The sequence below is a fragment of the Corallococcus terminator genome (genome assembly GCF_003611635.1).
GTDB lineage: Bacteria > Myxococcota > Myxococcia > Myxococcales > Myxococcaceae > Corallococcus > Corallococcus terminator.
In genome coordinates, this window is the sequence record NZ_RAVZ01000034.1 from 1 (window position 1) to 43,299 (window position 43,299).

At 69.4% G+C, this 43,299-nt stretch carries 37 protein-coding genes; 15 read left to right on the plus strand and 22 right to left on the minus strand.

The annotated features are described in order from the left end of the window. From D7V88_RS07635 to D7V88_RS07680, 10 genes are all read right to left on the minus strand, one after another. On the minus strand, positions 1-543 hold a 543-nt coding region (locus D7V88_RS07635; protein WP_279635999.1), incomplete at its 3' end, for an NAD(P)-dependent oxidoreductase. 77 nt (positions 544-620) lie between these two features. Further along, positions 621-1,823, minus strand: coding sequence for a GNAT family N-acetyltransferase (locus D7V88_RS07640; RefSeq protein WP_120539944.1), 1,203 nt, complete (start codon positions 1,821-1,823; stop codon positions 621-623). A gap of 85 nt (positions 1,824-1,908) precedes the next feature. Further along, on the minus strand, positions 1,909-3,090 hold the full coding sequence (locus D7V88_RS07645; protein ID WP_120539945.1) for a DegT/DnrJ/EryC1/StrS family aminotransferase: 1,182 nt from the start codon (positions 3,088-3,090) through the stop codon (positions 1,909-1,911). Beyond that, positions 3,078-4,196 carry a GNAT family N-acetyltransferase gene (locus D7V88_RS07650; RefSeq protein ID WP_120539946.1) on the minus strand — a complete coding sequence of 373 codons (1,119 nt, stop codon included), beginning with the start codon at positions 4,194-4,196 and terminating at the stop codon, positions 3,078-3,080. Before D7V88_RS07650 ends, D7V88_RS07645 begins: the two co-directional genes overlap by 13 nt. Before the next feature lie 36 nt (positions 4,197-4,232). Beyond that, positions 4,233-5,309 (minus strand): gluconeogenesis factor YvcK family protein, encoded by a 1,077-nt coding sequence (locus D7V88_RS07655; protein WP_120539947.1) that lies wholly within the window; start codon positions 5,307-5,309, stop codon positions 4,233-4,235. A gap of 97 nt (positions 5,310-5,406) precedes the next feature. Continuing rightward, positions 5,407-6,774, minus strand: a complete 1,368-nt coding sequence (gene exoE / locus D7V88_RS07660) for a polyisoprenyl-phosphate hexose-1-phosphate transferase ExoE (protein WP_120539948.1) — start codon at positions 6,772-6,774, stop codon at positions 5,407-5,409. Between the two features lie 117 nt (positions 6,775-6,891). Further along, positions 6,892-7,629 carry a CpsD/CapB family tyrosine-protein kinase gene (locus D7V88_RS07665; RefSeq protein WP_120539949.1) on the minus strand — a complete coding sequence of 246 codons (738 nt, stop codon included), beginning with the start codon at positions 7,627-7,629 and terminating at the stop codon, positions 6,892-6,894. A gap of 36 nt (positions 7,630-7,665) precedes the next feature. Further along, positions 7,666-9,075 (minus strand): GumC family protein, encoded by a 1,410-nt coding sequence (locus D7V88_RS07670; protein ID WP_120539976.1) that lies wholly within the window; start codon positions 9,073-9,075, stop codon positions 7,666-7,668. Between the two features lie 35 nt (positions 9,076-9,110). Continuing rightward, a complete protein-coding gene (locus D7V88_RS07675) occupies positions 9,111-10,307 on the minus strand; it encodes a hypothetical protein (RefSeq protein ID WP_120539950.1) in 1,197 nt (398 codons plus the stop codon). A gap of 41 nt (positions 10,308-10,348) precedes the next feature. Further along, on the minus strand, positions 10,349-10,918 hold the full coding sequence (locus D7V88_RS07680) for a polysaccharide biosynthesis/export family protein (protein WP_120539951.1): 570 nt from the start codon (positions 10,916-10,918) through the stop codon (positions 10,349-10,351). A gap of 431 nt (positions 10,919-11,349) precedes the next feature. On the opposite strand from D7V88_RS07680, the gene D7V88_RS07685 reads away from it, so the two are divergent. Further along, positions 11,350-11,520, plus strand: coding sequence for a hypothetical protein (locus D7V88_RS07685; protein ID WP_244238044.1), 171 nt, complete (start codon positions 11,350-11,352; stop codon positions 11,518-11,520). A 212-nt stretch (positions 11,521-11,732) separates the two neighbouring features. Here the strand turns inward: D7V88_RS07685 and D7V88_RS07690 are convergent, their stop codons facing one another. Next, positions 11,733-13,307, minus strand: a complete 1,575-nt coding sequence (locus D7V88_RS07690; RefSeq protein ID WP_120539953.1) for a phospholipase D-like domain-containing protein — start codon at positions 13,305-13,307, stop codon at positions 11,733-11,735. A gap of 501 nt (positions 13,308-13,808) precedes the next feature. Between D7V88_RS07690 and treZ the strand changes: the two genes are divergently transcribed. From treZ to D7V88_RS07705, 3 genes are read left to right on the plus strand one after another with little or no spacing between them, the layout of a single operon-like run. Further along, the gene (treZ, locus tag D7V88_RS07695) at positions 13,809-15,692 is read left to right on the plus strand and encodes a malto-oligosyltrehalose trehalohydrolase (protein WP_120539954.1); all 1,884 of its coding nucleotides are present in this window, start codon (positions 13,809-13,811) and stop codon (positions 15,690-15,692) included. Then, the gene (locus D7V88_RS07700; RefSeq protein WP_120539955.1) at positions 15,689-17,719 is read left to right on the plus strand and encodes an amylo-alpha-1,6-glucosidase; all 2,031 of its coding nucleotides are present in this window, start codon (positions 15,689-15,691) and stop codon (positions 17,717-17,719) included. Before treZ ends, D7V88_RS07700 begins: the two co-directional genes overlap by 4 nt. A gap of 47 nt (positions 17,720-17,766) precedes the next feature. Then, the gene (locus D7V88_RS07705) at positions 17,767-18,432 is read left to right on the plus strand and encodes a DUF4336 domain-containing protein (protein WP_120539956.1); all 666 of its coding nucleotides are present in this window, start codon (positions 17,767-17,769) and stop codon (positions 18,430-18,432) included. An 8-nt stretch (positions 18,433-18,440) separates the two neighbouring features. On the opposite strand, the gene D7V88_RS07710 is transcribed toward D7V88_RS07705, so the two are convergent. Continuing rightward, on the minus strand, positions 18,441-19,427 hold the full coding sequence (locus tag D7V88_RS07710; protein WP_120539957.1) for a WD40 repeat domain-containing protein: 987 nt from the start codon (positions 19,425-19,427) through the stop codon (positions 18,441-18,443). Positions 19,428-19,843: 416 nt separating this feature from the next. On the opposite strand from D7V88_RS07710, the gene D7V88_RS07715 reads away from it, so the two are divergent. From D7V88_RS07715 to D7V88_RS07740, 6 genes are read left to right on the plus strand one after another with little or no spacing between them, the layout of a single operon-like run. Continuing rightward, the gene (locus D7V88_RS07715) at positions 19,844-20,818 is read left to right on the plus strand and encodes a Circumsporozoite protein (protein ID WP_120539958.1); all 975 of its coding nucleotides are present in this window, start codon (positions 19,844-19,846) and stop codon (positions 20,816-20,818) included. 53 nt (positions 20,819-20,871) lie between these two features. Then, on the plus strand, positions 20,872-22,044 hold the full coding sequence (locus D7V88_RS07720; RefSeq protein ID WP_120539959.1) for a tetratricopeptide repeat protein: 1,173 nt from the start codon (positions 20,872-20,874) through the stop codon (positions 22,042-22,044). A gap of 58 nt (positions 22,045-22,102) precedes the next feature. After that, the gene (locus D7V88_RS07725; RefSeq protein WP_120539960.1) at positions 22,103-22,579 is read left to right on the plus strand and encodes an EVE domain-containing protein; all 477 of its coding nucleotides are present in this window, start codon (positions 22,103-22,105) and stop codon (positions 22,577-22,579) included. Then, positions 22,576-23,166, plus strand: a complete 591-nt coding sequence (locus tag D7V88_RS07730) for a DUF4291 domain-containing protein (RefSeq protein WP_120539961.1) — start codon at positions 22,576-22,578, stop codon at positions 23,164-23,166. The genes D7V88_RS07725 and D7V88_RS07730 overlap by 4 nt, the downstream gene beginning before the upstream one ends. Before the next feature lie 41 nt (positions 23,167-23,207). After that, complete coding sequence (pheA, locus tag D7V88_RS07735) at positions 23,208-24,347, plus strand: prephenate dehydratase (protein ID WP_120539962.1); 1,140 nt, start codon at positions 23,208-23,210, stop codon at positions 24,345-24,347. Then, complete coding sequence (locus tag D7V88_RS07740; protein WP_120539963.1) at positions 24,340-25,173, plus strand: prephenate dehydratase; 834 nt, start codon at positions 24,340-24,342, stop codon at positions 25,171-25,173. Before pheA ends, D7V88_RS07740 begins: the two co-directional genes overlap by 8 nt. Here D7V88_RS07740 and D7V88_RS07745 read toward each other — a convergent pair. Then, a complete protein-coding gene (locus D7V88_RS07745; protein WP_120539964.1) occupies positions 25,163-26,296 on the minus strand; it encodes a 3-deoxy-7-phosphoheptulonate synthase in 1,134 nt (377 codons plus the stop codon). The two genes, D7V88_RS07740 and D7V88_RS07745, sit on opposite strands and share 11 nt — an antisense overlap. A gap of 96 nt (positions 26,297-26,392) precedes the next feature. Next, entirely contained in the window at positions 26,393-26,959 is a 567-nt protein-coding gene (locus tag D7V88_RS07750; protein WP_120539965.1) for a tetratricopeptide repeat protein, read from the minus strand. 260 nt (positions 26,960-27,219) lie between these two features. Between D7V88_RS07750 and D7V88_RS07755 the strand changes: the two genes are divergently transcribed. Continuing rightward, entirely contained in the window at positions 27,220-28,860 is a 1,641-nt protein-coding gene (locus tag D7V88_RS07755; protein WP_120539977.1) for a cation:proton antiporter, read from the plus strand. 15 nt (positions 28,861-28,875) lie between these two features. Here D7V88_RS07755 and D7V88_RS07760 read toward each other — a convergent pair whose 3' ends face one another. The 4 genes from D7V88_RS07760 to D7V88_RS07775 all read right to left on the minus strand — a co-directional run bounded on the left by D7V88_RS07760 (position 28,876) and on the right by D7V88_RS07775 (position 32,949). After that, complete coding sequence (locus D7V88_RS07760; protein WP_120539966.1) at positions 28,876-29,679, minus strand: NAD-dependent epimerase/dehydratase family protein; 804 nt, start codon at positions 29,677-29,679, stop codon at positions 28,876-28,878. Positions 29,680-29,869: 190 nt separating this feature from the next. Continuing rightward, positions 29,870-31,549, minus strand: coding sequence for a sigma-54-dependent transcriptional regulator (locus D7V88_RS07765; protein WP_120539967.1), 1,680 nt, complete (start codon positions 31,547-31,549; stop codon positions 29,870-29,872). 47 nt (positions 31,550-31,596) lie between these two features. Further along, positions 31,597-32,550: a GGDEF domain-containing protein gene (locus D7V88_RS07770; protein WP_208726168.1), complete on the minus strand. Its 954-nt coding sequence runs from the start codon at positions 32,548-32,550 to the stop codon at positions 31,597-31,599. A gap of 120 nt (positions 32,551-32,670) precedes the next feature. After that, positions 32,671-32,949 carry a glutaredoxin family protein gene (locus tag D7V88_RS07775; RefSeq protein ID WP_120539969.1) on the minus strand — a complete coding sequence of 93 codons (279 nt, stop codon included), beginning with the start codon at positions 32,947-32,949 and terminating at the stop codon, positions 32,671-32,673. 21 nt (positions 32,950-32,970) lie between these two features. Between D7V88_RS07775 and D7V88_RS07780 the strand changes: the two genes are divergently transcribed. Then, positions 32,971-34,164 (plus strand): DUF4388 domain-containing protein, encoded by a 1,194-nt coding sequence (locus tag D7V88_RS07780; protein ID WP_120539970.1) that lies wholly within the window; start codon positions 32,971-32,973, stop codon positions 34,162-34,164. Here the strand turns inward: D7V88_RS07780 and D7V88_RS07785 are convergent, their stop codons facing one another. Continuing rightward, positions 34,165-35,778: a penicillin-binding transpeptidase domain-containing protein gene (locus tag D7V88_RS07785; RefSeq protein ID WP_120539971.1), complete on the minus strand. Its 1,614-nt coding sequence runs from the start codon at positions 35,776-35,778 to the stop codon at positions 34,165-34,167. A gap of 171 nt (positions 35,779-35,949) precedes the next feature. Here D7V88_RS07785 and D7V88_RS07790 point away from each other — a divergent pair, with 171 nt between their 5' ends. Both D7V88_RS07790 and D7V88_RS07795 read left to right on the plus strand, forming a co-directional pair. After that, positions 35,950-36,816, plus strand: coding sequence for an ABC transporter permease (locus D7V88_RS07790; RefSeq protein WP_120539978.1), 867 nt, complete (start codon positions 35,950-35,952; stop codon positions 36,814-36,816). Then, the gene (locus D7V88_RS07795; RefSeq protein WP_120539972.1) at positions 36,813-37,724 is read left to right on the plus strand and encodes an ABC transporter ATP-binding protein; all 912 of its coding nucleotides are present in this window, start codon (positions 36,813-36,815) and stop codon (positions 37,722-37,724) included. Before D7V88_RS07790 ends, D7V88_RS07795 begins: the two co-directional genes overlap by 4 nt. A 19-nt stretch (positions 37,725-37,743) precedes the next feature. On the opposite strand, the gene D7V88_RS07800 is transcribed toward D7V88_RS07795, so the two are convergent. Further along, entirely contained in the window at positions 37,744-37,974 is a 231-nt protein-coding gene (locus tag D7V88_RS07800; RefSeq protein ID WP_120539973.1) for a sulfurtransferase TusA family protein, read from the minus strand. A 236-nt stretch (positions 37,975-38,210) separates the two neighbouring features. On the opposite strand from D7V88_RS07800, the gene D7V88_RS07805 reads away from it, so the two are divergent. Beyond that, positions 38,211-40,166, plus strand: coding sequence for a DsbA family protein (locus D7V88_RS07805; RefSeq protein WP_120539979.1), 1,956 nt, complete (start codon positions 38,211-38,213; stop codon positions 40,164-40,166). Positions 40,167-40,269: 103 nt separating this feature from the next. Here D7V88_RS07805 and D7V88_RS07810 read toward each other — a convergent pair whose 3' ends face one another. Continuing rightward, the gene (locus D7V88_RS07810) at positions 40,270-40,656 is read right to left on the minus strand and encodes a RidA family protein (protein WP_120539974.1); all 387 of its coding nucleotides are present in this window, start codon (positions 40,654-40,656) and stop codon (positions 40,270-40,272) included. An 84-nt stretch (positions 40,657-40,740) separates the two neighbouring features. Next, positions 40,741-42,963: a RelA/SpoT family protein gene (locus D7V88_RS07815; RefSeq protein WP_120539975.1), complete on the minus strand. Its 2,223-nt coding sequence runs from the start codon at positions 42,961-42,963 to the stop codon at positions 40,741-40,743. Between the last annotated feature and the right edge of the window lie 336 nt (positions 42,964-43,299).

Below are 43,299 nucleotides of genomic sequence, written 5' to 3' on the forward strand. Positions count from 1 at the left end.
GGTGAGGTTCGGACTCCAGGCGACCACGTCCATCCCGAACGCCGCCCCCACCTTCGCGACCCGGCTGCCAATCTTTCCCAGCCCCAATAGCCCCAGCCGCTTGCCGTGGAGATCCACCCCCACGGAGCCCTGCCAGGGGCCAGCCTGACGGAACGCACCGTTCTCTCCCACGATGTTCCGAGCAAGCGCCAGGATCAGCGCCCAGGTCAGTTCCACGGGAGGCTCGGTCGCGCTCGCCGTCCCGCACACCGTCACACCGTGCGCAGCAGCAGCGGACAAGTCGATCGCCGCGTTCCGCATCCCCGTCGTCACCAACAAGCGCAACCGTGGCAACCGGGCGAAGAGCGCGGCCGGGAAGGGCGTGCGCTCCCGCATGACCACGATGATATCGAAGGAAGCCAGCGCGGCGACCCGTTCCTCCTCCCGGGAGAAGTGGTCGCGGAACACCGTCACCTCGACCTGCCCGCTCAACGAAGACCAGTCCGCGATCTTCGTCGAAACTCCCTGATAGTCATCCAGGACGGCGCAGCGCAGCTTCTCCATGGCGGCTCCAAAGCGAAAGACCCCGCTGCCAAGGGCAGACAGGGTCTTCGCTCTTCAGGATACCGCCAAGCCCGTCGTCAATGCACCGCCGCCTTGCGGCGACGCAGCCGGCGCACCTTCTCCACCAGCTCATCCGTCAGCACGCTCTTCACCGCGTTGCGCGCCTTCCGGGCCAGCTCCTCGGTCTGGGTGAACCACGCACCGCCCATGCCCGCGCCGTGCACGCGCAGCGACACCGTCTGACGTTGCTTCGTCACCCAATCCGCCTTGTAGGACTCCGTGCCTCGCAGGAAGTCGTACTCCGTCATCCCCATGTCGATGGCGTCCTTGAACGTCTCGCCCACCAACACCAGACCCACGCTGCGGTTGCGCCACGCCGGGTCATAGCCGGACTGGAAGTACACGAACGACTTCTCATGCAGGATGCCGTACACCGACGCCACGGCCTGGCCGCCCACCTTCATCGTGTACATCCGCAGCCGGCCCCGCTCCGCCAGCAATTGCGTCGCATCCCGGTGGAACGCCTCCACCCCGGCGCCCTTGATGCCCTGCGACCCTCCATCCGAGGACCAGCGCAGCGCATGCAACCGGAAAAAGTCTGTCATCGGCCCCGCCAGGTCACCCGGTGCGTCCGTGCGCTCGATGCGGTAGCCGTCCTGCTTCTCCAACCACTTGCGCCGACGCAGGTAGTTGTCCCGGCGCCCCGTGCGCTTCAGGAACGCGTCGAACGGCTCGCCTGGCACCAACGTCTCGTAGGGGCAGACATACCGGTCCGTCTTGCGCACGTTCGTGTCGCCAAACACCTCGCGCGCCACGCCCAGCGTCACCGAACCCTCGCGCAGGTCCGTCAAATCCAACACATCCCATTCGTCGCGCAGCCCCTGGAGCACCTGGAAGAACGCGCGCGCCACCTCCGCCTCCCGGCCCTTGCGCGCCACCACGTCCAGGTAGTCGCTGCCCACGTGCGTCTCACCCAGGAAGCCCAGGCGCCGCACGCGCACGCCGTTCACCCAGCGGTGCTCCAATCCCAGCGGCAGCAGGCCCACCAGCGTGCCCAGCCTGTCGCGGGCCGTCAGCACCAGCGGCCGCACGTCCGGCGAGATGCGCCGACACCACGGATACAGCCATTCCCAGGCGTTGAAGGGACCGGCGGTGCTCGCGTCCAACAGCGCGTTCCACTCCGCCCGCATCCCCGACAACTGCGAAGCACTGCCCACCGCCGCCACGTCCAGCTTCGGCGCGACCTGCGGCCCTGACGTCAACTCGTCTTCGCGGATCACCGCGTCACCCTGATGCCTTTCACGATGCACCGCCACCTGGCTCCCGTCAGTCATTGCAACCCGGGAGCCAGCCACCCATCCCCACTCATCCCGTGCGCTTGCTCGGGCGGCGCTCCGCCTTCAGCGCGTCCCGCACCGCCTCGGCCACCTCCGCCATCACCTCCGGCGACAGGTCCTGGTGGCAGGGAATCTCCAGGATCGTCCGCCGGAGCTGCGCGACCTCCGGGAACTCCGAAGGGTCGCAAGCCGGATGGAAGCGCTTCCAGAAGTCGATGGCGTCGATGCCCCGCTCGCGCAGCCGCGCCAGCAACGCTTCCTTGTCCTGCACCACCATCGGGTAGAACAGCGGACACACACCCGGCGGAAGCTGGTTGAAGAGCGGCGGCGACACATCCCGCAGCCGGCCCAAGAGGAAGAAGTAGTTGCGGCGGCGCGCCTCGACGATGGCCTCCAGGTCCTGCGACAGGGCGATCCGCTTCGTCAGCGGGCTCATGCCCAGGTCCACGTGCCTGCGGTCGAAGTGCTGCGTGCCCGTGGCCACGCGCTCGATGCTCGCGGCCTTCACCGTGCCATGGCCCACCGAACGCACCAGGCCTCGCAGGCCCCGGCCCACCGCCCCACCGCGCAGCTCCAGGTTCTGCAGGAGCGCGGACACGGTGTGGCTGAAGGTGGACGCCAGGGGCGGCGCCGGAGGCTCCGGCAGGCTGTACTGCCGCGGCCCGTTGACGACCAGGGCGCCCCCATTGGGCACCGGCAGCGTCTTGTAGAGACAGAAGATGCCCACGTCCCCCGTGGTGCCCAGCGGCGTCGCGCCATCCGACGACAGCAGCGACAGCGCGCAGTCCTCGAGGAGCGGGATGGCGTGCTCGTCCGCCAGCTTGCGCATGGCGTCCACCGGCCCCGGGAAGCCCGCGTAGTGGATGAGGTAGAGCGCCCTCGTCTTCGGCCCGATGCGCTTCGCCACGTCCTCCAGGTCCACGTCCCAGCGGGCGCCCACGCGGTAGAAGCGCGGCGTCGCGCCCGCGTCCACCACCGCCTCCACCTCCACGCCGTGGTGGTAGGAGGGCATCAGCACCTCGCCGCCATCCAGGCGCAGCATCTTCATCGTCAGCCAGACGGCGTTGCGCGCGAAGTAGAAGTAGCGCGCGCTCGGCGAGGAGAACGGAGGCAGCGAACCGGGGCGGGCCCCGGCCAGCAGCATTCCCGGCCACAGCGTGGGCAGGGACGGAACGAACAGCTTGCTGTCGGACTTCTTCACCGCTTCCATCGCGCCACCGCCTCTTTCGCCGCCGGTACCCACCGGAACTTCGTCGCGCACAGGGCCCGACCGAAGGTGGTGTCATTGAACACGTAGAGCCAGGTGTGCTTGCGGACCTGATTCGTCCAGTCGCGCTTCCACACCATGTCCGGCCCCAGGAAATCGAACTCGGTCAGCCCCCGGTCCAGGCAGGCCCCCAGCACCTCTTCGGTCAACAACTGACCGGGGCTGCACTCCTTGAGACTCTCGTCGTAGCCAGGCTTCAGGAGGAAGTAGCGCTTGCCGTATTCCAGGCCGTACTGGAACGCGACCGCGCGCCCGTCCAGACGCAGGAAGTACAGCGCCAGCCGCCCGCGGTAGGCCGAGTCGCGCGCCAGCTCCGTGTAGAAGCCCCGCGTCTTCCCGTCCTGCGCCATGGCCGTGCCGTTCTGCCCCTTCCAACCGCTCTGCTCCAGCAGCAGCCCCTCCTCCAGCGAGCCCTCCAGGTCCAGACCGCCGGACACGCACTCGAAGGTGACCTTCCCCTTCTCCTCCAGCTTGCGGCGACGCCGACGGCAGTTCGCCTTGAACTTGGATGGCAGCGACGCGAAGTACGCGTCCTTCGTCGCGGGCAGCGGCACATAGGGAGACTGCAACGACTCCCACTCGCCCACCGGCATGCCGCGGCGCTTCGCCTCGGCCAGCAGACGGAAGCCCACCCCGCCGTCCGGCACATCCGTCAGCCGCAGCACGTCCCAGCCACCCGTCTGCTTCAGGTGCGTGAGGAACGCGTCCGCCGCCACTTCCGCATCCCTGGCCAGCAGGTCGAAACGACAGGAGTGCGCGTTGGCGGCGGAGGTGAGCTGCCGCACCGGCACGCCGTACATCGACGTGCGCTCCTCCACCAGCGGCAGCGCGGCGGTCAGTTCGCCGTCCGGGCCTCGCAGCAGGAGCACCCGCATGCGACCGCCGGCGGCGAAGTTGTCCAACCACAGACGCAGGAACTCATGCCGGTAGAACAGCTCGTTGGAGGTGCTCTCCACGAGCTGGTTCCACTCGGCGTCCAGGGACATGAAGGCCGCCCGGTCGTTGACTTCCACGACGTGCGGGTCGGCACGAAGGTTTCTGGCTTCCATAGGAGCGGGCCCCAAGGTGGTGATGGGTGCGGCGGCCTACAAGCCGCTGCGCGCCATCTTCAGCAGGCAGGCGGCGACCTTGCGGCTGTCGTGTCGGATCTTGGACCCATCCTTGAGCAGGTCGGCCTGCACCGGGATGACGCCCGACGACAACAGCTCCCGCGTCTCCGCCGTCACCACGAACGAGCCCTTGCGCGCATAGCGCTGGATGGACTCCTCCGTCGGCTGCCGGCCATTGACGAGCACCGCGTCCAGCACCGGCCCGACGTGCTCGATGACCGCCTGCACGTGGTCCAGGCAGTTCATGCCGTCCGTCTCGCCCGGCTGGGTCATCAGGTTGGCCACCATGACCTTCAGCGCGCGCGTCTCCTTCAGCGCCTGGGCCACGCCGTCCACCAGCAGGTTGGGCAGCACGCTCGAGTACAGCGAGCCCGGCCCGATGGCGATGAGGTCCGCCGAATAGATGGCCTCCAGGAGGCCGTCCACCGGGGGCGGCGAGCGCGGGCTCAGCGACACGCGACGCACGCGACCGTGGGCACGGCAGATGTTGCGCTCGCCCACGACCTCCGTGTCGTCATGCATCTGCGCCACGAGCTGCACCGACGCCAGCGTGCTGGGCAACACCTGGCCCTGCGCGCCCAACAGCTCCCCGGACAGCCGCACGGCCTCCAGGAAGTCACCCTTCAGCTCCGCCAGCGCGGCGATGAGCAGGTTGCCCACCGCGTGGCCCGCGAGGCCCTTCGCGCCGCCGAAGCGGTACTGGAAGACATCCTTCAGGGCGCTCTTGCCACCCGCGAGCGCCACCAGGCAGTTGCGGATGTCGCCCGGGGGCAGCGCGCCGTGCAGGCGGCGCAGGCGGCCGGAGCTGCCGCCGTCGTCGCTCATCGCCACGACCGCGGTGATGTCCACGCCAGGCGAGCCCGGCTTGGGCGTCGCGCGGCGGGCAAGCCCACGCAGCACCATGGGAAGGCCCGTGCCACCGCCCATCGCGACGATGCGCGTGGGGCGGGTCTTCGGGGCCTGCAACAATTCATTGCGCTCGGCGTTCTGCTGCTTGCGCGCGTCGTCCTGGCTCCACTCCGCGAACGGCGCATCCACATCCATGCCCACCATGTTCCGACCCCCTCGCCCATCCCAATCCATGGCTGCTCACCCTTGACATCCCGGCCTCCCCCGACAACCGGAGGCCGCGGAACGTGACGACTGCGAACTACCGAGCACCCCGCCCCAACAACACGTGCCGGACGGTGTGGAAGATAATGCCGACATCCAGAAACAACGACCCGTTCTTCACATAATACAAATCGAACTCGAGCTTGTTGCGCGCGTCCTCCACCGAGGCCCCATAGGGGTAGCGGATCTGCGCCCAACCCGTGATGCCCGGCTTCGTCGCCTCACGCACGCCATAGAACGGAATCTGCTGCTTGAGCTGTTCGGTGAACACCGGACGCTCGGGACGCGGGCCCACGAAGCTCATGTGGCCCATGAGCACGTTGAACACCTGGGGAATCTCATCGATGCGCGTCTTGCGGATGAACTTGCCCACCCGCGTGACGCGGTCATCGTTGGAGCGCGCCCACACCGCGCCGTCCTTCTCCGCGTCGGTGCGCATGCTGCGGAACTTCCACAAGGGGTAGGAGCGGCCACCCAATCCCACGCGGTCCTGCCGGTAGAAGATGGGGCCCTTGGAGTCCAGTTTGATGGCCAGCGTCACCAGCACCAGGAAGGGCGACGCCAGGAGCAGCAGGAGCGACGCCACCGCCAGGTCGAACGCGCGCTTGAAGGCCCGGCGCAGGGGCGACACCGTCATCTCATCCGCGAAGGCGAAGTCGCTCGCCCGGAGGAACTGCACCGGGATGCGGCGCAGCACGCGCTCGCAGAAGCCAGACGCTTCGTACACCCGCCGCCCGTCCAGCCGGCAGCGCAACAGCGCGTCCACCCAGTTGGCGCCGCGCATGTCATCCGCAGCCTGCACCACATAGGAGGCATTGAGCCGCGCCGCCATCGCATCCAGCGGCTCGTCCACCTTGCGCGGGTCCACCAGGGCCACCACGCGGAAGGAACCCTCGCCGCCGGCCTCGATGGCGCTCGCCACCGCGCGGGCCTTGAGGCCATCCCCGATGATGAGGACCGCGTCGGGCTCACCCACCAGGGCGCGGATGGAGACGCGCACCGCCAGCGTGCCGGCCAGGGCGCCCATCGCGCCGCCCAAGAGCGTGCCGGGAGGCAGGGACACCGGAAGGGCCAGCGGCAGCAGCAGCATCACCCCGCCCGCCACCATCGCGGTGACGCCCGCGGCCTTGAGGAAGCGGTAGCCGCGCGTCCGGTCTTCCGCGGCGACCCGAAGGTCATAGAGGTCCAACAGGTACAGCGTGAACTGGAAGGTGACGACGAAGGCCAGGCCCAATCCCACCAGCGTCGGCCACAGCGTGGCGAGCGGCGGCCAGGTACCCGGAGGCGCGAAGAGGGCCGCGCAGGCCGCGGCACCCGCGACACAGGCCAGCGCGATCGCCGTGCTCTCGGCGAGGAAGAACGTCAGCTTCTTGGCAGAAAAATAGTGGTGAAAAACGCGAAGCACGTGACTCCTCCAACCCCGACCCGCCCACTCCACTCCAGGCCCCGCCCCCCTCCGCATAGGAGGGGGACGGAAGGCCAGACAGACTGCACTCACCTGCACGTCGTGCTGCTTGGGCTGCTACTTCTTCACGTAGTTCTTCAGGTACGGGGTCGCGTTCACTTCCGCCCCGTTGAGCACGCAGCCCACCAGCGCCGCGCCCGCCAACTGCTCCACCGCCTGGTTCACCACCTTGGAGGGGGTGACGTTGGCGCGGATGACCATCAGCACGCCGTCCATCTGGTGGCCGAGGATGGCCGCGTCCGCGAAGGGCAGCGTGGGAGGCAGGTCCACGTACACCTCGTCGAAGCCCTCGCGCACCGCCTTGAGGAACTGCTTCATCCGGGCGCTCGCCAGCACCTGGGTGCTCTCCTCCGGCGTGGCGCCGGCGGGGATGACCGCCAGCCGCGTGGCGTTGAAGCGGCGCACCACGTCGCGCACATCGCACTCACCGGCCAGCAGCTCCGCCAGACCCTGCTTGTTGCGCATGCCCAGCGTGGGGGCCACCTGGCCCCGGCGCAGGTCCGCGTCCACCAGCAGGATGCGGCGCTCCGGGTTCGCCCGGGCGGCGGCCAGCGCCAGGTTGACGCTCGTCACCGTCTTGCCCTCGCCCGGCATGGCCGAGGTGAGCGCCACCACCTTCATCGGGCGCTGCTCCCGCATCCGCTCCAGCCGGTAGTACAGCGTCCGGTACTGCTCGGCGGCCGCGGAGGCCGGGGCCGTCAGCGTCACCACCCGACGGTCCACCGCGTTCGAGGAAGTCGCGCTCTCATCCACACGCGGGAGGAAGTTTCCGGCCCGCTCCATCGTCGAATCCATCTGAGTGCTCCAATCTTTTCCGTAGGGGGTCGGCAATTAATTCAGCGAAGTCGGCGAGGAGACGCTGTTCTTGCTCCCAGCCATGGGCATCAACACCCGCTTCTCCGTCTTCCCTTGCATGTTCGGGACCACCGCCAGGACAGGCAGCGTGATGCGCTCGCGGACCTCGGTGCCGTCGCGCAGGCTGTCGTCGCGCATCTCCAGCACGGTGCCGGTGAGGACACCCAGCGACAGGGCCAGGAGGGCCGCGATGAGCAGGCCGCTCAGGCGGTCCGGGCGGGCCGGAGCGGAAGGCACCCCGGCGGGCGAGATGACGTTGAACAGGCTCTGGGCACTCTTGGCCTCCAGCTCCTGGGCGATCTCCGCCTCCACCTTGCGGCTCACCACGCTCTGGTACTTGGTGCGGGCGATTTCGTAGTCCCGGTTCATCACCGCCAGCTCATGCGCCCAGCGGGGGGTGTTGTTCAGCCGCGCCTGGTAGGCCTCGGCCTGCTTCTGCAGGTCCACGATGTCCTTCTGGATGCTGCCCACCAGCGTGGTGACGCGGGCCCGCTCGTTGCGCTCGGCGAACATCCGGCCTTCGGCGTCCTTGCGCTGCTCGGACACGTTGCCCAGCTCGCGCTCCATCCGCTTCACTTCCGGGTGGTCCTCGGTCCACTGCGTCTTGGCCTGGGTGAGCGTCCGGGACAGCCCGCTCTGCGCGGCCTCCAGGCGCCCCGCCTCGCTGTCCGCGGCGTTGCGGGCCCGGGCCAGGTCGGAGCGACGGGCCTCGGCGGCGCGCAGCTCCTCGGACTTGGTCTGCAGTTGGGCGCTGATGCGCTCCAGGCCGCGCATGTTCATCTCCATCTGCTCGGGAAGCTCGCCCAGGTGGTCCACCTTGAAGCGGCTGATGTTCGCCTCCCACGCGGAGACCGCCTTGCCCATGTTCACCATCTCCTCCGTGAAGAGGTTGGTGGCGCGGGCCGCCTGCGCCTGGCGGATCTTCAGCGTCTCCTCGGAGAAGATGGCCGGCAGGCGGTTGGTCACCTGCGCGACGACCTGCGGGTCGCGGCCCGCGTACGTCAGTTCGAAGGCCGTCTCACCTTCGACGCGCACCGTGAGGTCCTTGCGCATCTGCTCCACCGCCGCCTCGATGCCCTTCTCGGAGACCAGCTCCGGGTAGAGGTTCATCTCCTCGATGGCCTTCTGGAGCACCGGCCGGGCCAGGAGCTCCTGGCGGACCGTCACCAGCCGCTGCTCGATGAGCTCGCTCACCGTGCGCTGCACCATCTCCTCACCGGGGCGCTGCGGTTCCACGCGCACCACCACCGACGCTTCATAAATGCTAGGCCGCGTCATCACGATCGCCGCGCCCACCACGAAAATTGCAGCAGCGATCGCCCCCACCAGGGCCTTGCGACGCCACAGCGCCGAAAGCATCTGGTCCGCCGTCATCCCACGCTCCATGATCCGCTCCTCCATGCCTCGCACTCGCATGCTCCCTACCAAGGTGTCATGACCAGACGGAGAGCAAACACATTGCGTGTCAGATCCCCTGCCCCGGCGATGTCCGCCGCGCCCACTTGCGCGATGCGATCCACCGCCCCCTGCAACGCGAGCTTCCGGTTCATCCGGTACTCGACGCCGCCTCCCACTGCATAGCCCTGCGACACGTTCGTGGTGTTGCGCCACTCCGTGTAGTTGAAATTCGGCGCGGTGCCGTTGCGGAAGAAGCTGGCCGCCCCAAAGGCAGACAACTTCGCCGTGAACCGGTGCGCCGCCATCAGTGATGCGTAATCCGCCCAGACCGCGCCGGAGAACCCGCTGGCACCCACCAGATCGTGTCCCATGGCGAAGCCGACGTCTGAACGCTCTCCTTCACGAACCAGCTCCAGCGCCACGCGGGGCAGCCAGCCCCCGCGGGATGAATCCGCCGGCATGTAGCGCACCGGCCCGCCCCGGAGGGTGAGCGTGGTGGGCCGCGTCAGCCGGTAGCGCAGGGCCGCCGAAGCGCCGTGCGCCTGGCTGTAGTCCCCCGCGTAGAGGAAGCCCTGATAACGATATTCAGCGCCCAACGACAACCGGCGCGTGGAGCGGTACCACAACTCCACCGACGGGGTGTGCGCGTAACCGGCCTCGCGTCCCGGTTCGATGATGCGCGTGGCTTCGAACGAATAGTTGCCGCGCACATCCATGCGGTCCGTCACCCGCCCCGTCAACCCCACCTTCGACTGCGCATAGAAGGTGGGAGAGGTGGAGCGCGCCAGACCGTCACGCGGCAGCGAGGTGGGGTCGGTGACCCGGAACACCCTGGCGCTCGCGTCCAATCGCAGCCGGCGCGACAGCACGTCGCGCAGGCCGAACCCGCCCCGGTGATCCAACGTCGTCTTGCCAGAGCCGTGTCGGGCGAGCAGGTCCGCGGCGTAGAACGTATCCAGGGTGAGCTGCTCGTTCTTCACATCCAGGCCCAGCCGGGGCGACAGCTTCGTCATGAACTGCCCGCCGGTGGCCCCTGCTCCGCCGCCCAGGCGCAGGTCGTTGTCGAAGCGCTCCTCCGCCGTCAGGCGCAGTCGCGGCTCCAGGATGGTGGCTGCCTGAGCAGCCGGTCCAGCGATGAGACAGCCTGCAATCACTGCCCGCTTCCAGTTGCCCCTCACCGCCGCCCTCCCATCCTTACCCACGCCCGCGCCCTTGTTCATATCTTCCGGATGTCTGTGTTTTAAGTTGCGTCCGTCATGCTTCACGGGACGACGACGGTGTCACCGGGACGCAGGATGACGTTCTCGCCGTCAGGGGAGACCAGGTCGCTGTAGCGAACCGGGATCTGCCCGCCCTTGCCGTCCGTGCGGATGACGACGATGCCGTCGGAGTTGGCGAAGTCGGTGAAGCCGCCCGCCAGCGCGATGGCCTGGAGCAGCGACACGCGACCGCGCAGCGGGTAGGCGCCCGGGTGGGCCACTTCGCCCGTCACGAACACGCGGGTGCTGTTGACCTCGCGGACGATGACCGTCACGCGGGGCTCCTGCACATACGGCTGCAGCCCCGTCTTGAGTGCCTCCGCCAGCTCCGTGGGCGTCATGCCCGCGGCCTGGATCTCCCCCACCATGGGGACGGAGATGTAACCGTCGGGCCGCACCGGCACCGTGCGCGACAGCTCCGCGTCACGCCACACGCTGACGTCCAGGACGTCCTCGCGGCCGATGCGGTACGGCTGATCCGCGTTGTCCACCTTCAGCGTCTGCTGGTGAGCACATCCCGACAGGAGGAGCATCCCCAACCCCACCCAGAACCCCGTGCGCCGCATTCCCATCTTCCGCTCTCCTTCGTTCACTGATGTCTGGCGAGTGCCGCCGTCCACCGGCCCTGCGGGCCGAGCAGCACGCTTCTGGCGGTGTCCCTTAGCAGCGCGTGTGCCAGCGGCTTGTAAGAGGGAAAACCCTTGGACTTCGGTGGGTTACGGCGTGCCACATCAGGCGCACATGGGGGGAATCGGGAAAAATTCCGGTCGTACCCCGGTGTTCTCCCCTGTGCTTTCTGCCGATCGCTTCCGTGCGGTGGAAGAGGTTTGCCCAATCCAGTCCCTCCCCGTTCCACGCGCTCCAGCACATGTGAGGAGCCCTCCTGTGCGAGCACTTCGGCACGGGTCTTGAAGAGGGACTGCCCGTCGGACGCATCGGTAGGGTTTCAGGGCGTCACAACCGTCACACGGGGGACAACGGAATGGGCAAGGCTGCTGGGGCGATGGGGTTGGTCTTCATGGTGGGTACCAGCGTGGTGGGCCTGATGGGCGCGGCGATGGGCAGCAGCATCGAAGCCGGCGTCCTGGGAATGGTGGGCCTGGCCCTGTATGGGGGCAGCGCGCTGCTCAACGGCAAGGCGGCGGAGCCGGCCGGCGTCGCGAAGCAGGCGTAGGCAGGTGGCCTGATAAAGGCTGAAGGACTGTAGGAATCACGGGGCCTCGGGCCTGGACGCGATGGGAAGCAACGCTTCCCGCGCTCCGACCCGGCGGCCCCGTTTCATTTGCGCGAGCGCGCAAGCCATGAAGCGCGCGAACGCCGAAGCTCGCAAGCTCGGAGGCTTTCCCCTGGAGGCACGCCATGAGCGCGCCCGGCGGAGGAGAAACTTCAGGGCTGCTGCCGCTCCGCTTCCGACACGTGCACGGGCTCCGCTTCCGCGATGAGCCGCGACTCCACCGTGACGGTCGGCATGGGCGGCACGTCGGACTCCGGCAGGGGCCTCTGTGTTTCAGGCGTTTCGGCTTCCTGTCGGCGCAGGCGCGCGGCGCGACTCCACAGGGCGATGCCGGCCCAGGCGGAGAGGAGCGCCGCGGGCACGGCCACCACCTGCGGCCACCACAGCGCCACGCCCGCGAGCGCCAGGGGCACCACGCCCGCGCCAAAGACGAGCTTCGACTCCGTGCGCCCCAGCTCGCGGTGGTTGGTGACGGCGGCGCCCACCGTGTTGCCCAGGCGCACCGCGCCCGCGGCCGCGCGGCTCATGCTGCCCCGCCGTCCGGGCGCGCCCCGCTGGGAGCGCGGAAGCGGGCGCGGGTGCGGGTTCATGGACATCAGGCGCCGGTCCCTTCCGCTGAGCACGACCTCCGTCGCGTGCTCCAGGTCCTGCTGGTACATGGCCTCCATCTGCTGGGCGAAGTGGATGTCCTCCACCGCCACGTCGATTTCGGAGTTGCCCAGCCAGCTCGCGGGGTTGAGGTTGGAGGAGCCCACGCGGGCCCACAGCCCATCCGCCACCGCCGTCTTGGCGTGGAGCATGGTGCCGTTCCACTCATAGACGCGGATGCCCGCCTCCAGCAGGGGGCGGTAGCCGGACTGGGTGAGAGGGCGCAGCAGGGGGATGTCGCTGCTGCCGGGCACCAGCAGCCGCACGTCCACGCCGTCGCGCGAAGCGGCCCGGAGCGCCTGCACATAGGCGGCGGTGCCCACGAAGTACGCGTCCGTGAGCCACAATCGCTTGCGCGCGAGCGACGCGATGAGCTGGTCCACGCGGAACAGGCCCGCGCTCCAGGGCACGCCGGCCACCACGCGCAGGGCCACGTCCCCCATCGGCTCGGGCGCGCGGGCGGAAAGACAGGCGTCCTCGTCCAGGGGAGTGCCCACGGTGGCCCAGCCCTGGGCGAAGGCGCGCACGAGGTCCGCCACGGCCGGGCCGCGAATCGCGAGGCCGGTGTCGCGCCACGGGGCCACGTGCTTCTCCGGGTCCCCCACCCACTTGTGGCTCACGCACAGGCCGGAGACGAAGCCCACCTCACCGTCCACGGTGAGCGTCTTGCGGTGGTTGCGGCCCAGCCAGGCCAGGGGCCGGTCGAACTGGAAGGGATTGAAGCAGCGCACCTCCACGCCCGCCTCGCGCAGCCGGCGCCAGAAGCGGCTGGACGCGGTGCCCTGGCAGCCCAGCCAGTCATAGAGCACGCAGACGCGCACGCCGTCGCGGGCCCGGGCCTCCAGCGCGTCCGCGAAGGAGCGGCCCACGTCGTCGTCCTCGATGATGTAGTTCTCGAAGAGGACGGAGCGGCGGGCCAGGTGGATGGCGCTCAGCCACGCGGGGTAGTTCTCCCGCGCGTCGCGCAGCAGGTGCACGTCGTTGCCCGGCACGAGCGGCGCGCCCGCGGCCCGGGAGAAGACCTGCTCCGCCAGCCCGCGCTGGGGTCCGCTGATGCCCGTCGATTTCACGATGGCCACGCCGTTCCTCCTCGGGCCGGAACATCCGGGTGCCCGCGCCCGTCCACGTTCCGCATCGCCGGGGCGGCCCCCTCTCTATAGGAGAAGCGCCCACGAAGGTCCTGGGTGAGGTGCGGTTCCTTCCAGGCCGTCGCAAGGGACCTGGGAGCGGGCTCGCGCTCACATGCGTGGCGACAGCCAGGGCCTGCCCCTCCTGTCGGCCTGCGGGCAGCCTGGGGAGCGTACGGAGCACAGGGGCCCTGCGGCAACGGTCGCGCGCTGCGCACGCCGAGCCACCGGGCTCCTCCCGCCCGGGAGCACGGACGCTGCAAGGCACGAACGCCGATGCTCAACCTACCTTCGAGCGAGATGCGCCGCGCGCCCGAAAGCGAAGCCCCGACGGACCGGGGGACGATGCCGGGCCAGCCCCTGCTTCCTACCCTTCCCCCCTCGCCTCCGCCACGGGGCCGCCCCTCTTGGGATGTCCGGCGGACGCATGGGCCATGGATTGGAGAACGCAGGATGGGGATCACTCCCGCATCACTTTCATTGGGCGCACAGCCGTTGGACAAGGGGCGCACCCGCTTCCGTGTCTGGGCACCGCGCCGTCACACCGTGGAGGTGTTGCTGTCCGAGCCCCAGGGCATCCGCGCGCTGCCGCTCCAGGAGGAGTCGCACGGCTACTTCGCGGGCACCCACGCGGTCGCCGTGGGCACCCGCTACAAGTACCGCCTGGACGGAGGGGACGCGTTTCCTGATCCCTGTTCACGCTTCCAGCCGGAAGGGCCGCACGGCCCTTCGCAGGTGGTGGACCCCAGCCGCTTCGCCTGGACGGACGCCGGCTGGAAGGGCATCGAGGCGCACGGCCAGGTGCTGTACGAGCTGCACGTGGGGACCTTCACCCCAGAGGGCACCTATTCGGGCGTCGCCTCGAAGCTGGCCCTCTTGAAGGACGTGGGCGTCACCACCGTGGAGCTGATGCCGCTCAACACGTTCCCGGGTCATCACAACTGGGGTTACGACGGCGTGTCGCTGTTCGCCCCCTGCGCCGTGTATGGCGATCCGGACGACCTGCGGCGGCTGGTGGACGAAGCGCACCGCATGGGGCTCGGCGTCATCCTGGACGTCGTCTACAACCACCTGGGGCCGGACGGGAACTACCTGGCGCAGTACTCGAAGGGCTACTTCAATTCGAAGTATCCGAACGATTGGGGAGACCCCACGAACTTCGACGACGGCAAGGACGCGGGAGCGTCGCGCGACTTCTTCCTCCAGAACGCGGCCCATTGGATTGCCGAGTACCACCTGGACGGCCTGCGCCTGGACGCCACGCAGAGCCTCTACGACGCCTCGCCCCGGAACATCGTCGGCGAGCTTGTCTCGCGTTCCCGGGAGGCGGCGGGAGGGCGGCGCATCCTCCTCATCGCGGAGAACGAACCCCAGGACGTGAACATCGTCACGCCCCCGGAGGCGCGGGGCCAGGGCGCGGACGGGCTCTGGGTGGATGACTTCCACCACTCCGCGCGGGTGGCGATGACGGGCCACCCGGAGGCGTACCTCTCCGACTACCAGGGCACCGCGCAGGAGCTGCTGTCGTGCGCGCTGCGCAACTCGCTGTACCAGGGCCAGTACTACCGCTGGCACAAGAAGAAGCGCGGCTCACCCCTGGGCCGGGTGCCGGCGGAGCGCGTCGTCTTCTACCTGCAGAACCATGATCAGCTCGCCAACACGCTGCGCGGCGACCGGCTCCAACTTCTGGCGGGGCTGCCCCGGATGCGCGCGCTCACCACCTTCTTCCTGCTGTTGCCGCAGACGCCCATGCTCTTCATGGGGCAGGAGTTCTTCGCCTCCACGCCGTTCCACTACTTCGTGGACCACGACGACAAGCTCCAGCCGCTGGTGCAGAAGGGCCGGGATGACTTCCTCGCGCAGTTCGCCAGCGCGCGGCAGGCGATGGAGGAGGACGATTTCCACCTGCCCATCGGAGAGGAGGCCTTCGGCCGCTCCAAGCTGGACTGGAGCGAACACGCCCGGAACACCGAGGCGTTGGCGTTGCACCGGGACCTGTTGCGCCTGCGCCGGGAGGATCCGGTGTTCGCCGCGCAGGACCTCACGCGCGTGGCGGGAGCCGTCCTGGGGCCGCGGGCGCTGGTGCTGCGCTATTCGGGCAGCGAGCAGGAAGGCGATCGGCTGATCCTCCTCAACCTGGGCACGGGACTGGATTCGGAGCCGTGTCCGGAACCACTGCTCGCCCCACCTTCGGGAAGGCGCTGGCGGAAGTTGTTGTCCAGTGACCAGGCCCGCTACGGCGGGATGGGCACGCCACCGATTCCAGAGGATGGACGGTTGCCACTGCCCGGACAGACCGCGCTCGTGTTGACGAGCGAGGAGGAGACCACGGCGTGAATTCATCTGCCCCCGACCTGCCCCGCCTCGCGTTCGATTGGAAGGACGGCGCCGACTTCGGCGTCGGCGTGCACCACGAGTGGCTGATCACCAATGGCCGGGGGGGCTACGCGTCCGGCACGCTGGTGGGGTGCAACACGCGCCGCTACCACGGCCTGTTCATTCCCACGTTGGAGAAGCTGGGTCGCACGGTGCTGATGGCGCGGATGGACGAAGTGGCCTTCGTGGATGGTCAGCGCTACCGGCTGACCTCCGAGGAGCACGCGGACGGCACGGCGCTGGAGGACGGCGCGCGCCACCTGCGGCACTTCCATCTGGAGGGGCTCATCCCCGTCTGGGAGTACGCAGTGGGGAGGACGCGGCTGCGTCGAAGCCTGGTGATGGTGCACGGCGAGGACACGGTGTTCATCGAGTGGCAGCACCTGTCCGGTCCGGAGGCCACCCTGCACCTGCGGCCCTTCCCGGTGCTGCGCCCGCATGATGGGCCGCTGCTCGAGAAGGTGGAGGACGCCATCGTCACGCTGCGAGGGCCGCTGGTGACGTTACGCAACGGCGAGGACGGCCCGTCCATGAGGATGCGGCTGTATTCGGACGGGCCCACGCCGTTCGTGAGCCTGGAAGAGACGTCCAAGCCGCAGCACCTGCGCGTGGAGAAGGCGCGCGGCTATGACTTCACGGAAATGCAGCACTCGCCAGGCTATTTCACCGCCACCCTGAAGCCGGGGAGCACCCTGGCCTTCGGCCTCACCGTGGAGACCGCGGAACATCTGGAGCGGGACCCCGCCGTGGTGTTCGAACGGGAGCTGACGCGGCAGCAGCGCCTGTTGGAGCGCGCTCCAGAGCATGCGCGCTCCGGTGTTCCGGCGCGGCTGGTGCTGGCGGCGGATCAATTCATCATCGATCCGCCGAGGCCCGCGGACGCGGCCTGGGCGCGGTCCATGGGCCTGGATGCTCGAAGCGTCATCGCGGGCTACCCGTGGTTCACCGACTGGGGCCGCGACACGATGATCAGTCTGGACGGGCTGACGCTGGCCACGGGGCGCTACCGCGAGGCGGCGGCCATCCTGCGCACCTTCCAGCACTACGTGAAGGACGGCCTGATTCCGAACTACTTCCCGGACGGGGAGAACGAGGGCGTCTACCACACGGCGGATGCCACGCTCTGGTTCTTCCACGCGGTGGACCGCTACCTGGAGGAGACGGGGGACGAGAACCTCCTGCGCGACCTGTACCCCACGCTGAGCGACATCGTGGCGCATCACCAGAAGGGCACGCGCTTCCACATCGGGGTGGATCCGACGGATGGATTGCTGCGCCAGGGACAGGAGGGCTACCAGCTCACCTGGATGGACGCGAAGGTGGATGGTTGGGTGGTGACGCCGCGCCGGGGCAAGGCGGTGGAGATCAACGCCCTGTGGTTCAACGCCCTCAAGCTGATGGCGGAGTGGGCGGAGCGGCTGGGCCAGGACTCGGCGCCGTACCGGCTCGCCGCGGAGCGGACCCATGGCAGCTTCAACCAGCGCTTCTGGAATGAAGCGGCCGGGTGTCTCTACGACGTGGTGGACGGAGACGCGGCCCGAGAGGACGCGCACGTGCGGCCCAACCAAGTCTTCGCCATCTCGTTGAAGCACCCGGTGCTCAAGCGCGAGCACTGGGCGCGGGTGCTGGACGTGGTGCGCCGTGAGCTGGTGACGCCCGTGGGATTGAGGAGCCTCGCGCCGGGCAGCAAGGACTACAAGCCGAAGTATGACGGCGACCTGCGCACGCGCGACGCGGCCTATCACCAGGGCACGGTGTGGGGCTGGCTCATCGGTCACTACGTGGACGCGACGTTGAAGGTGACGCCAGACCTGAAGGCGGCGCGCGCGCTGCTGGCGGGGATGGAGGACCACCTGTCGCACGGGGGCATCGGTCAGATTTCGGAGATCTTCGACGCGACGGAGCCCTACCACCCGCGAGGCTGCTTCGCCCAGGCCTGGAGCGTGGCGGAGGCGCTGCGCGTGTTCAGCAAGACGAACATCGGGTGAGTCGTGACGGATGACGTCCAGGGGGACTTCGTGGGAGTTTCCCGCCCATGTCCCTTCCGAAGACACACTTCCTGGACTGCACCCTGCGTTCACCGCTGATGCACCTGCCCGTGCGCACCGCGGTCTTCGAGCTGGAGCAGGCGCGGGTGCTGCTCTCACCGGGGTCGAAGCTCACGCCCGGGCAGCTCCAGGAAGCCGGTGCGGTCACCGACATCGTGGCCCCCAGCCTGATGCACACCGGCGGCATGAAGGCCGCCGCGCAGGCGCATCCGAACGCGAAGCTCTGGGGCCCGGTGGGCGCGCGGGAGAAGCATCCCGAGCTGAACTGGCACGGCATCCTCGGAGAGACGCCGTGGCCCTTCGAGAGCGAGCTTGGGCTCGTGCCCATCCCGGGCATGCCGAAGATGAACGAGAGCGCGTTCCTGCACCGTCCCTCGAAGGCGCTCTACCTGACCGACATGGTCTTCAACATCACCGAGCCGAAGGGGCTCGCCGCCTGGATGTTCTTCGGGCTGTTCGGCACCTACAAGCGCTTCGCCGTGAGCCGGCTGTTCCTCCGCTTCGCCAAGGACCGGGCTGCGTTCGACACGGCCATCGCGAAGATCGCCGGGCTCGACTTCGAGCACGTGGTTCCCTCTCACGGAGAGGCGATGCTGAACGAGGGCAAGCCCCGGCTGCTCGCCGCGTTCCGAGAGCGGGGGTTGATCAAATAGGGCGGACATCAGTCGGCCACGCCCCACAGGCTGACCGTTCCATCTCCGTGCCCCCAGGCGATGCACCGGCCGTCGGGGGAGATGACGGCGTCGCTCGTCTGCATGTCGTCACCGTCACCGTCACCGAACAGCTCCTCCCCTGTGTCGAACCGGTGGACGGAGAAGCCAGAGCCATCTCCCGAGGCGACGAGCAGCGCTCCGTCCGGACTGAAGTCGAGGTTGCAGGCGTAGCCGCCAACCCCGGTCAGCGTCCGCACGACACGACGCGCATGCGCATCCACCACCGTGACCTCGTCCGAGTTTCCGCCAATGACCAGGAGCGGCTGCGTGGGATGGAAGGCGACGCTCCAGGCGATGGGCCACTTCAGGGACAGACGCCACGGTTTGTCCTGTGTGCGCAAATCCCAGAGCCAGAGGCACTCACCTCCCCTTTCATGGGAAGTGCCCACCACCGCCACGAAGCGACCGTCGGGGGAGACGGCGCAGTCCTTCAGGGTGATGTCGGCCTCCATGGCCGCCAGTTCGCGCACCGGTCGCCACGACCGCACATCCCACAGCAGCGCTTCGCCGCCTTCGAACAACACCGCCAGGGTGCCAACCTTGGATGCCCCCAGTCCGATGACGGTGTGGGGCATGGTGGCCTCGTGCTGGAGCGTGCCGTCCTGCGTGGACAGGGCCACAAGCCGGGGCCGCCAGGGCGTGGCGGCCGCGCCCACCGGAGGACCCGCGCCCACGATGAGCTGCCCGACGGACAGGACGTCCACCCTGAACTCGAGGGTCAGGTCCACCGAGCACACAGGCGAGTCCGAGGCCGCACCCTGTGCCCACCAGCGCAGGGGCGACCCCAACCAGCCCTTCACGACGAGCACGGTGCCGGAGGGGTCGAAGGCGAGCTGGTGCCTGGAGCAATGGACGTCGAGCGCGGGACCCAGTCGTCGTACGGGCTTCAAGAGCGTGGCGTTGGCAGGGGTGAGGACGGCCAGGGAGGAAGTCATTTACGAACTCCAGGCGAGAAGGCTTCTGCTCTTTCGACCTCCCCCCGGACCGACGCGGCGGCCGGGACCTGACCCACGTCGTTTCCCGGCCCGCCGCGACGCATGGCGCCACTCCTAGAAATCGGGAATGGCAGGGGCGGGACAACATCCCATCGAGCAGGTTTCCATTGGCAGGCAGGCGCCGGGGACCGCGAGGAACGGTCCTCCACCGCCTGACTTCGACGCACCGCACCGTCTCCGCGCTGGGCCCCAGGAAACATTTCACCCCGCATGTAGGATGGCACCCCACTTCGCGAGAATCCCGGCGGCCATTTCTCACAAAGTGATGCGGGGTCGGAAACTCTCCGCTGGCATTTCGGAGAATAGGGAAAAGCTGGCGCCGAACCTGGCGCCGTTCCTTCGAAATCGAGCCCGCCATGTCCACGCCCATCGGCTACCGCCCGCCTCCGCCTCCCCCGCCGCGGCCCGTCGCGCCTCCGCCCGTCGCGCCGAACCTGGCGAAGAACGGTCAGAAGCCCGCCACGGCACCGGCCGGCTCGCGCGTGGACACGTCGGCGACGGCGCAGGGTTCCGTGCAGTCGAACTCGCGCAATGTGCTGAACGGCCAGTCGAGCTTCGAGGCTGGCGGCGCGCGCTCCGAGGTCAACGGCACCGGCCCGGGCGGCATCAACACCAACGCCTACGTGCAGGGCCCGACGTTCAGCGCGGATGCCTCCGTGGACGCCGACATCGGCCTGTCCGGCATCGACGTGAACGTGCAGGTGGACGTGTCCGCCAACCTGCTGGAAGCGGGCGCCAGCGCCACCAAGACGGTGGAGTTCGAGATCGCCGGTGAGCAGTACTCCGTCGAACTGGACCTCTCCGCGCTGGGCAAGATTGGCGCCGAGGGCAGCATCGACCTGGACCTGCACGTCGGCACCGACGGCGACGTGTCCATCAGCGCCGCGGCGTCCGGCTTCGCGGGCGCGCAGGCCAGCCTCACGGGCGCCATCGAGTTGAAGCACGAGGGTGACACCCTGGCCTCCGCCAGCATCACCGCCAGCGCCAGCGCTGGCGTGAGCGGCGACGCCCACGCGGACATCGGCCTGAACGGCGGCAACCTGGAGTTCGACGTCGGCGTGGAGGCCACGGCCGGCCTGGGCCTGGGCGTCGAGGTGGAAGGCTCCGTCAACCCCGGCAACATCCTCAAGGCGGTCGGCGAGACGGCCGCCGCGGCCGGTGGCGAGATCCTGGAGAACGTGGCCGAGGGCGCCATCAACGCGGGCGGCGCGGTGCTGGACGCGGCCGGCGATGTGTTCTCCGGCGCGGTGGATGCCGCGGGCGACCTCATCGAAGGCGCTGGCGACGTGATTGGCGGGATCGGCGGCGCGGTGGGTGGACTGTTCGACTGATGTCCCCCGGGAGACTGCCCGGCCCTTCCGGGGCTAGGCTATCCTCTTGAGCCATGGCCGTCTCCAAACAGGCAACCTCCGCGGCACGTCTGATGAAGCAGGGCCTCCTCAAGGATGCCGCGCTCGAATTCGAGCGCGCCCTCAAGCAGGACCCGAAGGACGCCGCCGCGATGCTCGGGCTCGCACGTCTGCGCCTCGCGCAGCATGACGAGCCCGCCGCGCGCGCCATGCTCCAGCGGCTCGTGGAGCAGCACCCCAGCCACCCCGAAGCGCTCAGCCACCTGGCCCGGCTCGATGCCGAAAAGGGTGATGCCCGGCAGCTCGCGGTGCTGGAGGCGCTCGCGGCCCAGCCGAAGGCGGGCTTCTTCGAGGTCGTCAACCACGGTCGGGGGCTGCTCGCCCATCACCAGTACCCCGCCGCGATCCCGGTGCTGGAGAAGGCGCTCGCCCTGCAACCGGGCAATCCCCAGACGCTGACGTACCTGGGCATGGCGCTCCAGGGCGACAAGCAACTGGACCGCGCGCTGCGGCGCTACCAGGAGGCCGCGGAGGCCAGCCGCACGGAGCACCTGCCGCTGCTGCTCGCCGCGCGCGTGCAGGTCCTCCAGGGGCACGTGGGCGCCGCGCTGACGACGCTGCAACAGGCCATCCTGCGCAGCCCCCGCGAGCCGTCCCTCATCCGCGAGTTCGCCTCGCTGTGCTTCTTCGCGGGCGCGCCCGAGCCGGCCATCAAGGCCGCCATCGACCTGCGCATGCAGCAGCCCGACAACGCGGACGCCATCTACCTGCACGGGCTTGCGTCCTTCGTGGCCGGCAAGAACGAGGACGCGGATCGCATCCTGCGCGAAGCGCTCGCCAAGGTGCCGGACAACGCCGCCGTGCGCATCGCGCTGGCCAAGGTCCGCCGCCGGCTGGGCGACGACACGGAAGCGCAGACGCTGCTGGAGGCCGCCATCGCCGTCGATCCGTCCGAAGTGGGCGCGGCCAACGACCTCGCGGTGCTGCACCTGTCCCGCCCCGGCGGAGCCACCGCCGCGCGCGCCGTGCTGACCCAGGCGCTGAAGACGCACCCGGACGATGTCGGCGTGCACCTCAACTTGGCCCTGGCCCTGGCGGACACCGACAAGGCCCAGGCCCGGACGCACGCGACGAAGGCCCAGGCCAGCACCGACAAGCACATCCGCGAACAGGCGGACCGGCTCATCGCCGCGCTGGGCGCGAAGTAGTCCCCCTGGCACTCAGGGCCGCTGGCCTCCGGGCGGCCCTGCGCTAGGGTGCGCCGCCATGGCGACTGGCCGGTACTGGTTGATCAAGAGCGAGCCCTCCGTCTACGCGTACGCACGGCTGGAAGCGGACGGACGGACGGAGTGGACGGGCGTGCGCAACTTCGAGGCGCGCAACAACCTGCGGGCCATGAAGCCCGGGGACCTGTGCCTCTACTACCACTCCAACGAGGACAAGGCCGTCGTGGGCGTGGCGCGCGTGCTCACGAAGCCGGGCCCCGACCCCACCGCGCCCGGTGAGGACTGGGCCTCCGTGGACGTGGGCCCCGTGGTCGCCTTCACTGCCCCCGTGACGCTCGCCACCATCAAGGCCACGCCCGCGCTCAAGGACTTCCCGCTGCTCACCCGCAGCCGCCTGAGCGTGACGCCCACCCCCGTGGAGCACTTCGAGCTCGTCCTGGAGATGGGCCGCACGAAGCTGCCCAAGGCCCCCGCGTCCAAGCCGAAGGCGAAAGCGAAGTCCGGGGCCCGCCCATGAGCGCCGCGCGGGAAGTCCGAGCCGACTTCGACCGCGCGTCCATCGTGATGTACCAGGCCTATCCGGACGCCATCGCGGACGTGGCCGTGAAGCAGCAGAAGTTCGGTCCGCCCTTCTCCGTGGGGCGGATGACGTGGATCAAACCCAGCTTCCTGTGGCTCATGCACCGCTCCAACTGGGGCCGCAAGAGCGGGCAGGAGCGCACGCTGGCGGTGCGCATCAAGCGCTCCGGCTGGGAAGAGGCCCTGGGCGCTGGCGTCCTCACCGCCTACGAACCGAAGGCGCACGGCACCCAGGAAGCGTGGCGCAAGGCCTTCGAATCCGCGCCCGTCCACATCCAGTGGGACCCCGAGCGCACCCTGCGCGGCGCGGGCCTGCCCCACGACAGCATCCAGGTGGGCTTGAGCCGCGCCGTCATCCAGCGCTTCGTGGACGACTGGACCGTCTCCATCACGGACCTGACGCCGCTCACGCAGAAGCTGCGCAAGCACCTGGACGACGGGCGCGCGGACCAGGCCACCCGCCTGCTCCCGAAGGAGTCCGTCTACCCGGTACCGCCGGAGCTCGCCCGCCGGCTCGGGATGTAACCGGATGACCGTTCCCTGACGCGAGTTGTTATGTTCTCGCGATGGCGGACACCCCGGACCTGGACACCCTGCGGACAGCCCTCGAACGCGTCGACGACGACATCCTCGACGCGCTCCAGCGGCGCATGGCCCTGGCGGATGACGTGGCGCGCGCCAAGCTGGTGACGGCCTGGCCCTTTCGAGACCCGCAACGCGAGGACCTGCTCCTGCGCAAGCTGCGCGGCCGGGCCGCCGAGCGCGGGTTGGATCCGCATGAGGTGGAGCGCCTCTACCGCGTCATCCTGGACATGTCCGTCGCGCGGCAGCAGGCGCTCGTCACGCGGCTGGACACCACGCCCCTGCGCGTGGGGTATCTGGGCGTCGAGGGCTCCTACAGCCACCTGGCCGCACGCCAGCGCTACGGCCACCGTCCGGGCGGCGTGCTCCTCACCGGCTTCGACTCCGCGCGGCAGGCGGTGGAGGCCCTGAAGAAGGGCGACCAGGACCTGCTCCTGATGCCCATCGAGAACACCACCGCCGGCACCATCAACGAGACCTACGACGTGCTCGCCGCGGGCGATGGCGTCATCACGGGCGAGCTGGTGAGCCAGGTGGATCACCGGCTCCTGGGCGTGAAGGGCGCGAAGCTGGAGGACCTGCGCGAGGTGCTGTCGCATCCGCAGGCCCTGGCCCAGTGCGAGGACTACCTGCGCACGCACGTGCCGTGGGCCCGCGCCGTGCTGGGACCGGACACCGCCGTCGCCGCGCGCACGGTGGCGGACCGCAACGACGTCACGGTGGCCGCCATCGCCAGTGAGTCCGCGGCCAGTCGCTTCGGTCTCGTGGTGCTCGCCAGCGACCTTCAACCCGGCGCCGACTTCACGCGCTTCGTGGAGGTGGGGCGCGAACCCACGCCGCTCGCGCCAGATGTGCCCTGCAAGACGTCGCTGCTGGTGGTGCTGGAACACCGCCCGGGCGCGCTGGGCCAGGTGCTGCAACGGCTCACGCAGCGCGGGGTGAACCTCACCAAGCTGGAGTCGCGCCCCATCCCCGGCGCGCCGTGGCAGTACCGCTTCTACCTGGACGTGGAGGGCCACGCCGCGTCCGCGTCGGTGACTGCGGCGCTGGAGGACTTGCGTTCGCTCACATCGTCGCTGCGCGTGCTGGGCACGTATCCGCGCGCGGAGCCCATCGATGGATGACGCCGCCCCCCGCCGCATCGCCTTCCAGGGTGAGCGCGGCGCGTACGGCGACGAGGCCACGCGGGCCTTCTTCGGCCCCACGGTGGCGTTGGTCCCCTGCCCTTCCTTCCGCGCCGTGCTCGAAGCCGTCGCCGAAGGCCGGGTGGACGGCGGCGTCCTGCCCCTGGAGAGCGCGCTCGCGGGCCCGGTGGCGGAGGTGGTGGACCTGCTGCTGGAGTTCACCCCGCGCCTGTCCGGAGAGATGCGCCTGCGCGTGCGCCACTGTCTGCTCGCGCCGCCAGGGCGTTCGCTCGCGAGCCTCACCCGCGCGCTGTCCCATCCCCAGGCGCTGGCGCAGTGCTCGGGCTGGCTGCGCAAACACCACCTGCAACCGGTGCCGGAGGTGAACACCGCGGTCGCCGCGCGGCGCGTGGGCGAGGAGGCTCCCGCGGGTACGGCGGCCATCGCCAGTCGGGCGGCGGCGGACCTCTACGGCCTGGCGGTCCTCGCCGAAGGCATCGAGGACTCACCGGACAACGCCACCCGCTTCCTCGCGGTGGGCCCGGCCATCCCGCCCCACCTGGGCTCCCGATGGAAGACGTCCGTGGTGCTCACCGTGAACGACGGGCCCGGCGCGCTCGCGGGTGTGCTGGGGGCCTTCGCCGCGCGAGGGGTGAACGTCGCGCGGCTGGAGTCCCGCCCCGGCGGCGTCCGCGCCTGGGACTACCGCTGGTGCCTGGACGTGGACGGCCGCGAGGATGCGGCGTCCGTGCGGGCCGCGTTGGAGGAGGCCCGGAGCGCTTGCACGTCGCTCCAGGTCCTCGGCAGCTACGCGCTCAGCGACTGACCTGCGCGCTGGCCTTGGAGGCCGTCCCGTCGCCGTTCTTCACGGCTTCCGTGTACGCGCCGCGCACGATGTTCGTGTAGCGCTGGAGCGCGCCCAACTGCTCCAGGCGCAGCGCCTGCGGACCGTCGCACAGGGCGATCTCCGGGTGCGGGTGGAAGTCCACCAGCACCATGGACGCGCCCGCGATGAGGCCCTGGCCAATGGCGTGGAAGATGTCCGGCAGCCCGTCCGGCGGGGCCTCCGCGCGCCCGATGGCGTGCGAAGGATCCACGCACACCGGCATGCGCGTCAGCCGGCGCACGACGGGCACGTGCGCGAAATCCACCATGTTGCGGTGCGGGTCGCCCAGGTGCGTCTTCACGCCGCGCAGGCAGAAGACGATCTTCGGGTTGCCCTCGCTCGCCACGTACTCGCACGCGTTGAGGGACTCCTCCAGCGTGATGCCCATGCCGCGCTTGAAGAGCACCGGGAACGCGCGCTGCTGGCCAATGCTCTTGAGCAGCTCGAAGTTCTGCGCGTTGCGCGTGCCCACCTGGAGCATCACGCCCGTGGGATTTCCCGCCTGCTTGAGCGCGTCGTTGATCTCATCGATGTGGCGCGGGTTCGTCACCTCCATCGCGACCACCTTGATGCCGTGCTTGCCCGCGGACTCGAACACCCACGGCAGGCACTTGGCGCCCAGGCCCTGGAACTCGTAGGGGTTCGTGCGCGGCTTGTACGCCCCCATGCGCGTCGTCTGGATGCCGCAGCGCGCGAGCGCCGCCATCATCGAGTCCACGCTCTCCAGCGAATCCACCGCGCACAGGCCCGCGAAGATGTTCACGGAGCTGTCATCGAAGGACACGCCGTTGTACTCGAAGCCCGCCGTGGTGCGCTGGCCGCCGTGCCGGCCGATGATCCGGTACTTCTGCGACACGCGCACCACCTGGCGCACGCCGGGAAGCTGCTGGAACGGCTCCAACGGCACCTGCGCGGTGGAGCCCAGCAGGTACAGCTCCGTGATGGTGGACTCGGCGCCCTGGACCACGTGCGCGCGGGGCGTGACGCCCTCGTACTGCGAAGCCAGATGGAGGACGGCATTCACGACGGATTCCGGGGAATCCGGCTCGAGCATCACGATCATGCGAAGGGTTCTCCTGAAGAAGGGCGTCCAGTCGGCATTCAACACCCACGGCGCGCCCTTTCCCTCCGCTTTTATGGAAAATTGAAACGGGACGGCTCAGGAGGAAGCGGGGCGCAGGCGGGTCGCAAGCTGGGCGTAGTGCTCCTGCTGGGTAGGGTCACCCAGGTGCTCCCACACGTCCGCCAGGGCCTTGGCGGCCTCGACGTAGGCGGGGGACAGCTCCAGCGCCAGTTCGAAGACCTGCCGGGCCAGCCGGTAGCGGGCCTTGTCCGGGCGCCGTCCCTGGGTCAGGAGCGCGTTACCCAGGTGGTAGACCTCCACGGCGGCGGCCTCGCGGTAGCCGGGGGTGGGGTTGAGCTGCACGGCGCGCTCCATCAGGAGGGCGGCGGCTTCCGGCTCGCCCAACTCCAGTTGGCAGAGGGCGGCCTCGCGCAGGGGGTCGGCGGCGGTGGGCTCCAGTTCGACGGCGCGCTGGAAGCCCTTCAGGGCCTCCGCGGTCCGGCCCAACTGCTTGAGCGCGGACGCCTTGGCGGTGAGCGCGGGAAAGTGACGTGGATCCACGGCGAGGACCTGATCGAACGACTGGACCGCGGCCTCGTGGTTGCCGGACATGGAACGGTGGACGCCCTCGTTGAACGCCGCGAACAACAACGACCTGGACATCGTTCCCCCAGGGAACAGGGTTGCGAGGGCCCCGCATCCGCACGCGGCCCGAAAGCGCTAGCCTGTCACCGGGGAACACCGCTCCGCAAAGCCGCGCCCCTGCCCCGGCTGATGGCATCCATCGCGTTGCGCTGATGACGCGCGCGCCCCTCGTGGGTACGACGGGTTGCGGCGTCGGCGATTCGCCACTGTCCGGAACCGGTATTCCTGCGTTACGCCGCTGGATTCCAGGCGGCGGATTGTTCCCCTGGGAGGGCCCCATGCTCGTGTTCGAGATCGTCATCGCGCTGCTGCTCGGAGGCGCGCTGCTCGCGGCGCTGTCCCGGCGGATTGGCACGCCCTACCCGGCGCTGGTCGCGTTCGCGGGGGCGGTGCTGGCGCTCGTGCCAGGGACGCCGGAGCTGGTGTTGGATCCGGAGCTGGCGCTCACGCTCTTCGTCGCGCCGGTGCTGCTGGACGCGGCCTTCGACGCCTCGCCCCGGGACCTGCGGGCGAACTGGCGGCCGGTGGTGGGGCTGGCGCTGGGCGCGGTGGTGCTCACGGTCATCGCGGTGGCGGTCGCGGTCCACTGGCTCGTGCCGGACATGCCCTGGGCGGCGGCCATCGCGCTGGGCGCCATCGTCGCGCCCCCGGACGCGGCGGCGGCCACTGCGGTGTTGAAGCAACTGCGGCCTCCGCACCGACTGCTCGTCATCCTCGAAGGCGAGAGCCTCTTCAACGACGCCAGCGCCCTGCTCATCTACCGGCTCGCGCTGGGGGCCGTGGCGGCGGGGGGCATCCTGGGCTGGAGCGCGCTGCCCATGCTGCTCATCGTCACGGTGGGCAGCGTGGTGCTGGGGTACGTGCTCGCCAGGGTCACCCTCGCCGTGAACCGGTTCATCGAGGACGTGTCCACGGCGGTCATCGTGCAGTTCGGTAGCACGTTCGCGGTGTGGATCCTCGCCGAGCGGCTGCACCTGTCCGGCATCCTCACGACGGTCGTCTACGCGATGACGGCCTCGCGGATCGCGGCCCTGGTGACGCCCGCTCGGATCCGCATCCCGGCGTACGCGGTGTGGGAGGTGGCGGTGTTCGTGTTGAACGTGCTCGCCTTCATCCTCGTGGGCTTCCAGCTCAAGTCCATCGTCGCGCGGCTCGACCGGCCCACGTGGCTGGAGTACGCGGGCATCGCGGCGGTGGTGACCGGGGTGGCCATCCTCGCGCGCATCGTCTGGGTGATGGGCGTGGCGGCGCTTGGCCGCTGGCGCGAGCGCCGGACCTCCGCCAAGACCCCGGGCAGCGCCCACGCGGTCGCGCTGTCACCGCGCGCGGCCATGCTGGTGGGCTGGTGCGGAATGCGCGGCATCGTGACGCTCGCGGCGGCCCTGGCCCTGCCGACCGGTGGCGAGGCAAGCCCCCCGTTCCCCTACCGGGACCTCATCCTCTTCACGTCCTTCGCGGTGGTGCTGGGCACGCTCGTCCTCCAGGGCATGACGCTGCGGCCCCTGATGACGCGCCTGAAGCTGGACGACGACGGCGCGGTCGACCACGAGGTGAGGCTCGCCCGGGTGCAGACCCTGCGCGCGGCGCTGGATGCGACCGACGCCTCTCCGGGCACGGAGATGGCGGCCCTCGTGCGGCGGCGGTACGAGCTCCAGCTCCAGCGGGCGAAGCAGTTGCTGGAAGGGCGCGCGGAAGCACCCGCCGAAGCCCGTCCGGGCGGGGCAGCGGCCCCCTGGGGACCACCCTCCGCCGACGCGGACATGGTGCGCACCGCGATGGCGGCCGAGCGGCGGCGGCTGCTGGAGCTGCGCGCGAACGGGACCATCGGGGATGCCGCGTTCCAGCAGGTGGAGCAGGAGCTGGACTGGGCGGAGCTCGACCTCCAGCAGATCCTGCGCGCGGAAGCCGCCGAGCACTGACCGTCGGACGACGTGTCACCCCCGGGCTTCTTCCTCCATGGCCGCGACGAAGCCGGTCGTGAAATCCGGGTAGCGGGGCGTCCAGCCCAGGGCCTCCAGCTTCGCGCCGCTGATGGCCCGGTCCCCGCGCAGGGATTCATGGAGCGACTCGAAGGGGACGCGGGGCGGCATGGGGAGGGACAGGTGCTGGCAGAGCCAGGTGGCCGTCTCCTCCTGGGTCGCGGGGCGCCGGTCCGCCACGCAATACATGTCCCCAGGAGCACCGCGTTCGAGCACCACCCGAACGGCCTCCACCAGGTCATCCACATGGACGCGGGACAGCCGACCGCCACCGGACTCGGGAATGCGCAGCGTGCCCGCCTTCAGCCGTCCTGAGGTCCCACGGCCAGGGCCGTAGATGCCCGCGATGCGCATCACGCTCGCGCCCAGGGGAAGGAAGCACGCCTCCGCCTCCAGCCGGGCTCGCGCGACGGAGGACGTCATGTCCACGGGCGTCGTCTCATCCACGTGTCCGCGCGCGGAGCCATACACGCCCGTGGACGACAGGTAGACGAGCCGGGAAGGCCGGGCCCGGGACAGCACGTCCGCGAAGTGCGCATCCAGCCCGGCTTCGGGAGGGACCGAGTCCACGACGTGGGCCCCCTCGACCCGCGCCAGGGCATCTTCGAGCGATAGCACCCGCACGCCCGCGCCTTCCAGCACCGCGCGGCGCGACGCATCCCGCGTGGTCGCGAGGACCTCACGGCCACAGCGCGCCTCCACCCGCGCGAACCGCGTGAGCGTGTAGCCACAGCCGAGCAGGATGAGCGGAGCCGTCATACCCTCCGCGATATCGGCCAACCCCCGTCCCACGCAAGAGGGGCCCCGCCACGCAACCCGTCGTCGCGGATCCAGCCCAAGCTCCAGGGGCGCAAGGCAGCCCCCGCAAACGGAACGGCCCTCCTTCCATCCGCTGGAAGAAGGGCCGTCGTTCACGCATTCCCGCCCGAGGACACGGGCAGGAGCGGCGCTAGAACTCGGCGCTCGCGCGAGGATCGATGATGCCGCACTCCTTGATCTTGTAGAGCAGCGCCTTGTAGCTGATGCGCAGCTTGCCGGCGGCGCGGCGCTTGTTCCACGCGGTGCGCTGGAGCATGGCCAGTATCGCTTCACGCTCCGCGAGCATCGCGGCGCGCTTGCCAATGTCCTTGAGCGACAGCTCCCCGGCCGGAGGCGGCGGAGGCGGCGGCTGGGGCGCGTCGAACGGATTGGCGTAGCGCTGGGGCGCCACGGCATTGAACGGCGAAGCGTCCGACACCAGGGCCACCGGAGGAGGCGTCACCGTGCCGCGCGCGGGCATCTCCAGCACCTGCACGCCCGAGCCATTCGAGGACGCCATCTGGGACGGAGGGGCCGCGAAGACACGGGCCGGCTCGTCGTAGTGACGCGAATGCGAAGGCGGAGGGCTGAAATCGTCACCCGCGAAGGACGTGGGCAGCGACGGAGCGCTCGCCGGGGTCCGGCCACCCCCTCGAATCTCGTCCAGCACCAGCGTCGGATCCTTCAGCACGCACAGGCGGCGAACCATGTTCTCCAGCTCGCGCACGTTGCCCGGCCACTCGTAGTCCGTGAAGGCGTGGAGCACTTCCGTGGGCAGCTCGGAGACGCCCGCCATGAAGCCCTTGCCGTACTTCTTCAGGAAGTGGTCGGTGAGCGGCACCACGTCCTCGCGGCGCTCGCGGAGGGGCGGCAGGCGGATGGCCACGACGTTGAGGCGGTAGTACAGGTCCTCGCGGAAGTTGCCGAGCGCGATCTCCTTCTCCAGGTCGCGGTTGGTCGCCACCACCACGCGGCTGTCCACGCGAACGCTCTTCTTGCCACCGACGCGGAAGAACTCCTCGTCCTGCAGCACCTGGAGCAGCTTCGCCTGGAGGCGGATGGCCATCTCGCCAATCTCGTCCAGGAAGATGGTGCCCTGGTCCGCCAGTTCGAACTTGCCCGGCTTCTCCGCCGTGGCGCCCGTGAAGGCACCGCGCTCGTGGCCGAACAGCTCGCTCTCCAGCAACTCACCCGGCAGCGCCGCGCAGTTCACCTTGATGAAGGGGCGACCATGGCGCTGGCTGCGCGCGTGGATCTCACGGGCGATCACTTCCTTGCCCGTGCCGGACTCACCGAGCAGCAGCACCGGCACGTCCGTGTCCGCGATGCGCTCCACCAGCGCGCGGGCCCGGCGCATGGCCGGCGACGTGGAGATGAGCACGCGAGCCTCCGCCGCGGCCTCCGCCGACGTCAGCATCACGCGGGGCGCGGGAGGCACCGGCGCCGAAATCTGGCGCTCCGGCACGCGGGTCCCCAGGGCACGCGCGAGCACGTCCTGCAGCTCGTCGTTGCCGAAGGGCTTCGCCAGATAGTCGGACGCGCCCATCTTCAGCGCCCGCACCGCGTCGTCCGCGCCGGACAGCGCGCTCAGCACGATGACCGGGGCATTGCCGCCGTTGCCCCGGTAGCGGCGCAGAACCTCCAGGCCGCTCATCTCCGGCATCACCACGTCCAGCAGCACCGCGTCGAACGAGCCACCGGAGAGCATCTCCAGCGCCTGGGAACCGCCCGACGCACACCGCACCTGGTAACCCGAGCTGCCCAACAGCTCGGACAGGAACGTGCGCACCGACTCTTCGTCATCCACCACCAGCACCGCGATCCGATCCATCCCCACGCCTCCGCTCGCCCTGTGCATCAAATCCTCAGTGAACTTCATCAGACCGACAACAGCCGGGCCGGACCGGCCGCCCGCCGAATCTCACGTGTACGCCTCAAGGTCAGCAGTGCCGCGCTCAGCAACTGGGTGGGAGCCCCCACCGTGTCCGGGAAGCTGACCGCCCCCAGATCCAGCGCCGTGCGCACCACGCGACCCTCCATCTGGAACCGTGCCGCCTCGAACCGGGCCTCCACCCGCGCCAGCACCTCTGGCACCGACTCCGCGGGCGTGCCCGGCAGCAGCATCGCGAACTCACTGTCCCCCACCCTCGCCACCGCGTCCGCCTCACGCACCGTCTGCCCCAGCACCACCGCGCTGTAGACGAGCAGCCGCTCCGCCATGGACCTGCCGTGCTCCTTGCGAAGCGCGCTCCAGCCACTCACCTCCGCCGCCACCACGGAGAAGGTGCCCCCGTAGCGCTCCGTCCTCCGGGCCTCCAGGCCGATGAGCGCCAGCAGGAAGGGCCGGTTGTAGAGGCCCGTCACCGGATCATGCAGCGCCAGCGCCGTGCCGGCCTCTTCACCGGCCGCCGCGCGCTCCACCGACTGCTTGAGCCGCATCTGCGCGTGCAGCTTCATGGACAGCTCCGCGCCATCCACCGTGCGCGGCACCACGTCCACGCACTGCCCCTTCTCCACGCAGAAGCGCCAGGCATCCCGGTCGTGCGAATCCACCAGGTACAGCATCGGCACCGTGCCCTTGCTCACCTGCCGCAGGCGCCGCGCCGTCTGCACCGCCGAGTAGTCCGGCGGCTGGGCGGCGAGCAACACCGCGTCCGGGCGGATCACTTCGAAGAGCGGCACCGCCGCGTCGAAACGCGTGAGCGGAACCACGCGAAAGCCCGCCTCGCCCAGGAGCGCCCGGGTGCGCTCCAGGTCCTCCGCCCGAGGCTCCACCAGCAACACCGTAGGAGGCTGCCCCGACTTTCCTGTCCGCTTGCGCTTCAGACCCACCGCCGTGCCCTCCCTTCCTGGAATTTCTGCCCCACCGCCCCTCCCGACCGCCCAGATTTACAGCCTCGTCACTTTTGCGCCCTTCGTATCCCCCCGGATTTCTTGGAGAAGGGCACTTTGTTACCCATCCTGGCCCACGGTTTTAGCAATGGGTGTGCCATTCATCACCTCACGGAGGCGCGCTTCGAGGACCTCTGGATCCACGCGGTATTTGAAGGCGGGGACGCCTTCAATCAGGACCACGGGGATGTCGTAACGCCAGGTCTCGAAGAGCTCCGGGCTCTGGAGGATGTCGGTGACGTAGAGCTCGAAGGGCAGTCGGGCCTGCACCTCCTCCACCACGGCACGGGCCTTCTCACAGAGGGAACACCGGGGTTTCGAGTAGATATCGACGCGCATGCGTTGCAGGATGGGCGTTCGATGCGCGGCGTGTCTGGTGATTTTTCGACGATGCCCCTCAAGGACCTGGTCGTCCACCTCGGGAATCGCCGGTCCACCGGCACCCTGAACGTGGAGCGGGGAGACGTGCGCAAGCAGTTGCTGCTGCGCGACGGACACGTCATCACCGCCAGCTCCAACCAGCCGCGCGAATACTTCGGTCAGTTCCTCATCAACATGGGGCACCTGACCGAGGACCAGTTGGAGCGAGCGTTCGCCACCCAGGCGGAGACGCACATCCTCTTGGGGAAGATCCTGATCATGACGGGCTCGGTGACGGAAGCCACCGTGCGCACCACGCTCTCCCACAAGTTCCGGGAGATGCTGCTGGATGCCTTCACCTGGGAAGAAGGCGGCTTCGACTTCCGGGCCACGGACGTCGCCCCGGAGCTGGAGGGCCTGGACGTCAGCGTGGACCTGCTGGACGTGCACCGCGAGGGCGAGTTCCGTGAGACGGCGTGGCAGGCCATCCGCGCGGTGTTCCCCTCCGGCGGGGTGCGGCTGGAGGTGGACGAGCGGAAGCTCGCGGACCGCAAGGCCGGCAGCATGGACGACCGCATCGTCCAGCTCGCGCGCGAGGGGCTGAGCATCGACGGCATCGCGCTGGCGCTGCACGCCACCGACTTCTTCCTCTACCAGCGCCTGTACGCGCTCTACCGGCAGGACGCGCTGAGGGTGTCGGACGAAGCGCCCCTGCCCGCCCCGGAGCGCGGCGCGCCCACCGTGGTGGTGGTGGAAGAGGATGACGACGACGAGAACGGGGGCGGCGTCATCGGCTCCGAGTCCTCGTCGGACGAGGTGCTCCAGGCCGCCCAGCTCTTCCTCGACGCGGGCAACCTGCGCGACGGCGAAGCGCTGGCCCGGAGGGCTCACGAAATCTCACCGTCCGAGCACACCCAGAAGCTCCTGCGCGACGCGGAGGCCCGGCTGCTCGCGGAGCTGCGCAAGGCGCTGATGGAGCCCTCGCGCGTGCCGACGCTGCGGGTGTCCGCGCCGCACCTGAAGACGCTGCCCCTGTCCTCCCCGGAGCGCTACCTGCTGTCGCGCATCGACGGGAAGCGCGACGTGGCGGCCATCGTGCACGTCTCGCCGTTGCAGGAGCTGGAGGCGCTGAAGTTCTTCCAGGGCTTCGTGGACACGGAGCTCGTGAAGCTCACCCTGCGTCCGCTGTCCTGATCAGTGCTTGCCGGCGGCGCCCGCCGGGGCCGTCACTTCCACGGGCGCGGGGATGCGCTCCAGGGCGAGCCGCAGGGCCTCGCGGCCCAGGTAGGAGCCGCGGATGCGCCACTTCGGATCATTGACGATGAGGGCGGCCACGGCCACGCGGGGATTGTCCTTGGGTGCGAAGCCGACGAACCACGAGTAGTCGCGGAAGGGCTCGCGGTCCGCGAGCGTGCCCGTCTTGCCCACGGCGTCCTTCACCTGGAAGCCGCGCTCGCGGAACACGGCGCGCGCGGTGCCATGGGTGACGGTCTCCTCCAGCATGCGCGTGAGGGCGTGCGCGGCGGTGGGCGTGAGCACGGGCTCCGGCTCCGGCAGGGGCATGAAGGGCTCCGGCTCCACCAGCACCGGATCCACCCAGCGGCCCTCGTTGGCGGCCACCGCGGCCAGCAGCGCGCCGTGCAGCGGCGACAGGTACACGTCCCCGAAGCCCGCGCCGGTGTTGGCCAGCGCGAAGCCGTCCTCCGGGATGTACGCCAGCGACACGTCCAGGGGCTGGGCGAAGGGGATCTCGCGGTTGAAGCGCATGCGCGCGGCCATCCGCTTGAGGGCGTCCGCGCTCAGGTGCTTGTTCGTCATCTTGGCGAAGATGACGTTGGCGCTCTTGCCCATGGCCAGCGCCAGCGAATAGCAGGCGCCGTCGCGGTCGGTGTCCGCAAGCTGCCGCTCGGAGAGGCTGCGCTTGCCGCCGTGGAAGCACGACTCGGTCTCCGGCGCCACGCCGGCCTCCAGGAGCGCGCTGCCGGTGACGATCTTGAAGATGCTCGCGGCGGGGAACACCGCGCGGATGGGCAGCCCGCGCAGTTCGGGCTTCGCCTCGGAATGCTCCGCCATCGCCAGGACGCGGCCCGTGGAGGGATCCAGCACCACCGCGGCGCCGTAGGGCACCTGGTAGTTCTGCATGATCTTCGTGAGTGACGCCTGGAGGCCGGGGTCGATGGTGAGCACCTGATCCGGCGCGCTCTTGCCCCCCTTCACGACGAGCTTGTTGCCTTCCAGCTTCGCGCGCGCCACCAGGTCCTGCGCCCGGGGCAGGCCCTGCATCTTGCCGAACGGAGGCGCCTTCTCCCGCGAGGGCACCGGCGACGGAGGAACCATGCCGGGCTCGAAGGACACGTCGCTCTTCGAGGACAGCGCCTCCGCCAGCGCGCGAGCATCCACCGGGCGCGTGTCCACGCCCTGCCCCGCCGGAGCCGCGGGCACGCCGGGCGTCACGTCCGCCGGGGTGGCCGCGAGGTGGGCACCGGCGGCCCCCGCGTCCGGAGCACCGGAGCCCTGCGCGAGGTTCGAGCCAGCGGCCTTCGCGTCCGGCGCACCAGCGTCTGGAGCCAGCCCGACCGCCGCCGTGGACGCCGCCGCGCGCTGCTCGGCCTCCACCTTCTCCACCAGGGCATGGGCGCCCACGGGGCCCGCGTCCGTCTCCAGCGCGTTGAGCGCGGCGGCCAGCGTCTGGGCATCCGAAGGGGCGACGGCCGCGGAGGGCACGACGCCAGCGTCCGGGGCCGAGGCGCCCAGCAGCATCGAGAGGGGAAACAGCGGCAGGGCGGCGAGGAAGCGGCGAATCGTCATGCTTCGGGGCTCTCCTTGGGGGGGCAGGGAGCAGGCCGCCGAATCGTAGCCGTTGAGGGCGCGCTGTCCACGGCTTGCTCCCTCGACTGCTTCGTTCGTCCGGGAGAAACCTGGGAAGGTGCCCGGAGGTCCAGTAGGGTCCTGTGCACCTTGGACGGACCTAAAGAGATGATGGTGATCTGGGCCGCGGAGCTGCGCCGGGCGGTGCGCAGTGGCCGCGCGCTCGTGCTGCTCGGGCTCTACAGCATGTTCTCCGCGCTGGTGCTGCTCGTCGTGGGCTTCGTGACCCGCGAGCTGCAAGGCCAGGTGAACGAGAAGCTCATGGAGGCCGGCGCAGACTCGGAGGCCACCGCCCGCGCCGCGGACGAGATGCAGCAGGGCGTGCTGGGCTTCCTCACCAGCAACGACACCGCGATGATGCAGGCGCTGTCGCAGGTGCCCATCGTCGTCCTCATCGTCTTCAAGATCACCCTCTTCTTCCTCCCCGCCTACATCGCGCTGATGGGCTTCGACCAGGTGAGCGGCGAGGTGGGCCCGCGCTCCATCCGCTACCTCACCGTGCGCGCGCGCCGCTCGTCGGTGCTGCTGGGCAAGTTCCTGTCCCAGGCCACGCTGCTGCTGGGGCTGGTGCTGGTCATCGACCTGGCCATCTTCGTCTACGCGCGCATCCTCAACCCGGACTTCGCCTTCGGGGTGCTGGCGACGAACCTCCTGAAGTTCTGGGGCGCGACCATCGTGTTCTCGCTGGCGTACGTGGCCCTCACCACCCTGTGCTCCAGCCTGTTCCGCAGCCCGGCCGTGAGCCTCGTCTTCAACTTCATCCTGCTGTTCGTCTTCTGGCTGATGGACTCCGTGGGACGCGCCGTGGCCGACACCAGCCCCGTGCGCTTCGTGCGCTACCTGTCCCCGTCGTACTACTCGGGCAACCTGCTGCACCCGCAGCTCGCCGAGTTCGCCGGCAGCGGTGGGGCCTACGCCGCCTTCGCGGCCATCTTCCTGGTGGGCGCCTACGGCGTCCTGCGCGCGAGGGACCTGTGAGCGACCTGGCCATTGAACTGTCGGGCGTGTCCAAGCACTTCGGACCCAAGGTCGCCGTCAACGCGGTGAGCCTCACGGTGCGCCAGGGCGACGTCTTCGGTCTCATCGGGCCCAACGGCGCCGGCAAGACGACCACGTTCTCCATGATGTGCGGCTACCTCTACCCGTCCGCAGGCTCCCTCAAGGTGATGGGCGTGTCGCCCACCACGCCCGGCGCCCTCAAGGGCCGCGTGGGCGCGCTGCCCCAGGACGCGGTGCTGCCGCCGGGCTGGGAGGTGGGCGCGCTGCTCATGTACTGGGCGCGGCTGTCGGACCTGCCCCAGCCGGAGCATGAAGCGCGCGGCGCCCTGGAAAAGGTGGGCCTGATGGAGGCCTGGAAGGTGCAGACCCAGGCCCTCAGCCACGGCATGGCCAAGCGGGCCGCCATGGCCCAGGCCCTCATGGGGCGCCCTCCCCTCGTGCTCCTGGATGAGCCCACCGCTGGCCTGGATCCGCGCATCGCCGCCCAGGTGCGTCAGGTCATCAAGGACATGAAGGGCACGCAGACCGTCGTCGTCTCCAGCCACAACCTCCAGGAGCTGGAGGAGCTGTGCGACGCGGCCGCCATCCTCGACAAGGGCTCGCTCGCGCAGGCCGGCACCATGTCCGAGCTCACCGGCCAGGGCGCCGAGTTCCGCGTCCAGATTGCCCGGGGCGACGTCATCATCCCGGAGATCACCTCCCTGCCCGGCGTCATCGGCGCGCGCATGGAAGGCACCGACGTGCTGTGCGTGCGCTTCGACGGCCAGGCCCACAAGGCCGAGGAGGTCATCAGCCGCACCGTGGGCCACCTCATCCAGCACCAGACGTTGATCCTCGGCGTTAGCCGGGGCCGCCGCCTGGAGGACCGCGTCCTCCAACTGCTGTAGGCCCGCGCCCCACGGACGCTCACCCCGCCTTGCGCACCCAGCCCACATAGTGGGTGCCCCGCCGCTCCAGGCGGACGAGTTCGTTGCCGGTCGCCTCGCACCACGCGGGCAGGTCCGCCTCCAGCCCCCGGTCGGTGGACACCAGCTCCACCAGCGTCCCGGGCGCAAGGCGCCGCATCGCCTTCGCGATTTCGAGGATGGGCACCGGGCAGAAGGCCCCGGAGGTATCCACGCGCACACCTGCTTCCATGGGCTCGCATCCTGTCATGGGCGCCGAACGCACGCGGGCTCGTGATGAGAGGGAATTTTGATCCACCCCGCGTCGTTGTCCGCCCCTTCGGGAGCTTCCGGATGTGGCGGACGCAGGCGGTCATCGCGGCTTGCGTGTCTGGAATTCCCTCTGTTAAGTACGCCGCCCTTTCCCTACCCAGACACCCGCTTGGGCCCTTCGGAGTCGGACCTATGGCGCAGGAGCATTCCCAACCCATGAAGCCCAATGTCATCGTGGCCCTGTTGGTGGGCCTGGTGCTCGGGTTCGTTGGCGGCCGTGCCGCCAGCGGCTCGAAAGCCACCCCCACCCCCGGCAGCACGCCCACCGTCGCGCAGGCGGCCAAGCCCGGCGCGCGCCAGGTGGACCCCACCGTCTTCAAGGTGCCCATCGACGGCGCCCCGGTGAAGGGCAGCGTCAACGCGCTCGTCACCATCGTGGAGTTCTCCGACTACGAGTGCCCGTTCTGCAGCCGCGCGCACAACACCGTCGTGCAGCTCCAGAAGGACTACGGCAGCAAGCTGCGCGTGGTGATGCGCCAGAACCCGCTGTCCTTCCACGCGCACGCCAAGCCCGCGGCCCTCGCCGCGCTCGCGGCCGGTGAGCAGGGCAAGTACTGGGACATGCACGACCTGCTCTTCGCCAACCAGAAGAAGCTGGATGGGGAGAGCCTGGAGAAGTACGCCCGGGAGATCGGCCTGGACGTCGCGAAGTGGAAGGAGGACATGACCGCGTCCCGTCTGTCCGACGTCATCGCCAAGGAGCAGGCCCTGGCCTCGCAGTTGGGCGCCAACGGCACGCCGGCCTTCTTCATCAACGGCCGCTTCCTGTCGGGCGCGCAGCCCATCGACAACTTCAAGAGCCTCATCGACGAGGAGCTCGCCAAGGCCGAAGGCCTGGTCAAGAGCGGCGTCGCCCCTGGTCAGGTCTACGCGCGCACCATCGAGAAGGGCGTCGAGCGCGCCCCGTCGCGTCCCCAGGGCAACGCGGAGCCCGCCGCCGCCGCGAAGAAGGTGGAAGTCCCCGCGAACGCGCCGTCGTTCGGCCCGGCCACCGCGAAGGTCACCATCGTGGAGTGGTCCGACTTCGAGTGCCCGTTCTGCAGCCGCGCGGTGCCCACGCTCAACCGCATCAAGGAGACCTACGGCAAGGACGTGCGCGTGGTGTTCCGCCAGCAGCCGCTGCCCATGCACCCGAACGCGAAGATCGCCGCCCAGGCGTCGCTCGCCGCCCACGAGCAGGGCAAGTTCTGGGAGATGCACGACAAGATGTTCGCCAACCAGCGCGCGCTGGATCGCAACTCCCTGGAGAAGTACGCCGAGGAGCTGAAGCTGGACATGGCGAAGTTCAAGGCCGCCCTGGACAGCGGCAAGTTCAACGCGCAGGTCGCGGCGGACTCCGATGCGGGCAGCGCGGTGGGCGCCAATGGCACCCCGGCCTTCTTCATCAACGGCCGCTTCCTGTCGGGCGCGCAGCCCTTCGAAGCCTTCAAGCCCCTCATCGACGATGAGATCGCCAAGGCCGACAAGGCGCTGGCCGCCGGCACCAAGGCGGAGGACCTCTACGCCAAGCTGAACCAGGACAACGTGAACGCCGCCCCGGCCGCCCCCGCGGCGCCCGCCGAACCGGCCGTGCAGAAGGTGGACGTGGGCAACGCGCCGGTGCGCGGTCCCGCCAAGGCCCCGGTGACCATCGTCGCCTGGTCCGACTTCGAGTGCCCGTTCTGCAGCCGCGCGGTGCCGACGCTGGAGCAGGTGGAGAAGGCCTACGAGGGCAAGGTGAAGATCGCCTTCAAGCACCAGCCGCTGCCCTTCCACCAGCACGCCAAGCTCGCCGCGAAGGCCTCCATGGCCGCCCACGAGCAGGGCAAGTTCTGGCAGATGCACGACAAGCTCTTCGCCAACCAGCGCGCGCTGGATCGCGAGTCCCTGGAGAAGTACGCGCAGGAGCTGAAGCTGGACATGGCCAAGTTCAAGTCCGGCCTGGACAGCGACAAGTTCGACGCGCAGATCGACGCGGACATGGCCACCGGCTCCGCCCTGGGCGCGAACGGCACGCCCACGTTCTTCATCAACGGCCGCACCCTCGTGGGCGCCCAGCCCTTCGACGCCTTCAAGCGCGTCATCGACGAGGAGCTGAAGAAGGCCGGCGCGGTCGCGGCGGACGCGAAGTAATCCGCTTCACTGAAGCCTGAAGCACTGAAGGCCGTCGGCTCCCACAGCGGGAACCGGCGGCCTTCGTGTTTCCAGCGCTTCGCGTCCCCTCAAGCCGGGGGCGTCAGGAGACGGCGATGGCGTCGATCTCCACCTTGGAGCCGCGAGGCAGCGCGGACACCTGCACGGTGGCGCGGGCCGGGGGCGCGCCGGTGAAGGCGCGGCCGTACACCTCGTTCACCTTGGCGAAGTCGCCCAGGTCGGTGAGGAAGATGGTGCAGCGCACGACGTGGGAGAAGTCCAGGCCGCTGGCGGCGAGCACCGCCTTGAGGTTCTCCATCACGCGCTCGGCCTGCGCGACGACGTCACCGGGGACGATCTCCATCGTCTTGGGGTCCAGGGGAATCTGCCCGGACAGGAACGTCAGCTTCCCGGCGTCCACCTGCACGGCCTGGGAGTAGGGGCCAATCGCCTTGGGGGCGTCGTCGGAGTGGATTGCCTTGCGCGCCATGCAGCACACCTCGCGTTGAGGCGGCCCCGAAAGGACATCAGGGGCCGCGGGTCCGCCGCGCGCTGTAGCACATCCAGGCCAGGGCTAGATTCGCTCGACGGAGTAGACGCCCGTCAAACGCTCGATGGAGCGCATCAGGTCCGTGAGCTGCTTGAGGTCGGAGATGGTGACCTCGAAGGTGTTCACCGCCCGGTCATCGCCCGTGGCCCGGCAGTTCGCCTGGGAGATGTTGACGCTCTTCTTGGAGAACGTGTGGGTGATGTCCGCCAGCAGGCCCGGCCTGTCCGCCGTCAGTACGCGCAGCGTGACGGGCCGCTTGAAGTCGCCCTTCACGTCCCAGGACACGTCCACGCGCCGCTCGGGGTCGGTGGCCAGGGCCTTCTCACACCCCACCGTGTGCACCGTCACGCCCCGCCCCCGGGTGATGAACCCCGCGATGGGGTCCCCGGGAACGGGGTTGCAACAGCGCCCGAAGCGCACCAGCACGTCGTCCACGCCGCCAATCTGGACGCCGCTGCGGCTGTTGCGGCCCACCAGCCGCTTGGCCAGGTCCGTCATGCGCGACAGGCCCGGCAGCATGGACGTGTTGCCCGTCCCGTTGCCGTTGCCGTTCCCATTGCCGGCATCCGGCCGAGGGGGCGGCTCCGCCTGCGCCAGCTTGTCCTGCGGCACGATTCGCTGCACCAACTGCTGCGGCGTCACCTTGCCGTAGCCAATGGCCACGAGCAGGTCGTCCTCGACGCGGAAGCCCAGCTCCTCGGCCACCTTCTTGAGCTCGCCGGACTTCATCTGCTTGTTGAAGTTGAGCTGGAAGCGCTTGAACTCGCGCTCCACCAGCTCACGGCCCAGTTGCAGGCTCTTGTCCCGCTGCTGCTGCTTGATGAACCCGCGGATGCGCTGCTGCGCGCGGCTCGTCTTGACGAAGGTGAGCCAGTCCTTGGACGGGTGCGCCTGCGGGCTGGTGAGCACCTCCACCGTGTCGCCGTTCTTCAGCTTGTAGCGCAGGGGGACGATCTTCCCGTTCACCTTGGCGCCCACGCACCGGCCGCCCACGTCCGAGTGGATGGCGTACGCGAAGTCCACCGGCGTCGCCCCGCGCGGCAGGCTGCGCACGTCGCCCTTGGGCGTGAAGACGAAGACTTCGTCGGTGAAGAGGTCCACCTTCACCGTCTCGAGGAACTCCTTGGGGTCCTTGAGGTCCTGCTGCCACTCCATCAACTGGCGCAGCCAGGCGAACTTCTCGTCATCCTTGGAGATGGGCGCGCGGCCCTCTTTGTAGGCCCAGTGCGCGGCGATGCCCTCTTCGGCGATCTTGTGCATCTCCGAGGTGCGGATCTGCACCTCCACGCGTTCGCTCAACGGACCAATCACCGTGGTGTGCAGGGACTGGTACATGTTGGGCTTCGGGATGGCGATGAAGTCCTTGAAGCGCCCCGGCACCGGCTTCCACATCTGGTGCACCATGCCCAGCGCCTCGTAGCAGGCGGGCACGGCGGGCGCGATGATGCGGAAGGCGATGATGTCGTGGATCTGATCGAAGTCGATGCCTTGCGACTTGATCTTCTTCCAGATGCTGTAGACGTGCTTGAAGCGACCGCTGACGTCGCCCTTGAGGCCGCGCTCCTGGAGCTTGGCGCGCATCAGGTCGCACGTGTCCTCGATGTACGCCTCGCGCTCCTTCTTGCGCTTGTTGAGCTGCTCCTCCAGCGCGAAGAACTCCTGGGGCTTCACGTAGCGGAAGGACAGGTCCTCCAGCTCCGTCTTGATCCAGGAGATGCCCAGGCGGTTGGCCAGGGGCGCGTAGATGTCCAGCGTCTCCTGTCCGATGCGGGCCTGCTTCTCCTCGGACATGTGATCCAGCGTCCGCATGTTGTGCGTGCGGTCCGCCAGCTTCACGAGGATGACGCGGATGTCCTGCGCCATCGCGATGATCATCTTGCGGAAGTTCTCCGCCTGCTTCTCCTCCTGGGAGAGCGTCGCGGACGCGGAGAACTTGGACAGCTTCGTCACGCCGTCCACGAGCTGGGCGACTTCGGGCCCGAAGAGCTCCGTGAGCTCTTCCGCGGTGGCGAGCGTGTCCTCGATGGTGTCGTGGAGCAGGCCGGTGACGATGGACGCCTCGTCCAGCTTGAGCTCCGCGAGGATGCCCGCCACCTCCAGGGGATGAATCAGGTAGGGCTCACCGGACTTCCGGAGCTGCCCCTGATGGACCTTGGCCGAGTAGACGTACGCCTTCTTGATGATGTCCAGGTCGGGGTCCGGGTGGTACGACGCAACCCGCTGCAGGATGTCGTTCAGGCGAATCATCGAGGCGGTGGCAATCGTAACTGCCTCAAACAGCAGGGGCAACGTTCCCCTGGAACATCGTACTTCCTTCACGGGCGTTGGAAGCCTGGAGCGCTGGTTCCGGCAGCCTGCCGGCTTTCATTGACCCGACGTTTCAGGCCCCCCTAGATTGGCCCCAAGACCATGTCTCAGCTCCTGTTGTCCGCGCTCCCGGTGGTCTGCCCGAATTGTGACGGGTACAACCCGCCACGCTCGGCCACCTGTGTGCTCTGCGGCCAGGCGCTGGAAGAGGCCGCTCCCGCCCCCCGTCGGACGCCCGCGCCGGCGGTGATGCGGCCGGTGACGCCCCCTCCGGGC

Excerpts from the sequence above, each read along its gene's own strand:
- D7V88_RS07645 (WP_120539945.1), bottom strand. The coding sequence starts at position 3,090 with ATGGAAGCGGTGAAGAAGTCCGACAGCAAGCTGTTCGTTCCGTCCCTG.
- D7V88_RS07650 (WP_120539946.1), bottom strand. The coding sequence starts at position 4,196 with ATGGAAGCCAGAAACCTTCGTGCCGACCCGCACGTCGTGGAAGTCAAC.
- D7V88_RS07655 (WP_120539947.1), bottom strand. The coding sequence starts at position 5,309 with ATGGTGGGCATGGATGTGGATGCGCCGTTCGCGGAGTGGAGCCAGGAC.
- D7V88_RS07665 (WP_120539949.1), bottom strand. The coding sequence starts at position 7,629 with ATGGATTCGACGATGGAGCGGGCCGGAAACTTCCTCCCGCGTGTGGAT.
- D7V88_RS07670 (WP_120539976.1), bottom strand. The coding sequence starts at position 9,075 with ATGGAGCGTGGGATGACGGCGGACCAGATGCTTTCGGCGCTGTGGCGT.
- D7V88_RS07675 (WP_120539950.1), bottom strand. The coding sequence starts at position 10,307 with ATGAACAAGGGCGCGGGCGTGGGTAAGGATGGGAGGGCGGCGGTGAGG.
- D7V88_RS07680 (WP_120539951.1), bottom strand. The coding sequence starts at position 10,918 with ATGGGAATGCGGCGCACGGGGTTCTGGGTGGGGTTGGGGATGCTCCTC.
- D7V88_RS07685 (WP_244238044.1), top strand. The coding sequence starts at position 11,350 with ATGGGGTTGGTCTTCATGGTGGGTACCAGCGTGGTGGGCCTGATGGGC.
- treZ (WP_120539954.1), top strand. The coding sequence starts at position 13,809 with ATGGGGATCACTCCCGCATCACTTTCATTGGGCGCACAGCCGTTGGAC.
- D7V88_RS07705 (WP_120539956.1), top strand. The coding sequence starts at position 17,767 with ATGTCCCTTCCGAAGACACACTTCCTGGACTGCACCCTGCGTTCACCG.
- D7V88_RS07710 (WP_120539957.1), bottom strand. The coding sequence starts at position 19,427 with ATGACTTCCTCCCTGGCCGTCCTCACCCCTGCCAACGCCACGCTCTTG.
- D7V88_RS07715 (WP_120539958.1), top strand. The coding sequence starts at position 19,844 with ATGTCCACGCCCATCGGCTACCGCCCGCCTCCGCCTCCCCCGCCGCGG.
- D7V88_RS07720 (WP_120539959.1), top strand. The coding sequence starts at position 20,872 with ATGGCCGTCTCCAAACAGGCAACCTCCGCGGCACGTCTGATGAAGCAG.
- D7V88_RS07725 (WP_120539960.1), top strand. The coding sequence starts at position 22,103 with ATGGCGACTGGCCGGTACTGGTTGATCAAGAGCGAGCCCTCCGTCTAC.
- D7V88_RS07730 (WP_120539961.1), top strand. The coding sequence starts at position 22,576 with ATGAGCGCCGCGCGGGAAGTCCGAGCCGACTTCGACCGCGCGTCCATC.
- pheA (WP_120539962.1), top strand. The coding sequence starts at position 23,208 with ATGGCGGACACCCCGGACCTGGACACCCTGCGGACAGCCCTCGAACGC.
- D7V88_RS07740 (WP_120539963.1), top strand. The coding sequence starts at position 24,340 with ATGGATGACGCCGCCCCCCGCCGCATCGCCTTCCAGGGTGAGCGCGGC.
- D7V88_RS07745 (WP_120539964.1), bottom strand. The coding sequence starts at position 26,296 with ATGATCGTGATGCTCGAGCCGGATTCCCCGGAATCCGTCGTGAATGCC.
- D7V88_RS07750 (WP_120539965.1), bottom strand. The coding sequence starts at position 26,959 with ATGTCCAGGTCGTTGTTGTTCGCGGCGTTCAACGAGGGCGTCCACCGT.
- D7V88_RS07755 (WP_120539977.1), top strand. The coding sequence starts at position 27,220 with ATGCTCGTGTTCGAGATCGTCATCGCGCTGCTGCTCGGAGGCGCGCTG.
- D7V88_RS07760 (WP_120539966.1), bottom strand. The coding sequence starts at position 29,679 with ATGACGGCTCCGCTCATCCTGCTCGGCTGTGGCTACACGCTCACGCGG.
- D7V88_RS07765 (WP_120539967.1), bottom strand. The coding sequence starts at position 31,549 with ATGGATCGGATCGCGGTGCTGGTGGTGGATGACGAAGAGTCGGTGCGC.
- D7V88_RS07775 (WP_120539969.1), bottom strand. The coding sequence starts at position 32,949 with ATGCGCGTCGATATCTACTCGAAACCCCGGTGTTCCCTCTGTGAGAAG.
- D7V88_RS07780 (WP_120539970.1), top strand. The coding sequence starts at position 32,971 with ATGCGCGGCGTGTCTGGTGATTTTTCGACGATGCCCCTCAAGGACCTG.
- D7V88_RS07785 (WP_120539971.1), bottom strand. The coding sequence starts at position 35,778 with ATGACGATTCGCCGCTTCCTCGCCGCCCTGCCGCTGTTTCCCCTCTCG.
- D7V88_RS07790 (WP_120539978.1), top strand. The coding sequence starts at position 35,950 with ATGGTGATCTGGGCCGCGGAGCTGCGCCGGGCGGTGCGCAGTGGCCGC.
- D7V88_RS07800 (WP_120539973.1), bottom strand. The coding sequence starts at position 37,974 with ATGGAAGCAGGTGTGCGCGTGGATACCTCCGGGGCCTTCTGCCCGGTG.
- D7V88_RS07805 (WP_120539979.1), top strand. The coding sequence starts at position 38,211 with ATGAAGCCCAATGTCATCGTGGCCCTGTTGGTGGGCCTGGTGCTCGGG.
- D7V88_RS07810 (WP_120539974.1), bottom strand. The coding sequence starts at position 40,656 with ATGGCGCGCAAGGCAATCCACTCCGACGACGCCCCCAAGGCGATTGGC.
- D7V88_RS07815 (WP_120539975.1), bottom strand. The coding sequence starts at position 42,963 with ATGATTCGCCTGAACGACATCCTGCAGCGGGTTGCGTCGTACCACCCG.